At 35.3% G+C, this 57,426-nt stretch carries 62 protein-coding genes (2 of these 62 only partly in view); 30 read left to right on the top strand and 32 right to left on the bottom strand.

Annotated features, from left to right (window positions below; translation table 11 throughout):
- The 5 genes from secD to XJ32_RS05940 all read left to right on the top strand — a co-directional run.
- Positions 1–914 carry the 3' portion of a protein translocase subunit SecD gene (gene secD / locus XJ32_RS05960; protein WP_077388666.1) on the top strand. The gene continues 745 nt to the left of window position 1, outside the view, so the window shows 914 of its 1,659 coding nt (coding positions 746–1,659); the start codon falls outside the window, past its left edge; its stop codon occupies positions 912–914.
- A 14-nt stretch (positions 915–928) separates the two neighbouring features.
- Positions 929–1,903: a protein translocase subunit SecF gene (gene secF, locus XJ32_RS05955; protein ID WP_005217151.1), complete on the top strand. Its 975-nt coding sequence runs from the start codon at positions 929–931 to the stop codon at positions 1,901–1,903.
- A gap of 34 nt (positions 1,904–1,937) precedes the next feature.
- On the top strand, positions 1,938–2,729 hold the full coding sequence (locus tag XJ32_RS05950) for a plasminogen-binding N-terminal domain-containing protein (RefSeq protein ID WP_077388665.1): 792 nt from the start codon (positions 1,938–1,940) through the stop codon (positions 2,727–2,729).
- Between the two features lie 142 nt (positions 2,730–2,871).
- Positions 2,872–3,456: a DMT family transporter gene (locus XJ32_RS05945; RefSeq protein WP_254422514.1), complete on the top strand. Its 585-nt coding sequence runs from the start codon at positions 2,872–2,874 to the stop codon at positions 3,454–3,456.
- On the top strand, positions 3,456–3,773 hold the full coding sequence (locus tag XJ32_RS05940) for a DMT family transporter (protein ID WP_077388664.1): 318 nt from the start codon (positions 3,456–3,458) through the stop codon (positions 3,771–3,773). The genes XJ32_RS05945 and XJ32_RS05940 overlap by 1 nt, the downstream gene beginning before the upstream one ends.
- Here the strand turns inward: XJ32_RS05940 and XJ32_RS11860 are convergent.
- Positions 3,770–3,925 carry a hypothetical protein gene (locus XJ32_RS11860; RefSeq protein ID WP_155761464.1) on the bottom strand — a complete coding sequence of 52 codons (156 nt, stop codon included), beginning with the start codon at positions 3,923–3,925 and terminating at the stop codon, positions 3,770–3,772. The two genes, XJ32_RS05940 and XJ32_RS11860, sit on opposite strands and share 4 nt — an antisense overlap.
- 58 nt (positions 3,926–3,983) lie before the next feature.
- Between XJ32_RS11860 and hemH the strand changes: the two genes are divergently transcribed.
- Entirely contained in the window at positions 3,984–4,979 is a 996-nt protein-coding gene (gene hemH / locus XJ32_RS05935; RefSeq protein ID WP_077390175.1) for a ferrochelatase, read from the top strand.
- Here the strand turns inward: hemH and XJ32_RS05930 are convergent.
- Both XJ32_RS05930 and XJ32_RS05925 read right to left on the bottom strand, forming a co-directional pair.
- Complete coding sequence (locus XJ32_RS05930) at positions 4,915–6,126, bottom strand: phosphoglycerate kinase (RefSeq protein WP_005218878.1); 1,212 nt, start codon at positions 6,124–6,126, stop codon at positions 4,915–4,917. The genes hemH and XJ32_RS05930 overlap by 65 nt on opposite strands.
- Before the next feature lie 161 nt (positions 6,127–6,287).
- Positions 6,288–6,581: an HU family DNA-binding protein gene (locus XJ32_RS05925; RefSeq protein WP_005218876.1), complete on the bottom strand. Its 294-nt coding sequence runs from the start codon at positions 6,579–6,581 to the stop codon at positions 6,288–6,290.
- Between the two features lie 187 nt (positions 6,582–6,768).
- On the opposite strand from XJ32_RS05925, the gene gap reads away from it, so the two are divergent.
- The 12 genes from gap to rlmN all read left to right on the top strand — a co-directional run bounded on the left by gap (position 6,769) and on the right by rlmN (position 17,410).
- On the top strand, positions 6,769–7,770 hold the full coding sequence (gene gap / locus XJ32_RS05920) for a type I glyceraldehyde-3-phosphate dehydrogenase (protein WP_077388663.1): 1,002 nt from the start codon (positions 6,769–6,771) through the stop codon (positions 7,768–7,770).
- A complete protein-coding gene (locus XJ32_RS05915) occupies positions 7,751–7,999 on the top strand; it encodes an outer membrane beta-barrel protein (protein WP_077388662.1) in 249 nt (82 codons plus the stop codon). Before gap ends, XJ32_RS05915 begins: the two co-directional genes overlap by 20 nt.
- A gap of 161 nt (positions 8,000–8,160) precedes the next feature.
- Positions 8,161–8,622 carry a hypothetical protein gene (locus tag XJ32_RS05910; protein ID WP_077388661.1) on the top strand — a complete coding sequence of 154 codons (462 nt, stop codon included), beginning with the start codon at positions 8,161–8,163 and terminating at the stop codon, positions 8,620–8,622.
- Positions 8,603–9,286 (top strand): RsmE family RNA methyltransferase, encoded by a 684-nt coding sequence (locus XJ32_RS05905; RefSeq protein WP_077388660.1) that lies wholly within the window; start codon positions 8,603–8,605, stop codon positions 9,284–9,286. Before XJ32_RS05910 ends, XJ32_RS05905 begins: the two co-directional genes overlap by 20 nt.
- Before the next feature lie 125 nt (positions 9,287–9,411).
- A complete protein-coding gene (locus XJ32_RS05900) occupies positions 9,412–10,275 on the top strand; it encodes an AAA family ATPase (RefSeq protein WP_254422513.1) in 864 nt (287 codons plus the stop codon).
- Positions 10,260–10,793, top strand: a complete 534-nt coding sequence (locus XJ32_RS05895) for a hypothetical protein (protein ID WP_077388659.1) — start codon at positions 10,260–10,262, stop codon at positions 10,791–10,793. The genes XJ32_RS05900 and XJ32_RS05895 overlap by 16 nt, the downstream gene beginning before the upstream one ends.
- Positions 10,771–11,193, top strand: coding sequence for a BspA family leucine-rich repeat surface protein (locus XJ32_RS05890; RefSeq protein ID WP_077388658.1), 423 nt, complete (start codon positions 10,771–10,773; stop codon positions 11,191–11,193). The genes XJ32_RS05895 and XJ32_RS05890 overlap by 23 nt, the downstream gene beginning before the upstream one ends.
- 35 nt (positions 11,194–11,228) lie before the next feature.
- Positions 11,229–12,761 (top strand): VWA domain-containing protein, encoded by a 1,533-nt coding sequence (locus XJ32_RS12430; protein WP_077388657.1) that lies wholly within the window; start codon positions 11,229–11,231, stop codon positions 12,759–12,761.
- A 314-nt stretch (positions 12,762–13,075) separates the two neighbouring features.
- Complete coding sequence (locus tag XJ32_RS05880) at positions 13,076–13,738, top strand: response regulator transcription factor (protein ID WP_005217340.1); 663 nt, start codon at positions 13,076–13,078, stop codon at positions 13,736–13,738.
- A 51-nt stretch (positions 13,739–13,789) separates the two neighbouring features.
- A complete protein-coding gene (locus tag XJ32_RS05875) occupies positions 13,790–14,062 on the top strand; it encodes an acylphosphatase (protein WP_005217405.1) in 273 nt (90 codons plus the stop codon).
- Positions 14,062–15,546 carry a Mur ligase family protein gene (locus XJ32_RS05870; RefSeq protein ID WP_077388656.1) on the top strand — a complete coding sequence of 495 codons (1,485 nt, stop codon included), beginning with the start codon at positions 14,062–14,064 and terminating at the stop codon, positions 15,544–15,546. Before XJ32_RS05875 ends, XJ32_RS05870 begins: the two co-directional genes overlap by 1 nt.
- A 760-nt stretch (positions 15,547–16,306) precedes the next feature.
- A complete protein-coding gene (gene rlmN / locus XJ32_RS05865) occupies positions 16,307–17,410 on the top strand; it encodes a dual-specificity RNA methyltransferase RlmN (protein ID WP_077390172.1) in 1,104 nt (367 codons plus the stop codon).
- Between the two features lie 149 nt (positions 17,411–17,559).
- Here the strand turns inward: rlmN and XJ32_RS05860 are convergent, their stop codons facing one another.
- From XJ32_RS05860 to XJ32_RS05825, 8 genes are all read right to left on the bottom strand, one after another.
- The gene (locus tag XJ32_RS05860; protein WP_077388655.1) at positions 17,560–18,366 is read right to left on the bottom strand and encodes a 3'-5' exonuclease; all 807 of its coding nucleotides are present in this window, start codon (positions 18,364–18,366) and stop codon (positions 17,560–17,562) included.
- A gap of 121 nt (positions 18,367–18,487) precedes the next feature.
- Positions 18,488–18,808 (bottom strand): hypothetical protein, encoded by a 321-nt coding sequence (locus tag XJ32_RS05855; RefSeq protein WP_077388654.1) that lies wholly within the window; start codon positions 18,806–18,808, stop codon positions 18,488–18,490.
- 1 nt (position 18,809) lies between these two features.
- Positions 18,810–19,172 (bottom strand): nuclear transport factor 2 family protein, encoded by a 363-nt coding sequence (locus tag XJ32_RS05850; protein WP_005217418.1) that lies wholly within the window; start codon positions 19,170–19,172, stop codon positions 18,810–18,812.
- A complete protein-coding gene (locus XJ32_RS05845) occupies positions 19,165–19,887 on the bottom strand; it encodes a glycosyltransferase family 2 protein (RefSeq protein WP_005217417.1) in 723 nt (240 codons plus the stop codon). The genes XJ32_RS05850 and XJ32_RS05845 overlap by 8 nt, the downstream gene beginning before the upstream one ends.
- Positions 19,880–20,518, bottom strand: coding sequence for an HAD family hydrolase (locus XJ32_RS05840; RefSeq protein WP_077388653.1), 639 nt, complete (start codon positions 20,516–20,518; stop codon positions 19,880–19,882). The genes XJ32_RS05845 and XJ32_RS05840 overlap by 8 nt, the downstream gene beginning before the upstream one ends.
- Positions 20,511–21,275 carry a PI-PLC domain-containing protein gene (locus XJ32_RS05835; RefSeq protein WP_077388652.1) on the bottom strand — a complete coding sequence of 255 codons (765 nt, stop codon included), beginning with the start codon at positions 21,273–21,275 and terminating at the stop codon, positions 20,511–20,513. The genes XJ32_RS05840 and XJ32_RS05835 overlap by 8 nt, the downstream gene beginning before the upstream one ends.
- A gap of 518 nt (positions 21,276–21,793) precedes the next feature.
- Entirely contained in the window at positions 21,794–23,548 is a 1,755-nt protein-coding gene (locus tag XJ32_RS05830; RefSeq protein ID WP_077388651.1) for an AAA family ATPase, read from the bottom strand.
- Positions 23,549–23,877: 329 nt separating this feature from the next.
- Positions 23,878–25,287 carry a sodium-dependent transporter gene (locus XJ32_RS05825; RefSeq protein ID WP_077388650.1) on the bottom strand — a complete coding sequence of 470 codons (1,410 nt, stop codon included), beginning with the start codon at positions 25,285–25,287 and terminating at the stop codon, positions 23,878–23,880.
- Positions 25,288–25,536: 249 nt separating this feature from the next.
- Between XJ32_RS05825 and XJ32_RS05820 the strand changes: the two genes are divergently transcribed.
- The 7 genes from XJ32_RS05820 (at position 25,537) to XJ32_RS05790 (ending at position 31,810) form a co-directional block, all read left to right on the top strand.
- Positions 25,537–25,911, top strand: a complete 375-nt coding sequence (locus tag XJ32_RS05820) for a flagellar protein FlaG (protein WP_254422511.1) — start codon at positions 25,537–25,539, stop codon at positions 25,909–25,911.
- Between the two features lie 376 nt (positions 25,912–26,287).
- Positions 26,288–26,581: a toxin-antitoxin system YwqK family antitoxin gene (locus XJ32_RS12805; RefSeq protein ID WP_254422510.1), complete on the top strand. Its 294-nt coding sequence runs from the start codon at positions 26,288–26,290 to the stop codon at positions 26,579–26,581.
- Between the two features lie 713 nt (positions 26,582–27,294).
- Positions 27,295–29,220, top strand: coding sequence for an HsdM family class I SAM-dependent methyltransferase (locus tag XJ32_RS05810; RefSeq protein ID WP_077388648.1), 1,926 nt, complete (start codon positions 27,295–27,297; stop codon positions 29,218–29,220).
- Entirely contained in the window at positions 29,207–29,881 is a 675-nt protein-coding gene (locus XJ32_RS05805; RefSeq protein WP_005216804.1) for a hypothetical protein, read from the top strand. The genes XJ32_RS05810 and XJ32_RS05805 overlap by 14 nt, the downstream gene beginning before the upstream one ends.
- Before the next feature lie 9 nt (positions 29,882–29,890).
- A complete protein-coding gene (locus XJ32_RS05800; protein ID WP_077388647.1) occupies positions 29,891–30,631 on the top strand; it encodes a restriction endonuclease subunit S in 741 nt (246 codons plus the stop codon).
- Entirely contained in the window at positions 30,631–31,209 is a 579-nt protein-coding gene (locus XJ32_RS05795; protein ID WP_077388646.1) for a restriction endonuclease subunit S, read from the top strand. Before XJ32_RS05800 ends, XJ32_RS05795 begins: the two co-directional genes overlap by 1 nt.
- A 76-nt stretch (positions 31,210–31,285) precedes the next feature.
- A complete protein-coding gene (locus XJ32_RS05790; RefSeq protein WP_167619989.1) occupies positions 31,286–31,810 on the top strand; it encodes a restriction endonuclease subunit S in 525 nt (174 codons plus the stop codon).
- A gap of 63 nt (positions 31,811–31,873) precedes the next feature.
- On the opposite strand, the gene XJ32_RS05785 is transcribed toward XJ32_RS05790, so the two are convergent.
- The 17 genes from XJ32_RS05785 to XJ32_RS05705 all read right to left on the bottom strand — a co-directional run bounded on the left by XJ32_RS05785 (position 31,874) and on the right by XJ32_RS05705 (position 47,795).
- Complete coding sequence (locus XJ32_RS05785; protein WP_254422509.1) at positions 31,874–32,293, bottom strand: MFS transporter; 420 nt, start codon at positions 32,291–32,293, stop codon at positions 31,874–31,876.
- 318 nt (positions 32,294–32,611) lie between these two features.
- Positions 32,612–32,953 (bottom strand): TIGR04076 family protein, encoded by a 342-nt coding sequence (locus tag XJ32_RS05780; RefSeq protein ID WP_077388644.1) that lies wholly within the window; start codon positions 32,951–32,953, stop codon positions 32,612–32,614.
- A 67-nt stretch (positions 32,954–33,020) separates the two neighbouring features.
- Positions 33,021–33,629 (bottom strand): sugar O-acetyltransferase, encoded by a 609-nt coding sequence (locus tag XJ32_RS05775; protein WP_077388643.1) that lies wholly within the window; start codon positions 33,627–33,629, stop codon positions 33,021–33,023.
- A gap of 282 nt (positions 33,630–33,911) precedes the next feature.
- Complete coding sequence (locus tag XJ32_RS05770) at positions 33,912–34,097, bottom strand: hypothetical protein (RefSeq protein ID WP_155761463.1); 186 nt, start codon at positions 34,095–34,097, stop codon at positions 33,912–33,914.
- A 9-nt stretch (positions 34,098–34,106) separates the two neighbouring features.
- Positions 34,107–35,159: a DNA adenine methylase gene (locus XJ32_RS05765; protein ID WP_077388641.1), complete on the bottom strand. Its 1,053-nt coding sequence runs from the start codon at positions 35,157–35,159 to the stop codon at positions 34,107–34,109.
- Positions 35,140–36,060 carry a Dam family site-specific DNA-(adenine-N6)-methyltransferase gene (locus tag XJ32_RS05760; protein WP_077388640.1) on the bottom strand — a complete coding sequence of 307 codons (921 nt, stop codon included), beginning with the start codon at positions 36,058–36,060 and terminating at the stop codon, positions 35,140–35,142. Before XJ32_RS05760 ends, XJ32_RS05765 begins: the two co-directional genes overlap by 20 nt.
- Positions 36,057–37,448, bottom strand: a complete 1,392-nt coding sequence (locus tag XJ32_RS05755; protein ID WP_077388639.1) for a hypothetical protein — start codon at positions 37,446–37,448, stop codon at positions 36,057–36,059. Before XJ32_RS05755 ends, XJ32_RS05760 begins: the two co-directional genes overlap by 4 nt.
- A gap of 102 nt (positions 37,449–37,550) precedes the next feature.
- Positions 37,551–37,817 carry a DNA adenine methylase gene (locus tag XJ32_RS05750; protein WP_077388638.1) on the bottom strand — a complete coding sequence of 89 codons (267 nt, stop codon included), beginning with the start codon at positions 37,815–37,817 and terminating at the stop codon, positions 37,551–37,553.
- 135 nt (positions 37,818–37,952) lie between these two features.
- Entirely contained in the window at positions 37,953–39,092 is a 1,140-nt protein-coding gene (locus XJ32_RS05745) for an aldo/keto reductase (RefSeq protein WP_077388637.1), read from the bottom strand.
- Between the two features lie 9 nt (positions 39,093–39,101).
- A complete protein-coding gene (locus XJ32_RS05740) occupies positions 39,102–40,418 on the bottom strand; it encodes an NTP/NDP exchange transporter (RefSeq protein WP_077388636.1) in 1,317 nt (438 codons plus the stop codon).
- On the bottom strand, positions 40,415–41,629 hold the full coding sequence (locus tag XJ32_RS05735) for an MFS transporter (RefSeq protein ID WP_077388635.1): 1,215 nt from the start codon (positions 41,627–41,629) through the stop codon (positions 40,415–40,417). Before XJ32_RS05735 ends, XJ32_RS05740 begins: the two co-directional genes overlap by 4 nt.
- 44 nt (positions 41,630–41,673) lie before the next feature.
- Positions 41,674–42,660, bottom strand: a complete 987-nt coding sequence (locus XJ32_RS05730) for an aldo/keto reductase (RefSeq protein ID WP_437339615.1) — start codon at positions 42,658–42,660, stop codon at positions 41,674–41,676.
- Positions 42,661–42,669: 9 nt separating this feature from the next.
- Positions 42,670–43,158: a cupin domain-containing protein gene (locus tag XJ32_RS05725; RefSeq protein WP_077388634.1), complete on the bottom strand. Its 489-nt coding sequence runs from the start codon at positions 43,156–43,158 to the stop codon at positions 42,670–42,672.
- A gap of 148 nt (positions 43,159–43,306) precedes the next feature.
- Positions 43,307–44,170 carry a carboxymuconolactone decarboxylase family protein gene (locus XJ32_RS05720; RefSeq protein WP_077388633.1) on the bottom strand — a complete coding sequence of 288 codons (864 nt, stop codon included), beginning with the start codon at positions 44,168–44,170 and terminating at the stop codon, positions 43,307–43,309.
- 209 nt (positions 44,171–44,379) lie between these two features.
- Positions 44,380–44,799 carry a MerR family transcriptional regulator gene (locus tag XJ32_RS05715; protein WP_077388632.1) on the bottom strand — a complete coding sequence of 140 codons (420 nt, stop codon included), beginning with the start codon at positions 44,797–44,799 and terminating at the stop codon, positions 44,380–44,382.
- Between the two features lie 50 nt (positions 44,800–44,849).
- A complete protein-coding gene (locus XJ32_RS05710; protein WP_077388631.1) occupies positions 44,850–45,824 on the bottom strand; it encodes an aldo/keto reductase in 975 nt (324 codons plus the stop codon).
- Positions 45,825–46,013: 189 nt separating this feature from the next.
- A complete protein-coding gene (locus tag XJ32_RS05705; RefSeq protein ID WP_077388630.1) occupies positions 46,014–47,795 on the bottom strand; it encodes a hydrogenase small subunit in 1,782 nt (593 codons plus the stop codon).
- 206 nt (positions 47,796–48,001) lie between these two features.
- On the opposite strand from XJ32_RS05705, the gene XJ32_RS05700 reads away from it, so the two are divergent.
- Positions 48,002–50,017 (top strand): nitrilase-related carbon-nitrogen hydrolase, encoded by a 2,016-nt coding sequence (locus tag XJ32_RS05700; RefSeq protein ID WP_077388629.1) that lies wholly within the window; start codon positions 48,002–48,004, stop codon positions 50,015–50,017.
- A gap of 217 nt (positions 50,018–50,234) precedes the next feature.
- On the opposite strand, the gene lon is transcribed toward XJ32_RS05700, so the two are convergent.
- Both lon and XJ32_RS05690 read right to left on the bottom strand, forming a co-directional pair.
- Positions 50,235–52,742 (bottom strand): endopeptidase La, encoded by a 2,508-nt coding sequence (lon, locus tag XJ32_RS05695; RefSeq protein WP_174566016.1) that lies wholly within the window; start codon positions 52,740–52,742, stop codon positions 50,235–50,237.
- A gap of 30 nt (positions 52,743–52,772) precedes the next feature.
- A complete protein-coding gene (locus tag XJ32_RS05690; protein ID WP_077390166.1) occupies positions 52,773–53,405 on the bottom strand; it encodes an outer membrane protein assembly factor BamD in 633 nt (210 codons plus the stop codon).
- Positions 53,406–53,627: 222 nt separating this feature from the next.
- On the opposite strand from XJ32_RS05690, the gene fliW reads away from it, so the two are divergent.
- A complete protein-coding gene (gene fliW, locus XJ32_RS05685) occupies positions 53,628–54,041 on the top strand; it encodes a flagellar assembly protein FliW (protein ID WP_004086083.1) in 414 nt (137 codons plus the stop codon).
- A 475-nt stretch (positions 54,042–54,516) separates the two neighbouring features.
- Here the strand turns inward: fliW and XJ32_RS05680 are convergent, their stop codons facing one another.
- Together XJ32_RS05680 and XJ32_RS05675 are read right to left on the bottom strand one after the other, a co-directional pair.
- Complete coding sequence (locus tag XJ32_RS05680; protein WP_077388627.1) at positions 54,517–55,146, bottom strand: NUDIX domain-containing protein; 630 nt, start codon at positions 55,144–55,146, stop codon at positions 54,517–54,519.
- 9 nt (positions 55,147–55,155) lie between these two features.
- Entirely contained in the window at positions 55,156–56,520 is a 1,365-nt protein-coding gene (locus XJ32_RS05675) for a peptidoglycan DD-metalloendopeptidase family protein (protein WP_077388626.1), read from the bottom strand.
- A gap of 187 nt (positions 56,521–56,707) precedes the next feature.
- Between XJ32_RS05675 and XJ32_RS11845 the strand changes: the two genes are divergently transcribed.
- From XJ32_RS11845 to XJ32_RS05665, 3 genes are all read left to right on the top strand, one after another.
- The gene (locus XJ32_RS11845; RefSeq protein WP_155116633.1) at positions 56,708–56,878 is read left to right on the top strand and encodes a hypothetical protein; all 171 of its coding nucleotides are present in this window, start codon (positions 56,708–56,710) and stop codon (positions 56,876–56,878) included.
- Between the two features lie 85 nt (positions 56,879–56,963).
- Positions 56,964–57,212 (top strand): flagellar biosynthesis anti-sigma factor FlgM, encoded by a 249-nt coding sequence (locus XJ32_RS05670; RefSeq protein WP_005216841.1) that lies wholly within the window; start codon positions 56,964–56,966, stop codon positions 57,210–57,212.
- A 198-nt stretch (positions 57,213–57,410) separates the two neighbouring features.
- Positions 57,411–57,426, top strand: the 5' end (the start) of a protein-coding gene (locus XJ32_RS05665) for a hypothetical protein (protein ID WP_004086064.1). 425 nt of this gene lie beyond the right edge of the window; 16 of the gene's 441 nt are visible here — the first part of the coding sequence; the start codon lies at positions 57,411–57,413; its stop codon lies off the right edge, out of view.

Genomic DNA, 57,426 nt, shown 5'->3' with positions numbered 1-57,426 from the left:
AGCTCCCCTTGAAAGCCGTCCCTATCCTTGATGGAAGCTCCATTGTAAAAGCAGATTCTACAATTGATGAGAATAAAAATGATGCGGTAAGCTTTGTGCTAGATTCTAAAGGGGCTGAAATATTTGGTGATTTCACAGGGCGAAATATTAAGAAAAGATTGGCGATTGTGCTTGATAAACGCATAATTTCTGCACCTAGCATTAATCAAAGGATTGGTGGTGGCAATGGCATTATTACTGGTAGTTTTGATAGAAAAGCAGCAAGTGATTTAGCCATAGCGCTTAGGTCTGGTGCGCTTCTTGCCCCCGTTTCTGTGATAGAAAAAAGGGTTGTAGGTCCTAGTCTTGGTGCAGATTCTATACAAGCTTCCGTTATAGCCCTTATCAGCGGCTTTGTCTTAGTTGTGGGCTTTATGATTGTATATTATGCTATGGCAGGTGTCTTTGCTTCTCTTGCCCTTGTTATCAATCTCTTTTTGATTATCGCCGTTATGGCGTTATTTGATGCGACACTAACACTACCGGGTATGGCTGGTATCGTGCTAACTGTGGGTATGGCAGTAGATGCAAATATCATCATTAATGAGAGAATTAGAGAAGGACTTAAGTCTGGCATGGGAGTAATAAAGTCATTACGCATTGGCTATGAGAATGCTTCTCGTGCCATTTTTGATGCCAATATTACTTCACTTATTGCCTCAATTTTGCTTTATGTGTATGGCACTGGTGTTATAAAAGGCTTTGCGATTACTACCGGTATTGGCATATTAGCTTCTATCGTTACCGCTATAATTGGCACACATGGAATCTATCTATGGCTTGGTAATCGTATAGAAAGAAGTAAAAATCTAGCCTTTTGGTTTGGCATTAAGCTAGATTCTAAGACTGAAGTAGCAGCAAAGCAAAAGCGTTAGTAAGGAAGTGAAATATGGAGATTTTTAAACAGCAGAAAATTTTTGATTTTGTGCGTTGGAGTAAGTATGGACTAATTGCTTCTATTTTGCTAACACTTGCTTCATTTTATCTATTTTTTGGGGTGGGTTTTAATCTTGGCATTGACTTTGCAGGTGGTAGCACAGCACAGATTCAATACACACAGCAAAATGCCCCTATGGCAGAAATACGCAAACTTTTAGCGACAGATGAGCGATTTAAGAATGCTCAAGTAAGCCGCTTTGGTGCGGATAATGAGATTATTATTAAGATTCCATTTAATGAGAACTTAAAAGCAAATGAGATTGATACCACTTTACATACATTATTAGAATCAAGCGGTGAGTTTAGCATAAGAAAGCTTGATACAGTCGGTCCAAAGGTCGGCGATGAATTGCGTAAAAGTGCGATATTATCACTTGTTTTAGCGACTATTGCGATGATGGCGTATGTGAGCTTTCGCTATGAGTGGCGGTTTGCTCTTGCTTCTATCATCGCCTTAGTGCATGACATTGTCATTACCGCAGCAAGTGTGATTATCTTTAAGATTGATTTAAATCTTGAAGTTATAGCAGCTTTACTTACCCTGCTTGGCTACTCAATCAATGATACCATCATCATCTTTGATAGAATCAGAGAAAAAATGCTTGAAGGCAAAAAGATGAATGCAAATGAAGTGATTAATGAAGCCGTATCAAGCACACTAACAAGGACAACGCTTACTTCGCTCACTATGTTTTTTGTCGTCTTGACACTTTATCTTTTTGGTGGGCAAATTATCGTAGGGTTTTCTTTGCCACTTCTTGTTGGTGTTGTCTTTGGGACATATAGCTCAATGTTTGTAGCACCAAAACTTGCGATTTTACTTAATTTCTCTGTCGAAGCCTATTATGCAAAGGAAGTGCAAAAAGCTAAAAAACAAGAGGAAAAGAAGCGTATGCGACAGCTTTATGAGGGTGGTAGAGTGTAATACATGAATGATTTAAGATTCTAAAGGTTTATAAATGAAAAGATATATTACAGCGTTGCTTATGTTAATAATGAATAGCATATTATTTGGGAATCTTGCATATAGTAGTGAAAGTATAGAAGATGAAACAAATACAAAAGATTCTATAAAGCTTATCACACAACCTGAAATAAGCGAGATTCTAGAGATAAATAAGCAAGGCGATGATACACTTATAACCTTTACAAATATCAATCTTAAAGTAGGTGAGAGTGGCATTATCCTGCGTGATTTATCATCTTACAAAGCGATTGTAGCAAGTGTAGTTGTGATAAAACTAGAAGGCACAAAGGCTATTGCAAAAGTCTCCCCCTTTACACAATTAACCCAGCCCTATCTACCAACACCAAACATGACGCCTGAAACTGGCGATATGGTGATATTTAGGAGTTTTAACAACAAAGCATTTCTTATAGCCCCAAATGAGATAACCTATAAAAACATTACTGAAAAATATGATTTTATAGAGTTTGTAAGCTCTGATTTATTAATGGGCTTTCTAAACTCACAAGGCAAACACGACCCAACGCCAAAGCTACTCCCAAAGGCATGTAATGAATATGGTGTTGGACTTTTATTTATCGTGGGAAGCAAGGATATTGGAATCTTTAGTTGCCAAAATGTTGCTAGGATTGCAAAATACAAAAATACACTCACAGACACAACGACAAAATCCCCATTCTACACACGCACAATTTTTGAGGGCGGCGGCTCACTGACTTACTCACTCTCATCAAAGAAAAGCAAAGATTATTTTCTATACTACGATGAGTTTTTAAAAGATTAAGTATTCTTTAGCGAATAGAAGGAAAACTTATGATTATTCTAATCGGTGGAGAGAGCCATACATGCAAAACACTTCAAGTACAAAGGCTACTTGAAATCTATCATCACTCTTATATGAGTCAGATCATTTAAAAATGGGCTTTATGAAAGGGCTAGAAAATCTGCCTTTTAGTGTAGAGGAAAATTCTAATAATCTAAAATATAAAAAAGGTGCAAAAATGATTCAAAAAATCATCATAAGCAAAAATCTAGCGTGGCTTTTAATCCTAATTGGCGGGATTTGTGAAGTGGCGTGGGTAAGTGGGCTAAAGTATGCCGACACACTGCCCCTAAAAGCTTTGACCGGTGTTGGCATTGCCTTTTCTTTCACTTGTGCGGTTCTAGCGATGAAAAGGCTAGAGGTTAGCATTGTGTATAGTGTGTTTGTTGGCATTGGCACGGGTGGTGTGGTGGTGGCTGAGATTGTGCTATTTGGCGAGGAGGCAGCACTCATAAAAATCGCTCTTATTTCAACGCTTATGCTTGGAGTGTTGGGGCTAAAATGTAGTGTCAAAGAGAGTAAAACCGCACAAGACATACACGATCATTTGCCTGAGGAGCTAGAATCTTTGTTTATAGAATCTAGCGATACGCAGGATTTTCAACACAATATTAAGCAAGATTCTAAAAATGGTTCAAAAAAAGCTGAATCTAGGGCTTCTAATACAGATTCTACAAAGGATAAATAATGCTACATTGGACTTTACTTTTTATTGCTGGGATGTTTGAAATCGCTGGTGTATGGACGATGAAAAAGCTCATTGATACCAAAAATAAAATCTATATCTTATGTCTTGCGCTGATTTTTGCAGGGAGTTTTACCTGCCTATCTATTGCTATGCAAGAGATTTCTATGGGCGTGGCGTATGCGATATGGACGGGCATTGGTGCGGCTGGTGGTGTGCTTGTGGGGATTGTGTTTTTTAAAGAGGATAAGTCATTTTTGAAGCTTTTTTGCGTATGTGTGATTATCGCTTCTAGCGTGGGATTAAAGGCGTTAGGTTAGATTTTGTTATCTTTAAAATCTAAATACTGAGATTCTTGATTTAATCTAGGCATTATGTAGAATAAGATTCTAGAATCTAACTTTATATGCGTATTACTACCATGTAGAGACAGCATACAAACAAACTCAAAGAGTTTTGTTATAATACCCATGCAAAATGCCACATTGACAAGTATAGAATCTTTACACCCAAAACTTACAAGGAAATATATGCAAAACCAAAACAAAGCCGTAGTGTTACTCAATATGGGCGGACCAAATAGTTTAGATGAAGTCGCCACTTTTCTCAAAAATATGTTTGCTGACCCATGTATCCTTAGCGTTAAAAATGAGTTTTTTCGCTCTATGCTAGGCAATGTTATAGTAAATTCACGCATTGAAAAAAGCAAGAAAATGTATGAAAAGATAGGTGGTTGTAGCCCATTAACAGAAATCACTTTTAAACTTACACAGAAATTGCAAAAGAGGAATCCAAGCACATTCTACACTTATGCTATGCGTTATGTGCCACCCTATTCATTAGCTGTTATACAAGAAATCATGCAAAAAAACATTCATGACATTACGCTTTTTAGCATGTATCCGCAATATAGCTCAACTACAACTTATTCATCTTTTAGCGATGTTTCACTTGCCCTTAAGACACTAAACTTTACTCCACGCATAAGAACAATCGATCGCTATGCAACGCACCCCTTGTTTATAAAGGCAGTTACACAAGGCATTAAGGACACTTTAAATGGAAGAAATGCAAAGGATTTTGTGCTGATTCTATCCGCACACTCTGTGCCTATAAGTCGCATTAAAAAAGGCGATCCCTATCAGCAGGAATGCGAAGAATGTCAAACACTTTTACAAAATGAATTAGAGAAAAATGATATTGTATTTAAAGATATACAGCTATGCTATCAGTCAAAAGTGGGACCTGTGAAGTGGATTGGTCCTTATACAGATTCTGTGATTAAATCCCTTGCTCCAAACAATATGATTATATATCCGCTAAGTTTTACCATTGATAACTCTGAAACAAAATATGAGCTTGCTATACAATATGCTGAACTTGCAAAATCGCTTGGCATAAAAGAATACCTTGTATGCGAATGCTTCAATGATAGTGACTTATTTGTAGAATTTATAGAATCTATGACTTCTTATCAAGAACCTCAAATGCAGGCAGAATATTCCCCTCCAATAACTCAAGGCTAGCACCTCCACCCGTGGATATAAAACTCATATTATCTCTTTGCCCCGCTTTATCTATCGCGTCTGCGGTATCGCCACCGCCGATAAAGCTAAACGCATAAGTATTAGCAATTGCATGAGCGAGATTAAAAGTCCCACGAGAAAACTGGTGAATCTCATAAACACCAAGCGGACCATTCCAAATAATAGTTTGAGAATCTGTAACCACTTCACTAAAAAGTTTAACGCTTGCAGGACCAATATCAACTGCGATGAGATTCTGCGGTATGTCTTGTGATGGTGTGATTTTAATCTCACTTGGACTATCAATGCTATTTGTGCTTACCAGATCCACAGGCAAATATACCTTTACCTTTTTCTCTTTTGCACTTTCTAGAATCGTTATCGCATCTTTTATTAAATCATCTTCTACAAGGCTATTCTGCATATCATAGCCTAACGCTTTTAAGAAAGTATTACTCATAGCTCCACCGATAATGATTTTATCAACGACATCAAGCACTCTTTGCAAAAGACTAAGCTTTGAGCTTACCTTGCTTCCACCAACAATCAATAAAAGCGGTCGCAATGGATTCTTAATCACCTTTGCAAAGGAATCAATCTCTTTTTTCAACAATATACCTGCAACTTTATGATTCACAAACTTCGCGATACCATAAGTGCTAGCATGCGCCCTATGGCTCGTCCCAAACGCGTCATTCACATAAACATCACAAAGACTTGCGAGATTTTTACTTAGTGTTTCATCATTTTTTGTTTCACCTTCATAGAATCTAATATTTTCAAGCAAGATGATTTGACATCTATTTTCATTTTGTGCGGCTTTTGCAGATTCTATTGTATCGGCAAGAAATACATCTTTATTGAGTAGCCTCTCTAGCCTTTTTACAACATGTTTGAGTGAAAAATCACTGCTACGCCCTTTTGGTCTGCCAAGATGACTCACCAAAACAATACTTTGTGCTTCATTGTCAATACAATAGTTAATTGTTGGCAAGGCTTCACGCATACGCGTATCATCGCTGATATTGAAATCTTTATCCATAGGGACATTGAAATCAACGCGGATCAACACTCTTTGGTCTTTGATAGTAATATCTCGTATGCTTTTTGCTTCTTGCATTAAAGTGATACTTGTGGTTTTTGGCATAATTACTCCTTGAAAATGTTGCATAACTTTATAAAACAACATTGTAGCACAAGCAATTTAACCATACCAATCACGGCTAAATCAAAAAGTAAGAATTGCCGACTTTTGTTTGAATGAGAGATAACAATTTTAGAAATTATAAAGCATAATTTTTCGTAAGTCTATTTTTTTACCTTGATACTTGCAACCTCATCTTTTAAGGCTTTACCGGGCTTAAATTTTGGCACCATTTTATCCGCTGTTTTGTAAGTTTTATCAGTTCCGGGGACTTTACCTTCTTTACCTTTTTGCACCGCATTTTCAAATTTACCAAATCCTACAAGCTCAACTGTGTCATTTGACTTCAATACATGTGTAATTGCATCTACAACAGAATCAAGTGCCTTTTCCGCATCCTCTTTCTTTGCATAACCACCGATTTCTTTGATAGTCTTTACAAAATCGCTCTTTTTCATAACGAAAACTCCTATATAAAATATATTTATCTTTAAACAGCACACAAGCTAAAAAGATAAACTAGCATTGTATTTGATTTTTGTATGAAAATCAAGTTATTTTAGAGTTAAATTATAAAAAATTGCAAGTTTTTGCTACAATGCAGCCTTTAAACACCTATATTTTAAGCAAAAAAGGATATAAATCATGGCAATCAAACTTGCGATTAACGGCACGGGACGCATTGGGCTATGTGCGGCTAGGATTATTGGAGAACGCGATGATGTAGAGCTTGTAAGTATGAATACCACGGCAAGTATAGATACTTTAGTGCATTTGCTGCGATATGATTCTGTGCATAGATTCTATGATGTTGAGAAGTTAGATGAAAGCACACTTCGCATTGGTAAAAGCAAAAATGTAAAGATTTTAAGCGATAGAGATCCGCTCAATCTTGACTTTGGTGAAGCGGTAGCGGTGCTTGAATGCACGGGTAAGTTTAATGCCCTTGATAAAGCAAAAGCACATATTAAAGGCAATGTCAAACGCGTGATAATCTCCGCTCCTGCGGATAATACGCCAACTTTTGTCTATGGCGTCAATCATACGCAATACAATAATGAAAGTGTGATTTCAAATGCGTCCTGCACTACAAACTGCCTTGCCCCCATTGTGAAAGTGCTAGACTCTACTTTTGGCATTGAAAACGCCCTTATGAGCACTATTCATAGCTACACGAATGATCAAAATCTCCTTGATGTGAAACACAAAGACTTACGCCGGGCGCGTGCAGCAGCCCTATCTATGATACCTACAAGCACAGGTGCGGCAAAGGCGATTGGGCTTGTATTGCCCCATTTAGCAGGTAAGCTTAATGGTATCGCTGTGCGTGTGCCAACGCCTGATGTGAGCTTGGTGGATTTAAGCGTGAATCTAAAGAGTGAAGTAAGCAAAGATTCTATTAATGAAGCATTTTATAAGGCTCAAAGTGGCGAGAGTTTTGAAGGGGCATTTAAAGGGCTTATTATCGTTGATGATGAAATGCGTGTATCAAGTGATTTTATCGGCAGCAAGGCGAGTGCGGTAATCGTGCCAGATAAGACAATCGCCATTGGCAAAAGTGCAAAAATCCTTGCGTGGTATGATAATGAGATGGGCTATACACATAGGCTTGTGGATATGAGCGTGTATGTGTGTAAGGGTTTGTAGCAAGTTAGCGTATCATTCCAAAATATTACATACAGCAAATGATTATAATGGATTTAGTATCCCTATAAATTTGGGTATCACAGCGACTTTTGCAGGATCTCATAAAGTAGAAATCGGTGCAAAAATCCAAGCCCTATCAGCTGGATATAGTGCTAAGGCTAAAAATGATAAAACTGAATATCTTGTGAATACACATGTGATTAATGTAGGCTATTCTTACATTTTCTAATGTTTTATAGGGCACAACCTTTATTTGTTTTGCCCTATTTTGTTCAGTCTTACAACCTTACATTATTAAAATTCCATTCCCACTTTAAAAGTAGGAATCTTTTGTACTCCACAGATATATTTTTGTATGTATTTTAGATTCTTTAACAAAAAGGCGATATTATGCAAGATTCACTCTATACATTTATGGAAAGCGATGCCTATATGCAGGGGATATTCTTACACGAGATTTTTGCGTGTTTGTTTTTTATCCCTTATTTGTGGTATCTCTTCATTTTATATCGAGCAAAGACATTTTTAGATATGAATAGAAAGATTTATTTTGTCATGCCTATTACGATTTTTCTGCTTGGCGTGGGTATTATTACAGGTGGCTTTCTACTTGCTATGCGGGGCTTTATCCTTGATATACGCATTATCGTAATGATTTTTGCCCTACTTCTTTTTCTCATCGGTGAAATCTATCGTATGAAAACCTTGAAAAAAGCAAGGACAAGCAAAGAAGGTATGCAAAGATACAGGCAAACATGTAAGATAATGTATCTTATCTTTGTTGTTGTTTTTGTGTGTGTTGTAGGTTTTATTAAAGCATATAAGGGGCAGTATGCAGTTTTTTTATCATAAAGATTCTGGATTAGAATCTATTACTCTAGATTCTAAAGACTCTCATTATCTATTTCATGTCCGCCGCTTTAAGCAAGGCGAGACCCTACTTACCACAAATCTTAATGATATGCAGATTTATGGCTATAAGCATGAAAAGAAAAATACCTTTAAACTCATAGGCTTGCATTCTAAAGTAACGCAACCAAAAGCCTATACACATATTTTGCTTGCAATGATTGATTTAAAAGATATTTATGATATATTACCTGTTTTAAATGCGTTAAATGTCGCTTCTCTCCAGCTTTTTTACGCAGACTTTTCACAGAAAAATCGCAAAATTGATATGCAAAAAGCACAAAGGATACTGCAATACTCATGTATGCAATGCGGACGAATGAAACCACTAGAGGTTGCTATACATAAGGACTTAGAATCTGTTTGCAAAGCTTTTCCAAATGCTATTGCGATTGATTTTTTAGAATCTGTAGAAACTTTTGAGAATCTCACGCAACAAGAGCGACAAAGTATCGCTAAAAATGGCGTTATTATCGGTTGTGAAGGCGGATTTAGCCAAAAGGAACGCAACTTCTTACATACAACACAAAGAGTATATGCTCTGCAAACCCCATTCATTCTTACCGCCCATCTAGTCAGCATTTATATTGCAAGTCTTTGTGTGTGATTAAGTTTTTTATATTTTATAAAAAATGCTTGTTTATATGAATTAAATTTATCTTTCATTACATTATCTATAAACGCAACAAAGATTTGCTAAAATTTCGTTTTTTAATACCTAAAGGAAATAAAATGAGTTATAAAAATCGTATAGAATCCATATTAAAAGAACTAAATCAAGGCGTGTATGAAAAAGATCAAGCATTAAAACTTGTGTTACTTTCATTTTTGAGTGGTAAATCTGCCTTTTTATACGGACCTCCGGGCACTGCAAAAAGTCTTATTGCAAGGCGAGTAGCATTAGCCTTTAACATAAAAGGTTCTAACACTTTCTTTGCTTGCCTAATGAATCGCTTCAGCACACCAGAAGAAATCTTTGGTCCCATAGATATAGCAGAGTTAAAGAAAAATCGCCTTACACGCAGCACACAAGGCTATCTACCCACAGCACATTTTGCGTTTTTAGATGAGATATGGAAAAGCTCTCCAGCAATCCTAAACACACTTTTAACCATTATCAATGAAAAGATTTATCGCGATGGTAATACGGATATAAAAGTCCCATTAAAAGGGCTAGTATGTGCGAGTAATGAATTTCCTATGCAAAATCAAGGGCTAGAAGCCTTATATGATAGGCTAGTTATCCGCTTAAGTGTGCTGCCCGTGGAGCAAAGAAGCAGCTTTGAAGCCTTGCTAGATGAAGACATTGTAGAAATAGAAGTTACAAACCCTATCACACTAGATGAGCTGCAAGACATCACGCAAAAAGCGAAAAAGGTGAAATTCTCACAAGAAGCAAAAGAAGCCATGCACTTCCTTAAAGCAAGTATAGAATCTTATAATAAAACCTTGCAAATAAGAAATCAAGCACAGACAGATGATATAGAATCTAGTAAAGACTCTAAAGATCAAAACACAGATCCACACAAGAGCCAATCTCACATAATGGCATCTATGTCTCAGATAGACGCTGGAGGGCTATGGCAGAGCTTTTAAAGACAGCAGCAGTACTAAGTGATAGAGATGAGGTCCAGCCTATTGATATTATGCTTTTAGCACATTGCCTATGGAGTGATGAGGCACAAAAAGAAGTGGTGAATAAGCTTATTGCTAAAGCCTTACAAAGCAGTATGCAAAATGCTAAATTTGATATATCAAGCTTGAAAGAAGAGTATAGTAAGCATTATGATGCAACGATTGCAGAGTTTTATCAGCATGGCAAACCAAAACAAATGAATCCAACAACAAAAGATTTATACACCAAAGTATGTAATGATATTATGCAATATATTAATACTTGTAAAATCAAATTACAAGAAATTTTTGAAACCACACGAAATAAAATAGCAAATCCATTTTTAACTACTAATGACTATTGTAGTGCTTTGCATGATATTACACAGACACAAGTAGAGCTAAGACAGCTAAGCATAGCAGTAGAGCAATTAAAATATATTATACAGAATCAACCTACACCCATACCGCCAAAGTATGGCGAGACAAAAAAAGAGTAATGAAGCAAAGAAAAAGCAAGATAAAATAAAGCCAACAACAAAAGAAGAATTGGAAGAACTTGTGAAAGATGAAAGTATCTATTTAGGTGATATTGATACAAGTGAGATTATAGATATGAGCGAACTGTTTCAAAACTCAAAGCGAACGGACTTTAGCGGTATAGAATCTTGGGATGTAAGCAATGTAATTAATATGCGAAGTATGTTTGAGCATGCAATTTCTTTCAATCAACCACTAGATGACTGGGATGTAAGTAATGTGGAAAATATGCGAAGTATGTTTAACACGGCAAAATCTTTTAATCAGTCATTAAATAATTGGGATGTAAGTAATGTGAAGAATATGGATCATATGTTTTACAATACTTCTATGAGATCATACCCGCAATGGTATAGATAATTATTATATTCTTAAGGTGAAATAAAAGGCACATTATGCAGCACATACCACAAGATATACAGAATAATTTACGCTATGAAGAGTTATTGCAAGATAAAGAAGTGCAAGAGCATTTAGCAAAAGCCCATGAAGAGTATCAAGCCCAGCAAGATTCCCTGCAAGATTCCCATCCTTTTAAAAAAGAAGAGGTAGCACACCATAGGCGAAAGCTCACACCCACGCAAGATATTGAAACACTAAAAGATGATATAAAAGAGTTTGACACTTGCAATAAAAAGCATAAAGGCACGCTAGATTCACTACTCAATAAACAAGAACAAAAGGATATAACCCTTACTGATAAACGACAATATGCCCTAAACGCTTGGGAGCAAATGCTAAAATCTAAGAAAAACGAATATATAGACCAAGAAAAGCTAAAACAAACAAGAGATTATAAACAAAGGCTAACAGACTATTTAGAATCTTTACTTGAAACAAAAGAGTTTTTAAACAATTTGGGTGGTGCTGGAGAGCTATTTAGTGGAGTATTGGATGAGATGAAGCAAGGCTTAGATGTAAGCCATCTAGGCGATGAATCTTATCAAAATAAGCTAAAAGGACAGAGAATAGAGATGCCCGGAGGCAAAGGCACTGACAATGGTGCTGGTATAAGAAATCGCATAGATATAAATACAATCAAGCAATATTTTAACACCATACAAAATAGCAAAGCCTTAAAAGAAATAGCCGAGCTTTTAGGCAGACTAGAAAAAGAAGAGGAAGAAAGTGAAATACAAAAAATAAAAGAGTTAAAAAGCTATTCCTATACGCAAATAATCCCCACAAAACGATATAAAGAAGAGATATGCGGGGTAACTTTAGGCAGAGATTTAGAGAATCTTTTACCACAAGAATTAGCAATGCTAGAAGATGAAAGCTTAGAGTTACTATTTGATTTAAAATACATTCAAAACCGCCTTTTTTGCTTTGAAAAGCAAGGCTATCACTCTATCACACAAGAAGCACAAGAAGAAATAGAAAAAGAGATAGAAACAAAAAAGCAAAAGAAAAGAGAGAAAAACGAAGGTGCGATAATAGTCTGTGTAGATACAAGCGGCAGTATGATGGGTAATCCAGAATATATCGCAAAAGCCCTAACACTCTTTCTAGCAACAAAGGCAAATACACAAAAAAGGGCTTGCTATCTTATCAATTTTTCCATAGGCATAGAGACTATGGAGCTAAGTGGCAAGGGCGGCATGGCAAAGCTTATGCAGTTTTTAGAGATGAGCTTTGGTGGTGGCACTGATGTAGCCCCAGCCTTAAAAGAGGGGCTTAAAACAATGCAGCAAGATGACTTTAAAAAATCTGATTTAATCGTTATTTCTGATGGTGGATTTGGATATATCCCAGATGATTTAGAAAGGCAAATGCAAAATCAAAGACAAAAAGATAATAAATTCTATTTATTAGATATAAATGGCAATTCAGGCAAAAAAACATTTTTTGATAAACATTGGATATATAACGCACAAACACAAAATATAAATACTTTATATGAAAATCTCGCAACTATGTATAGTTAGTGATAAATTAATAACTCTAGATTCTAAACCTATCATTTTCAGCGTAAGCAAGTCGAATAAAAGCACCATTCATTCTTACCGCCCATCTTGTTAGCACTTATATTGCAAGTCTTTGTGTATGAAATATAACAAAATGTCAAGTTTTTGTTAAATTATGCTGCTTTTTTATAGACTTTTATGCTGGAAAACATTATAATACGAATTTATTTTAGCTTGTTGTTGTATTAGATTGTATAGCGTATGGTTTGTATTTGTTACAATGTGGGATAAGCAAAATACACATTTTATCAAGCTATATTCTATAAGGAACAGAAATGCCAAAAGTCCTTATTATAGATAATGATATAGATCTCCAAAAGTCCTTGCATAGCAGTCTCTGCCAAGCTGGTTTTGAGACATTATGCTTGAGTGATGTTTCTATGATTCTAGAAAAAATCGCACAAGATGATATTGATGCGGTGATTTTAGAGCTTTTAGACCACGAGATTGATGGCTTTGAGTTGTGCGGAAAGATTAGAAGCCATACGCAAATACCCATTATCATTTCATCAAAACTTACACATATAAGCGATAAAATCCGTGCGTTTGAGCTTGGCATAGATGACTACATGACAAAGCCTTATGAAGCAGTCGAGTTAATCGCAAGGATAAAGGCTTTGTTGCGAAGGATTGAGCCACGAAAAAGGGTTTTTGGTGCGTTAAATATTGATGCAAAAAGACGCACAATAAAGCTTTATAATGAAGACATTGAGCTTACAAATACAGAGTTTGATATTTTACTTTTTTTGGTGGATAATCGCTTACAACCTGTAAGCAGAGAGAGAATAGCACACACTATTAATGCGATTCATGATGACACGGGATTACGCAGCATTGATACGCATATTAGGAACTTACGCAATAAGCTTGGCGATTCTGCTAAAGAGCCAAAATTCATTCAATCCGTATGGGGCATAGGCTATAAATTCTGTCTTTAGATTCTAAATAACAAGAATCTAGATTCCCACATTTTCACATAAAGGATCAATATGAGACATTACAAAATCACAGCAAAGGGTAAGGTACAAGGTGTAGGGTTTAGAAACTTTACGAAAGCCTATGCAGATTCTAAAGGGTATAAAGGTAGTGTGCAAAACCTTGCTAACGGACATGTAGAAATATTTGTCAGCCTTGAAGATTTAGGTGATTTTCTAGCAGCATTGCAAAAGGGTAATGGCAGAATGAAAGCGAGTTCTTTTGAGATAGAACACCTTGACTCACTTGATTCAATGGAGTTTTCAAGCTTTGAGGTATTACCTTAATGAATCTTTTTTTATCGCTTTTTGATATTGTTACTTACATACTTTTTGTATTCGCATTATCTTATTATCTTGCGACTACGCTTCAATGGTATAATTACAGCTTTTTGCGTATCCTTACAAAGCACCATAAAAGTATATGGCATATCTATTATTTTGTTGTGCCGCTTGTTATGTATGCGGGGCTATCGATGTTTTATCATGGCATGCTTTTTTATGGATATTTTTATTTGATGTATTTGCCCCTGCTTTTTTTGTGGTATAAAAGCCTTGATAAAAAGCTTGTATGGACACAAAGGATCAAGCGATTATTTGCATTTATATTGCTTTTTATTATCCTTAGTGTGTGCTTGTGTGTGTTTGTTTTTCATACACATATATATGCTTTAGTGCCGCTTATTTTGGGCTTTTTATGTGCGAATGTGTGTGAGAGTTTGCTCTTTAGAATCTATGCGAAAAAAGCACATAATAAATTGCAACAATTACAGAATCTAAAGATTATTGCAATTACTGGAAGCTATGGCAAAACAAGTATAAAAAACTTTATCGCTCAAATCTTGCAACAGCAATTTAGCGTTTATGCAACGCCACGCAGTGTGAATACCTATAAGGGCTTAGTCGCAGATATTAATCAAAATATTAATGCTACACATGAGATTTATGTAGCAGAGGCAGGGGCTAGGCAAGTCGGGGATATTAAAGAGATTGCAGAGTTACTGCAGCATCATTATGCAGTAATAGGCAAGATAGGACACGCACATATTGAGTATTTTAAAAATATTGAGACAACGACAAAAACAAAGTTTGAACTGCTATATTCAACAAGGCTTACACATGTCTTTGTGCAAAAAGATAATAGCTATGCAAATGCCCTGCCACCGCAGTTTGAAGCAAATATGAAAAAGATTGTAGCCTATCCACCAAAGCTTAAAGATATAGAATCTACACTTGAAAAGACTTCATTTAGCTTAGAGCTAGATTCTATTTTTGTGTCATTTACATGCAAGATATTGGGGCGGTTTAATATCGATAATATCGCAGTGGCAATCATGATTGCAAAAACGCTAGGCATGGATATAAACGCATTGCAAAAAGCAGTGGCAAAACTCACACCTATCCCGCATAGATTGCAACGCATAGACACAGCACAAAAGGTTATCATTGATGATAGTTTTAATGGGAATCTTGAGGGTATGAGTGAGGCTATCCGCCTTGCTTCACTTCATAATGGTAGAAAAATCATCGTAACGCCGGGTTTAGTCGAGCATGATGAAGCAAGCAATATAGAATTAGCACAAAAAATAGATAAAGTGTTTGATATAGCAATTATCACAGGGGATTTAAACGCAAAAATCCTTGATACACACATAACAACACCGCAAAAAATCATACTCAAAGACAAAACAAAACTAGAAGAGGTTCTAGCCGAGGGTGGCAAACAAAATGATTTAGTGTTGTTTGCAAATGATGCACCGAGTTATATTTAAATAGGGTTATGTGTGATGAGATAGCATTTGGTTTATGTTTCGTCAAATTGTAAATCACGGCTTAACACCATGCGACTAACCCATAGGCTACTTGTTTTCGCTATTTGTATATGTGAGTGATAGAATCAATCACATGCCAAAGTTTAGATTCTGAAGTTATATTTCTTATCGCTAATAAAGAGCTATTCAAAAGCATCAACCATAAAGCCCTGAAACATTTAATCTTAAACAATTCTGATACCTGTTACACATGCGAACACATATTAACATCACTGCATGATACCTTGCCTACAAACGAATCATATTTATAAATATTTTAACACCCTGCTTGCATTATGAATGCGGTTTTAATCTTTTGTCTACTAGTAATTTTGTATTGCCTGGTTTGCAACACTTTGTAAAGATACAATGCGATATATAAACACTATACAAAATCAAATAAAAAGTCTATATTTTAAGTTGCAATAGAGTGTTATTTTACTTGCAATTTTATATAGTAATTAAAAGTTGTTAGGTTAAAGTTATCGTGATACAATTTTGCTTTATTTGAATAAGATCTTTTGCATAATGTTTGTTTGCAAAGGCAATTGATTCTAAATATAGCAAAGCCACAAATGGATTAAAAATGACAATACAAAAAAGAGATGAAAAAAATAGAAAAACACAGGATTCTAAAGCGAAAAAGGATATAACAAATACGCAAGATTCTAAAATAAAGATTCATGCAGTAAAAGCACAGAATCACAATGTAAAAAAAGATATGCCAAATCTACAACATGTTACCACAAAAGAAGCACAAGATTCCAATATTTATTCATATCATTTAGATGAGTTAGAGAGTCTTATAACCCCAAAGTTTAGGGCAAAGCAGATATACAACTGGCTTTATAAACATTATGTCAGCAACATAGAATCTATGAAAAATATCCCAAAAAACTTACAAGAGATTCTAAAGCAAACCTTTAATTTCCCAAATCTAAAGCCCATACGCATAGAAGAAAGCGGGGACGGCACAAAAAAATATCTCTTTCAAACAAGCGATGGAGCGACTTTTGAGAGTGTGTTTATCAAAATGCGAGAGAAAGAGTATGATGAAAATAATCGCGTGAAAAAAAGTGAAAAATATACTTTTTGCGTATCATCGCAGGTTGGTTGCCGTGTCGGCTGTGCGTTTTGTTCTACCGCAAAGGGTGGCTTTGTCCGCAATCTTAGTGCTGGTGAGATTGTCGAGCAAGTCGTAGCACTCAAACGCGATAACAACCTGTCTGCACACAAGAGCATAAATATCGTGTTTATGGGTATGGGAGAACCACTTGATAATCTCAATAATGTCGCAAAAGCCATAAAGATTCTGAGTCATGAAGAAGGGCTTTGTATCGCTACTCGCAGACAGACTATCTCTACAAGCGGCATTGCCCCGCAGATAGAAAAGCTTGGAGCTATGAATCTTGGCGTGCAAATCGCCCTTTCATTACACGCAGTAGATGACTCGTTGCGTAGTCGCCTTATACCGATGAATAAGGTTTATAACATTGAGCGGGTGTTACAAGCGTTAAAAAACTTTCCACTTGATACACGAAAACGCATTTTATTTGAATATTTAGTGATTAAGGACATAAATGATGATTTAGCAAGTGCGAAAAAGCTAGTGAAACTTCTGCATGGATTTAGGGCAAAGGTAAATCTCATTCCATTTAATCCACATGCAGAAAGTGAGTTTCAACGCCCATGTATTGAGAAAATGCAGGGCTTTGCTGACTATCTTTATAAGCGGGGTATTGTAGCAACGATACGAGAATCTAAGGGTATTGATATTAGTGCTGCATGCGGGCAGTTGAGAGCAAAGCATGTAAAGATTCAATAAAATGAAGCATAGACCAGACATTTTGGTTTTTGTCAATCTGGCTTTTGCATATTCTGTGATGCTATCATAAAACTAAATTTTAAAACCTACTTTCGTTGATCTTATATTTTAAGCCTAGAGATTATACGCAGAATTAGAATCTCCAATTTCTATAAGTTATAACGCCCTAATTCTTTCTCCAAAGATTCTATAAAAGCGTTTTTATACGGGGCATTTTCAGGTAAAGATTCTTTCATTAACGCAAGATTTGCTAGATAATCATTCATTTGTAACATGCCCTTTGTAAGCTCGAATTTTAAAAATAACCAGTAGGTATTTAACACATCGCTTTGGCAATAGAAATCAACTTTTGCTAAATCATTCTCTTGAAAAATTAGCTCATGCACTTGCGAACCACTCACTTCATATTTTCCCATAATACCTGCCATCTTGCAAAGGGCATCAAGGCTAAGCGTTCTTGTCGCACCATAATTACCCAATGTATCATAGAGGTCAAGATGGAATCTCTCGCTATATCTTTGACGATAATTCTCCCATTTGTTTTTCCCAAACTGCTGATTGTCTGTCTCGTAGTAGCCTGATAAATTGATATTGTATTTGAGTGAGCGAATGGCGATGAGTGGCATATCATAACCCCTACCATTAAAGCTTATGAGTCGTGGATTTTGCTTGTTTAAAAAGCTGCTAAACTCTTGCAATAAGTTTTCTTCTCTATTCTCCAAAGGCACATCTTTTGCAAAATGCCCCACTTTGATAAAGTTACCAAAATCATCTGCTAACACACTTGCAATAGATACAATCTTATGAAAACTAAGCGGTAAAAACTCACTCCCGCTACTCTCTTTTTGTGCTGCAAATGCCTGTTTGCATATCTCCATAGCATCGCCTTCATAATGATAAATCTCTTGCAATAGCTCGACATCTGGCACACTCTCAATATCAAAAACACAAATCATTATAGAATCCTTTTGTTATATTAAACTGATATTGTATTGCTTAGATATTAAGTTTTAAATTACATGTATGTGAAATGTGATGAAAATGGGCTTTAAGATAAAATTACACATAGCAAAGATTCTATACTTTATACTTATCGTTTGTAACTGAGGGTGTTTTCACAACTGCGGTAATGCAATCACTCAAGGCTAAAAAGTCGCTAGACTCATTTGGCTCTATTACGATAATATCACCTTGTTTGTATTCCTTGCCCCTCATGCGGACACTTCCTGTTACAATCACGGTGATTTCTGTGGCAATTTTGTGAGTATGGCACTCTTCATAATCACCTTCTTTGTAATATTTGATACCTACTTCAAAATCTTTAGTTTGAATGACTGATGGAGTAAAATCACCCACAAACCAACCCCGTATCATAGAATCTAAACTATAAAGCTGCATATTATCCCTTTGGCATGTCAAGATAGGCGCGCAATTCTTTCATTAAAAAAGTTTCATTGCTCTTTTCCCACTCTATAATATCCACACCCTCTAGTAAGACAGAATCTATCTGCAAAGAAAACTCGATTAAAGTAGTATTTTCACAAACAAAGATGTTTCTTGCTTTAAAATTTAATGCCTTGCAACCATCAAAAATACCCTGCATTGCTTTTAAACACGCTTCCTTTCCCTGAATTCCATTTACTGCATTCTTTTTAATCTCTGGATCGCATAGTGTGAAATCTGTGCATAGCATATTAGAAATCGCATTTATATCCTTTGTGCCAAAGGCTTTTATGTAGTCTTGTGTTAATTGCTTAAGCATTGTGTATCCTTTCAAACTCTGTAATCTTAGCAGGACTATAAAAAGTATGATATTGTTCTGCCGGTATGTTATAAACGGCAATTTTTTGATTTTTTAAAATCATTTCATTAAGACAAGGGGCAATATAATATTTTTCTTCATGTGCTATTTCTTTATAAATCATGCTTTGTGTAGATTCTACAAAATATCTTCCGTGTTTAAAATAGAAAAATCCCGCTATGGCATTTTTACTTAATGGCACTTTTTCAGCAACTTGCACAACAAAGCCATCATTATCCAAACACGCATAAGCGTAGCGTGGATGAATGGAGGGAAATGTAATAACACCTGCATCAAAATCTGCAAAATATTTTAGAATCTTAGATAAATCACAATCTAAAATTTGATCTGCATTGCATATAATAAGCCCATTATCATTATTAATGTATTCAATCGCAAATAACGCACTACATGCCATACCCGCAGTGTCATTTTTTAACACGATAAATTCTGTATTTGGACTTAATAGCTTGATTGTTTTATCTAAATGATATTTATTCACATACATTTCACGCAACACAAAGATAAATCGTGCATTAGGAATTAAAGCAAGATTCTCTAAGCAATGCTCTATCATAGTCTTACCGCAAATCTCAATAAGTGGTTTAGGGAAAATATTGACACTTTCATCAAAAAACATACTTTTTCCTGCCAAAGGTATAAGCACATTAATCATTTGCATTCCTTTCAAAACGATCTATATGTGATTGAATATTGTCTAGATTCACATCTAAAACGCTTTGGACTATCATCACATTTGCCCCTGTAGCTTTAGCTGCTTTAATGCCGTGATCATTATCTTCTATTATCATCACTTCGTCTGGTTTAAGCTGAAGTCGTCCTATTGCCTTATTATAGATTTCTGGGTCTGGCTTTGGCTTTTTTACATCTTGGTTTGAGAGATAGAAATCAAGGTATTGTAAAAGAGCTGATTTTTGCATCATGGTTTCAATGGTTGCTTGTATTGAGTTTGAACATACGGCAAGTTTGTAGCCCGCTGATTTTAGCTTTGAGAGAGCGTATTCATGGATAAAAGTTGGCTTACAAGAGGCATAGACAATCTGCATGGTATAGAGTTGCTTCATTTGATTGATAAAATTATGAAGTCCTTGTGGTAGATTTCTCTCCATAGATAGCATTTCTAACTTTTTCTTTGTTGGCAATCCATCGAAAGTAACTAAATGGTCATAACGGCTAATTTGCATGCCAAACAGCCCTAATGCCTTATTTAACGCTTCATAATGCCAATCTTTTGCTTCAATCAACACTCCGTCCATATCAAAAATAACCGCTTTTATCTTAGCCATGAAAAAACTCCCTTGCTGCTTGTGTATAATCCGTGCAAAGCATGATTTTATTATGCAATTTATGCTTATTTATAATGTATCTATACTCGTCCCATTCACGCCAAAAATCTCGCTTATGTAAATCTGGTGATACAATGCAAATTTGCTTATTTTTATCCAAATGTTTAAGAATTATTTCTTCACTAATCCAATGATTACAAAACTCATCAAGCCATACACCTTTTGCTTTATCATACAATGCAGGTATTTTTTCATATTCACTCTGCCTTGTAAAGACATTCATATCATGTTTTATATAGTGAAGCGTATCTGGCAAAGACATATCAAAGACAAAATAATTATCAATGCAATATTGTTGCAACGCTTTTTTTAGTGGCACACAAAGTCCATCTGCTTTAATGTTTAGGGCAAGTGTGAGATTATTACCATGTTTTTGATATGTTTGCAAAAAAGTCTCAAAAGATTCTGCATTAGAATCTGCCATATCATGCGAAATCACTAAATCCAAACAATAATCTCTAATATCTGTCTCAACACCATAACCCAAACTAAAACTTTCATGAAAATTTTGCAAACTATTACCAGATTTATGTGCCTTTATGTTAGATTCTATGTTTCTTTTTATTGCGTTATTTTCATTATGAGAAAATGCGTTTTTTCTTTCTATGTCTGTTTTTATGTTAGATTTCACATTAGATTCTATAACTGCATTTGCCTTTATATAATGGTTCAAACCCCTATGTGCTAAGATAATCATCGCCTCTATTCTCTCTTTATAAACTCATGCCGCAATTTACAAAAAAAAAAAAACGATTTGCAAATATTTTGATTTTTTTTATGTGATTATCATCTTTTGTAAGATTAGAAAAACAATCTATTTTGTTTTCTCTGACAATTTTTTACTCCATAAAATTGATGAGGTGTTAATTTTATTTTTCTTATTTACTTTGCAATAACCTGATGAAAATTTAGCAAATGATACACATAATGTTTCATTAAATAGTGCCCTCAAGTGCCTGGACATACTTGCATCATTAGACATAATCCAGTTATCACTTTGAAACCTAATGCCACAAACATTATAATCCCAATCGTCCCAACCAAACTTTACCTTGTTTGTCCTCTACAATGAAATACCGCTTACCATTATTCTTAAAATAGTCTTTAATGTATTGCTTTTGCAAACCCACATCATTGTAGTTGGATTGAATTCAGATTTTAGACTACAGCACAATTTTATGATAAATGCCATACTTGTTATGCTAAATACAATATCTAAGAATTTAGAATCTTCTGTATATCTTCTTTTGTGATTTTTTCGTGTTCTATGAGTGTAGTGGCAATGCGTTCGATATAATGTTTGTTTGCAATGATAAATTCTTTATGCTCTTGCTTTGTAGATTCTAGAATCTCTAAAATATCTTCATAGTCAGTAAGCAATCTTTCACCCATGCCATAATCTTCACACATTTTTTTTGCAATGAGTTTTGCCCTCTCAATATCATGTTGTGCGATTGTAGCAATGCCTATATTATGGACTTCAAGGGCTAGATTACCACTTAGGGCGATTTTTATTTCTGCGATGAGATTATCCCTTGTATAGTAGTCGTAGTTATTGTTTTGCGGTTGAGATTCTATTGCGGTGTCAATTAGCATGATTTTTTGAAAATCTGGTAAAAGCCAATATTGCGATAAACCTTTTGCGGCATTATAGATAGCAAGCATTTGCTTTTCTTGTTTGCTTAGGGCATTTTGCCGCCTTTTCCCAAATAGGACTTTATGGCTTGTGTCTGTTATGTCTTGCATGGTGATTGCATTGCGATTATGACGCAGGGCATTAATAGCGGCTTCATTTACAAGCGATGCAATATTTGCCCCGCTAAAGCCCACGCAAAGCTTTGCTACTTCATGCAAATCAAGCGTATAAGCACGATTGCGTAAATGCACTTTTAGAATCTCCGTGCGTTCATTTAAATCGGGCAAATCAACATAAATGCGTCTATCAAATCGCCCACTACGCAAAAGCGCGTGATCCATAACATCAACTTGATTGGTCGCACCGATGACAATAACGCCACTTTGATCGCTAAAGCCATCAAGTTCAGTCAATAGCTCATTTAGAGTGCTTTCCCATTCTTGATGATTATCCGCACCCCTTGCTTTACCGATAGCATCTATCTCATCGATGAAAATGATTGAGGGCGCACAAGCCCTAGCCCTAGCAAATAGCTCTCTTACTCTCTGTGCGCCAACTCCTACATACACTTGCACAAAAGATGAGCCGCTATGATAGAAAAAAGGCACACCACTCTCCCCTGCAATAGCCTTTGCGATCATAGTTTTACCCACACCGGGCGGTCCTACAAGCAATACCCCTTTTGGCAAATATATCCCTAAATCTTGATATTTTTTTGGATTCTTTAAATAATCAATGATTTCTAATAAATCATCTTTTGCTTCTTTAATCCCAGCGACATCACGGAATCTCACCGAGCTTTTCATGGGCTCTAGTGTTAGCGACATTTCAGTTGTATCATCATTGCTATATGAGTTTGTATCTGTATTTGTAGAATCTTTATGCCATATTTTTGGCTCAATCTCTTCATAAAGTATGTAGAGTATAACCCAGCCTATTAAAAATACAACTATTGCATAACATATCTTCATTATAAGCGAAGTTTTGGGGGCAATCACAGGTAGTCCATTATCGATAAAAGAGAGATAAAGACCGCAAGTTTTTTTAATATTTGTCATCTTGTCTTTATCTGTTTTAGAAACAATTCTTGCATTTAAGCAGCCATATAGCTTTGTCGTTAGAATCTTATAAATCTTTTCATCTGCCATATAGAAATATGTGTGTTTATCACTGACTAGTATTTGCTCGACTTCTTCTTGTTGTAATGTCTTAACTAGTGTGTTAAAATCAATTGTAGTTGTATTCTCTTTTATAAGAATATAGCTAGTGATACTAACGCATAACGCCCAGATACACAAAATAATTGTAAAAAGCCATTCTTTTAACCACGCCATTTTATCCCCATGATATAGTGTGTCGTATAAATTGTATTTTCCTTACGAATCTAGATTCTTGTCATATTTGCAAGTGTAGGCAAGAGTTTCGCTCGTGCGAACATGACGAAAAAGGCGAAATATCTTTGCTTGAAACTTCTTTGCATTTTCCATACTAGATGTTTCGCTCCGCACAACATGACAATATAAGAATCTAAAAAGAATCTAGCTTTCATTCACTTGCACCCTAAACCCTGCACCACCTATTAAAAGTATAGATTCTAAAATTGCACCTTAAAAACCAAGTAGCTAAATCTAAAGCATTAAAGATTCTAAATTATAGAATCTAGCTACTCTTTAGCTTCAGAATCTATGCTTTGCTCTATTTGCTGTTGTTCTGGCACAGGTTCAGCTGATTTTGGATTCAGTAAATGATAAATATTATAAATAAAAATAGCACTTACCATGAGTGGGGCTAAGATTCTAATCGCAAAAAGCCAAAAGTAAAACATAACAGGTGTAAAGTAATGGCTAGTCCATTCTCTTAAATGCTCTGTTTTAATCGCATAGCCCACAAAGATTGTCGCCAAAAGTCCGCCAAGCGTCATGATAATATTAGCACTAAGCCAATCCATCCAGTCAAATAAGCTTTTTCCAGCAATAGTCAATTCCTTATGCCCTTCATTAAGCGAGAGAATAAGCACAGAGCCGATTAAAAACACTACAAGGCTAACAACCCACGATAGCATAACTCTATTTTTCCCCGTTTTATCCTCAAGCCATTTTACTGCTGGTTCAAGCAATGAAATCGTGCTTGAAAGCCCTGCAAAGCCTAATCCAATCATAAATAACACACAAATCACGCTACCTACTGATCCCATCTTTCCAAATAAAACAGGCAGTGTGATAAACACGAGTCCAGCCCCCGCACCAACATCATCTTTGGTCCCATACTCAAACACAAAAGTAAATATCATAAGCCCTGCAACAATAGAGATAATAATCCCGGGGATAAGCACCCACATAGCCGCACTGAAAAGATTCTGCTTTTTCTCTGTGAAAGCCGCGTAAGTAACGATGATACCAATACCTAGAGAGAGTGAGAAAAAGACTTGCCCCATAGCTTCTATTAATACTTTTGGTGTGATTTTGCTAAAATCAGGGTCAAACATAAAAGCTACACTCTTACCAAATGAATCTAGTGTCATAGCATAGATAAGCAAACCAAAGAAAATCACGAACAATAAAGGCATAAGCGTGAAATTCAGCTTTTCAATCCCGCTTTTTACACCCTTTGCGACAAAATATGCGGTAAGAATCATAACGTTTGCAAAACTCATAATTTGTGCTTCAAAGTTTTGAGTGAGATCCCCAAATAATGTTTTAGAATCATCTATATTTGTAGGCAAATGAAAGCTTACCACACCAAAATAATACACCACCCAGCCAAGCACAATACAATAAAAGGTAAGAATAACGGGACCACCGATAATAGTAAATCCAACCCAATGCCACTTTTTATGATCGCTTTCATCAAGCTCATAAAAGGCATCTTGTGCGTTTTTCTGTGTGCGATTCCCAACAAGCATTTCAGCAATAAGCATAGACACACCAACCGCCACAGAGATAATGAGAAATAAGAGGATAAAAGCAGCACCGCCATTTTGCCCAGCCATAGTAGGAAAACGCCAAATATGCCCCAAGCCTATGGAGCTTCCAAGTGTCGCCATGATAAAGCCAATTTTAGAAAAGTTTGTCATCTTGAACCTTTATAGAATCTTACAAGTCTAGTGTCTTTGTGTTTTTAACAAATCATAGATTATAGCAAAGTTATGGCAATATGCGATAATGCGATGCAAAAATAATGTTTTTGTGAGAATAATGTTATAAAATCAGTAGAAAATCTTTAGAATCTTTGTTTAGAAAATGTTGTAGTTTGTCGATAGTTTGCTATAATTACCGCTAATTTTCTATAGAAATAGAGGTAAGTATTTTGTTTCAAGGAGGCTATGATGGAGACACAAGGAAGTTCATTATCATCATTGCAACACCAAATTATGGCTTTTATAAGCAGTGGAGGATTTGAGCAAGGAAGATCAAATACTCCAGCAAAAGCACATGAAGAAAAGCAGGCGGCTAACACTTATGATGATTCCCAATTGCGAGAGCAAATGACGGAGTTATCGCGTAAATTGCAAGAAGAAATGCGTAAAGCAAATACAAATATTGACTTTTCTTACAACGATGAGATTAAAGCACTTGTAGTAACCGTGCGTGAAGCGACAGGACGGAGAGTTATACGAGAGATTCCATCGCCAGAAGCCATTGAGCTTATGATGAAAATGCGTGATATGGTCGGCAATATCTTTGATGAAAGGGTTTAGATTTTCATAATGTGCTCTAACTAAACCTTTGGGCGAATTTCTAATATAGAATCTAAAGATATTTCGTGCTTACGCACTCAATATGACAAGGATTAGATCTAATGTGATGCTTTATCATGTTGATAGTAAGCCGTTTATTTTTGATTCCAGATTCTAAGTTTGTTGTATTCTAAGTGATTATCATATGCTAATGCTTGTCATGTTGAGCGTAGCGAAACATCTAACACTAGAGAATCTAAATTTAAGCGACTTGGAATCTAAGTTGTGTAAAATCTAAAAATCTAATAAAATTTAGACTCTAAGCTTTTAGTTTCCACATATTGCTTGATATTTGTTTTTTGTAGAATCTAGTTTTATTTTAGCTTAAAGGATAGTTATGGGATTTAAAAAGCTTAAAAGCAAAAATGTGTTTTTATCAATGATTTTGTGTAGTGTTACTTCTTTTTCACTCTTATATGCGGATAATTTAAAGGAATGTCAAAGCAAAGAGGATAAAAAATCTGAGTGTGTTGAGAAAGTGTATGATGACAATAGAATCTTAGGAACTGAACTTCCAATTAAAAATGGGGTATTACATGGCATAGGAAAACATTATTATAAAAGCGGAGATATAACAAGAGAAATACAATATACAAATGATAAAATCAATGGTATTGTAAGATTCTATTAATGAAGGAAAAAAGATTATCTGGCAAGCAACCGCACAAAATGGAAAACTTACTCGTGGGAAATACTCTAGTGGTAAAGCCCTAACAAATGTACATCTCACAAGATTAAGTAATGAAATAAATCAGAGTCAAAGAGGCGGTGCTTATTGGTATGATATGTGAAAAATAAATGAAATGCAGATTCTATACCACTTAGGGTGGCTGCAGTGTTTGGGGTGCATTTACAAGATTTTAGAAATTTTAGAATCTTGTGCTAAAAGCGTGTTTGCTCCTATATCAAAAAAATGCTAATCTACCTGCTAAATGCCGTGAATTTTTAAGAAAATTCGCCCATTGTTGTTGGATTTATCGTTAGATTCTGTTTGATTTGTCATTGTAAATTCCTTGTGTTAAAATGAGAAGGGAATCTTATATTTTTTTTGTTTGTCAAGTAAAAAATTTCTGTAAAATTTCCGCCAATTTTCCACCGCATTTTCACTACATTTTTTTGCTAAACTTCTTGCGTTAAATGCTAACAAGATTCTAGCCTTTCACATACTTTTGCAAATGCGCTTTGTATTCGTTTATGTATCGCTCTATTTGCGGATTTTTCACCACATAGCCTAACACCTAATGTAGCTCAAGGGGAAATGTGAGATTCTTATTACCAACTAGATATGATAAGTAGCTGAAAAATTTGTTATACTTCTGCTTTTTGTAATCACAAAGGAATACAATGGCAAGAAATGAGGTAAAAACAGATTCTTGGGTGAGGGATTTATTAAAGGTTGCAAACATACCTTTTGCAGAGCAGGGAGGAGGAACTAAAGAGCTAGATGAAGCGTTTAAAACTGCTTCCAAAGCCCTTAGCGGTAAAGCAGGCTATCCAGACTTTTGTGCGGTGGTAAAAGACTTTGTATTTGTGTTTGAAAACAAAGCGGATATAGATAAGCATTGCAAACTAGATTCAAAAAATTGCATTGATTTAGAAAATGCAGATTCTGTGAAAAATTATGCCGTTAATGGTGCGATTCATTATGGCAAACACTTAGCCAAACACACAAATTATAAAAAGATTATTGCCATAGCTGTAAGTGGCAATGAAAAACGCCATAAAATCACGCCTTATTTCATCAATGAAAATGGCTTTGTAACTAAGGATTTAAAAGATTTAGAAGACTTTATTGTCTTTAATGAATATAATATTGAAGAATACTATACTAAAGAGATTCTAAAAGAACAAACTAGCCAAGAGAAAACAACAGAGCAACTTCTAAAAGATGCGAAAGAATTACACGAAGATTTACGCAACTATGGCAATTTACGCGATACTGAAAAGCCTATCGTAGTTTCTGGTATTTTACTTGCCCTAGAAGAGATAAAGTATAAAAACTTTGATTTAGAGCGACTAAATACAGATAAGCAAAAAAGCGATGGGATAAAAATCTATGAAGCCATAGCAGATAATTTAAAACGCGCAAATGTCCGCCCTGAAGTGAAAAAAGATAAATTATTAAGTCAATTCTCTATCATAAAAGATACACCAAAAATCAATGAAACTAACAGCACCTTAGGCAAAACACCGCTAAAACATTACACAGAATTTCTCTACAAACGCATTTATCAAAATATTAAATACACGCAAACAAGTGAGGATATTTTAGGATTATTTTATAGCGAATTTATGAAATATGGCGGTGGCGATGGACAGACTTTAGGCATTATACTAACCCCTAAGCATATTTGTGAGCTTTTTTGTGATTTAGTGGAGTTAAAACCTAATGATGTTGTATTTGATCCTTGTTGTGGAACGGCTGGATTTTTGATCGCTGCTATGCATAATATGCTTTCACAAGTTACAGATGAGACACAAAGGCAACATATCAAAGAAAATCAACTTTTTGGCATAGAAGAAAAGCCTGATATGTTTTGCATTGCCACGACTAATATGATTGTGCGTGGTGATGGTAAAAGTAATTTAGAAAATAAAGACTTTTTAAAGCAAAATCCCTTTGAGCTTCAAAAAGACATAGCCGCAAGCATTGGTATGATGAATCCGCCCTATTCTCAAGGCAGCAAAGCAAATCCAAATCTTTATGAAATCGCCTTTAGCGAACAGCTTTTAGATTCTCTCACTAAAGGTGCAAAAGCGATTGTGATAATCCCGCAAAGTGCCGTTACAGGAAAAAGCAAAGAAGAAAAGGCGATTAAAGCAAATATTTTAAAAAAGCATACCCTAGAAGGTGTCATCACTTGTAATAAAAATACCTTCTATGGTGTAGGCACAAACCCTTGTATAGCCATATTTACCGCGTGGATTCCACACCATAAAGACAAGATTTGTAAATTTATAAATTACGAAGATGATGGCTTTGAAGTACAAAAGCATAAAGGTTTAGTAGAAACCATACACGCTAAAGATAAAAAGGCACATTTGCTAAAAGTCTGGCGTGATGAAATGGAAGCAGAATCTAAATTTTGCGTGAAAACTACCATAGAAGCCCAAGATGAATGGCTACACAGCTTTTATTATTTTAATGATGAGATTCCAAAATACGAAGATTTTGATAAAACAATGGCGGATTATCTCACATTTGAATTTAATATGATAACGCACGGACGGGGATATTTATTTGGTTTAGAGGGAGATGATGATAGATAAAGAAATATATCAACGACTTTTTTCACAAAAAAGACTAGATAGCTATGCGGATTTGAAAGAACATTTAGATAATTTTAAGTTAATAAACTCTATCGCAGCAAAAATGGGGCTTATAGAAATTGTGCTAAGAAATAGCATTGATTATATGGTAAGCATAAATGATAATGAGTGGATTTTAAAATCTCTTTTAAATACCAAGTTAGCCCATCATCAAGCATTATCGCAACAGAGTTTGGGCTTTTGGCTAAGAGTGGTGGATTTTTACAAGATTCACAATCAGCTTTTTACAAATAAGTTTTTAAAAAGCTTAGATTTTAAGCGGTATTTTATGGGGAATAAGAATAGGTTTAGCAATAAAATAGAGTTGCAAGACTATCAAAAAGTAAGTTTGTTGTTGCTACTTTTTAAAAATTTACGCAATAGGGCATTTCATTTTGAAAATCTCTACAAGCTAAACAATGATAACAAGCCGCGATTAAGTGCGTCTATACAAAATAAAAACAATCAAAAAATGATTATAAATCTAGCAACAGAAAATATTGAAATCTTTTTAGATGATATATTGATGGGTTTAGTAGAAAAATCTTTAGAAGGATTAGGGGAAAAGCATCCCCTCGAAACAAAAAGAATTGTAGCAGAATTAAATCAAGGAATCAAGTAAGGAGACAATATGAATGTAGATTCTATGAAATGGGGCGAGTTTAAAATTTGTGATTTGTTTGAGGTTTATACGGGTGCTTTGGTTAATCAAAGTGAGTTTTCAAATGGTAAGATACCACGCATTACGGCTACAGATTTAAATAATGGTATTGCATTTTTTACGCAAAATGTAGAAAATAAAAATTTTAGAACTTTAGAAAATTTTATTAGCATTTCATTTTTAGGCAGTGTGTTTTATCAAAAAAATAAAGTAAGTTTAGATATGAAAATCCACGCCATTAAACCTAAAAATAAGGAACTTAATGTGTATATAGCCTTATTTTTGATACCTCTTATTAAAAATTTTACCTTTAAATACATGTATGGTTATCAACTTTCTACGCATATATTAAAGATTCAAAAACTTATGCTTCCCATAGATTCTAAAGGCAACCCAAACTACGCTTTTATGGAATCTTGTATGCGTAAGTTAGAACAAAAGCACTTAACAAAAATCATAAAATACTATAAAAATAAGCTCTTAGATTCTAATGGGGGGGGGGGGGGGATAATATTTGCCACCCACCTTATCTTACTGAATCTTCACTTTGCTATACCGATTCTATATCCTGCCATACTGATTTTTTATCGCGTCATACCGATCTTTTGCCTTGTCATACTGAGCAAAGCGAAGTATCCCAAAGACATAACGAACAATCCCACACTTTTACAACAAAGCAAAACCTTGCAACTTTCCTTGAGGGTAGCCTAATGGAAATTGCAAAGAATGAATTAAGTTTAGAATCTGTGCAGTGGGGCGAGTTTAAAGTTAGTGATTTGTTTGAAAGAATAGAAAAAGGTAAGTGTAAAAACTTTAACCAAGAAACCAAAATTTCTAAAAATGGCGTTTCTTTTCTATCTGCTACAATCAATAATAATGGTGTGAGTGCTTTTGTTGAAAAAAATAGTCTTTTGCAAAAAGGAAACTGCATAATGTTTGTTAATCAAGGTGATGGGGGAGCTGGATATGCTGCTTATAAGCGAGAAGATTTTGTTGCTACAACAAGCTGTTCTTTTGGTTATGCAGATTGGGTTAATAAATATACAGGCTTATTTGTGGCAAGTATATTATGTAGATTTAAAGAAAAATATTCTTTTGGTTATGGACGCACAGAAGCAAGACTGAAAAACGATGTTGTTATGCTTCCCATAGATTCTAAAGGTAATCCACACTATGAATTTATGGAATCTTTTATGAAAAACTTAGAGCAAAAGCATTTGCAAAAAATCTTAGCTTATTATACACATAAACTAGATTCTAGCGGGGGGGGGGGGGGTAATACCCTTTGATTATAATGATTATTGTGCTTTTATAGAATCTAGTAGGCAAGATTCTACCTTTTCTTATACTTGCAACCTTGATAAATTGCAATGGAGAGAGTTTGTCGTAGGTGAAATATTTGAAGTAAAAGCTACAAAAAATGGAATTGATAAAAATAAGCTTAGTGGCAAAAAAGGTAAAATCCCCTATATCACACGCACAGAAAATCAAAATGGCGTTGATGACTTTATCGCAGAGCAAGAAAATTATCTTAAAAATGAACGCAATGTAATCATTATAGGGCTTGATACGCAAACTGCTTTTTATCACAATAGTGAGTTCTACACAGGACAAAATATCCAAATTTTAAAAAATGCAAACCTTAATCAATACAATGCTCTTTTTATGATACAAGCCTTAAGAAACCTAATGACTAAATTTAATTGGGGAGGCAATGGGGCAACGCTAACAAGACTAAAAAGAGGTAAAATTCTTTTACCCATAGATTCTAAAGGCAATCCAAACTACGCTTTTATGGAATCTTTTATGAAAAACTTAGAGCAAAAACATTTAAGAAAAACCATAAAATACTATGAAAATAAACTTTTAGATTCTAAAACAAAAGCCTAGTATCTATCAAGAAATCTCAAAAGTTAAATCCCCCTTAGCCCTTATGCCTTCTCTAATCGCACCCTAAATAGCATTGGCTACACCCATAGATAAAAGTAAAATGGCACAAAGGGCGGTGTATTGCGTATTAAGCAGTGAAATGCAAAGTCCGCATAGAGCCACACCTGTGCTTAAGCCGATATTTGCCGATGAGACAAACAAGCCATTTGCAAAATCAGGGGCTTGTGGATAGGGGTGTGTTATCACATAATGTGTGGCATTATTGACAACACCTGCCAAGATTCCAAGTAGCACCGCAAATATAAGCAGCACAACCCCTTGCTTTGCAAACACAAATATCAACACATACAAACATATCATTCCAAGCAAAGGGGCAATAGGCGCACAAAACACAACCACAAGCGAAAATACACTCACACTCCAGCCCACATCATCAATGGATACGCTAAATTTCTGTGCCACAATGGGGATAATCCCCATCATTCCAAGCTATGTGCTTAAAATCCCAAATACACCAAAACATAAAATCCACAATAAAAAATTATGATTCATCTTTTTCCTTTTCGTATAAAAATAAATGTGAAGTGAAAGTATAAAACCTGACACTTGGTGTCTGTCAAGGGGGAAAATAAAAAAAATCTATATAATTTTAGAATCCTCTTATATCAAAATGCTTTATCTCACAATCCCTATATTAGATTCTAAAGTGTTTTTAGAATCTTTGAAAAATGTTGTAGCCAATTGCTATCATCTTTGTTTGTAAATTGTAATTGCCAAATTTCTTACTGCCATTTCTAATTTTCACTCATTGTAAAAGTCATCTGCCTGTGCTTTAGAATCTAGCCTTGTGAGTTTAAAAATCACAGGACGGATTCCATCATTGCACGAGTTTATCGCCACACCGGGCTTTTGAATCCAATCTTTAAAATAAAATACGCTGTCCTTATCGCTATGTGCGAGTGCAAATACATATTGATAAATCGCCTTCCACGCTTCATCGCAGAATCCTTGCGGTTTATCAAAGCCAAGCGAGATAAAACTCTCTCCAACCTTGTGTATAGGACACACGCATTCCACGCCATATTCTTTAGCTAATTCTTCATCAAAATGCGTTTTTATCACTTCAATTTTCACTTTACACATTGCTTTTCCTTTACATTTGGCGTATTAATATTATACTTAGTTTTCATCTCATTTAGATTCTGTGCTTTCAAAGCCTTTTTAGAATCTTAGCGGGATTTCCGCCTACAATGACATTTGGCGGGACATCTTTAGTTACCACACTTCCTGCGGCGATGATTGAATTTTCCCCAATGGTAACGCCCGGGCAAATCGTGGCATTTATCCCTATCCACACCCTATCTTTTATCACAATGGGCTTACAAAAAGTCGCCTTGCGATTATAGGGGTTAAAATCGTGATTGATTGTGGTTAAGCACACTTTAGGAGCGATAAACACATCATCGCCAATTGTAATCCCGCCCCTATCCATAAAAGTGCAAGAGCTATTCATAAAGAAGTTTTTGCCTACCTTGATATTGCGTCCAAAATCCACATAAAAAGGCGGGAATATCCAAGTGCTACAATCCACTTCATAGCCTACAATCTCGCTAAAAACAGCCCTTACGGAATCTTTATCTAGTGCTTGTGTGTTTAGCTTATGGACTAACTTTTGCGTGTTTTCTATAACGGCTAAAATCTGTGAGAAATCCTTATCATCTGGGCTTATTAGCTCTCCATTTATATCCCGTGTGAAAATATCTCTATCTGTGCTTGGCGTAGCGTTTGTTGTAGCTTTTGCTTTGTTAATGTTTTGCATAGTTGTGTCCTTGTAGGTTTTTGTAGAATCTAGTAGCAATCTTGCGATTAAGATTCTAAGAAATGTCCTTTTGCCCTGCACACATTTGACTAAAATCTAGAATCTTGTCATATTGAGTGCATAGCACGAAATATCTTGTTTAGTTTCTATGCTAGATACTTCAGCTTATAGCTTCAGTATGACAACCTAGAATCTACAATGCAAGTATAAAGCCTGACACCTAGTGTTTGTCAAGGGGAAAATGCGAGATTTGCAGAATAATTATAAATTTTCAAGCATTGTTTAAATTTGGGTTTGATACCACTTACTACCCCAATTTTCACTACTGCTAAGGGCTTGTTTAAACTTTGGCATAAGAGCGTTGTAGCTTAGGCAAGATTCTAAGATTTTGATTATATCATCTGTGCTTAGGGGTAGGATTTGCATTCCTTTGATATGTGTTTTGTTTAATTGTAAAAATTTCTTCACAAATTGCAATTAAAATTTTTCAAGCACCCATAAGTATTCAAATACACCATTTTTCTGCACTTTAGCATTACTTTTAAATCGCCTATAAGGAATTTCATAAAAACTTACTTTACCAAAGGATTCTAAAAGCTTGAAAATAGAATCTTTTTGCATAATTCCATCACTATTGTAACTTAACACTAAGTTTTTATAGCAAGGTAATTTTGCAATATTTTCTAGCTGTATTAAAGCAGTTTTTGCGTTACAAAATAGGCTTTTTTGCTTCCCCCACTCACGCATTCCAGCCACACCTTTAATGCTAGGATTATCATATCTTGCAAGGGTTTCTAGTAAATGATAATTTGGGGCGTATTGTCTTTGATTATAAGGCGGGTCAAGATAAAGTATATCAATAGACTTTTTAAAACCTTGCAAAATCTTTACGCTATCCCCGCAAAAGCACTCCCCGCTTATGCCCTGCGAAAACTCAATAGCCTTTAACATAAAAGGCTTTAAGGCTCTTTTATCCCAACTCTTACAAAATGCTGCATACACACCTGCCACATTTGCAAATAAAGACACAGATTCTAAAAGCGTGGCAAGGAGAATAAAATACTCACTCTCGTTGATATGATTTTCATTTTTCCATTGCTCTATTTGCAAACGCATCACATCTATTTTTTGTGCGTTTTCTTGTGTGAAATACATTCTTGCATTTGTCGGGCTGGGTGCATAATGTGTGCTAATAAAGCCTTGCACACCACGCAAAGAATTTAAAAAATTTAGCACCTTTTCATAAGGGGTGTTAAAAAAAGTGGGGTTTTGCAAGGATTGTTTTTCTAGTAAAAGCTTTTCAAAAGTTGGAATCCCATACTCCAAATATGCTTTTTGCAAACAATAAGAAAAATACAGCATATCACTACTATATACTTTAAAGCCTTTATGCCTAAAGAATTTCCCCACACTTACACTGCCGCTAAAAACATCAAAAAAGCTTTGGTTTTCTGCCTTAATAAGCCTAAGTTTTTGTAAAAAGTCATAAATGATGGGGGCTAATTTTTCTTTATTGCCAATAAAACGCATTATCCGCCTTGTAATTTGTAATGAATACTTCTTGCGTGTGTTGTTTATCCCTATATTTTGCTTGATAATTTGCATTTGTATAGTGTGCTTGTATAGTGTAGATATAAAAATTATGCGTCTCTAACCATTGTTTTAAAAGCTTATTTTCTTGTCCTTTGTGGGTAAGGACATTTGAAAGCCCAAAGAGAATGCCTTTAGAATCTAGTTTGCTAAGAGAGTTTAAAAGCCGTTTTTCTAGGCTTTCATTCCAGCCGCTAAAACCCCTTTTACCATCATTATAAGTGCCTTGCGTGATAAGATAGGGTGGGTCGCAATACACAAACAATTCTTTATCTTGCATAGAATCTAAAGTGCTAAAAGCTTCACTAAAATCAAGGCTAGAAAATGTGATACTGATTTGTTGTAGGGATTGTATAAAAGCAATGAGATTGATTTTCATTTGTGGGTTAAAACTTGAGCGATTTCTGCCAAAAGGGGTATTAAAATGATGTGCGTTATTAAAGCGTATTTGATGATTAAAACTAAAAGCAAGAAGTGCAAGTAATTTTAAAGGATGTTTATACGCATTATAATCCTGTCTTAAAAGTTTATAACCCTCTGCATTTTCTTTGCTTAAAGCGTAAAAATGTATAATTTGCTCTATTTCTTGCAGTGTTTTTTCTAAAGGATTTTGTTGCAAAAATCTTAAAAGAGCGATAAGATAACTTAAATTATCATTTGCCAAAATTCGCTTAGCATTGACATTGATTGCTACATTACAACCTCCACAAAATACATCTATAAAAGTATCAATTTTTTTAGGAAATAAGGGTAGGATTTGGGGTAAGATTTTGTATTTTCCACCAATATAATTGAGTGGGGATTTGATATAGCTTGGTTTTGAGTGTATTGTTTTTGTCATTGTGGTTTCCAAAATGCGAGTAAATTTTCTAAGCTTTGTATAAAAATTTTTGGTGCTTTAATCCCTAAAATCATCTTACCTTTTTCATTAAGTAAAAAGCCTACTTCAATATCTATAATTTCCTCACACAAAGAGCCATAAAGCACAAGGGTGCGGATAATTTTATAATTTTTATAATATTTTGAAATATATTCTGTCTCTATGCAATCATAATTGTTTAATTCTTTGATTCCTTGTTGTTTGTTGATATATTTTTTACCCTCAATATTGATAATTTCAAGGTTTTTAGGGTCAAGCAAAATCAAATCAGGAATAAAAAGCCTTGCCTTTTTATTGCCTTGCTTATAAGATTGCTTATCCTCATATTTTTGTAACGCTATGTAATTACCATCTGCTGTTAAAAAATAGCTTTTTTCACATCCTGCGTGATTTTCAAAAATTCCATAAGCACTGCTAAAATGCTCCACAACAAGATGGATAAAAATTGTCGCAAGTTTCTCGCCTTGTGTTTCATAATGCCAATATGTTTGTGGTAATTTTGCTTTTGGAATTGTAAGTCCATCTAAGTCAATATGTAGCACATTTGCTATTTGTATAAATTTATTATTTTTACCAAGATGTTTTTGTTCTAAGCCGTGATGTGTGATAGTAAGATTCTCTTTAAACCCCAGCTTTCGTAACGCTGCACAAATACCACTTACCGCCCCAATATTTGGGTCGTGAGATAGGGTATTTGCTTTAAAAAGTCTTGCACTTATAAAGATTGTATCTTTAACTTTGTGGATGTTGAGTGGAGTATTATTTTTTGGTGGTTTTCTCATTGAATTTTTATAGGCTACCAATTCTTCAATATTTTCAAAAGGTTTTAAAATCTCATTATTTTCTCTAAAATCCTTTCCCATAATCTCCACACCCAAAGTGCGTAAAATCCTTGTGCCAAAGATTGAAGTTTGTGTGGGTTTTTTGAGTTCAGTTTTAAGATTATAAAGCATAATTTTTGTTGTCTGTGGATAAAAATTGTTAAGATAGACAAATTTAGTAATGCGTTGATATACGCCTGTATTTCGGCTTTCACTATCATTTGTCTTTGTCTCTTCAATCGCATAAAGTGGAATATCTTTAGGGGTAGGCTCATTCTCTTGAAAAAACACAAGATAATCTACAAAACTACTCGTCCCACTTACAATTTTGACATAGATTTTTTTAAGTCCATTGCACGACACACCTAGAATCTCATAGCTAAACGCAAAGCAATTTTCTTTAACAATGGGTAAAATCTTAAGAGTATCTATAAAAGCACAAAGCTTTTTATCCTGTAAAAATCTTGTGATTATAGTGTGTAACACTTCTTGTTTTGGTCGCTCTTCTGTGAGAATATAGAGATTCATTGTTTGCCTTTGTGCTTTGTGGGATTATACCACAGAGTTCTTGCATTGTGTAGTCACTCCCTTGCGGAATGTCATAGAAATAATTAAGGCATATTTTCTAGCTTAAAATTTTTCTAAATCAAAAGAATCTTGTGTAAAAAAGCCTTGATAAATGATGAAATTTGAGTGTAAAAAGTCATTGATGATAATATTGCTAAACTCACTCTTTTTAGCAAAATACTCACTCACAACCCCTGTGCCACCAAACACATCAAAAAAGCTAAGATTTTTCCTTTCTCTATAATCAAAGCTTTTTAAAATGCTTGTATCAATAGAATCTAAAAGCTTTGTTTTAGCTCCTGTATAGCGGCGAGATGAGAGAGAAAACATTTTAGCCTTTCTTTGCAAGTATTAATTGTAAGTATTAAAAGGCAGAATTATACAACATTTGCGTAAGTCTAGCATAACTTAAGGCAGTGGATAGAATCTGCCTTAAAATTATGAAGCCTTTTGCTAATTGTAAGCTTATTGTCCCACTCTCTGTGCTTGTTCTGGTGGATAGCGATCGCCTACAATAGCGATATTATCAAGCTTAGAATCTAGCCATTTTATATCTTTTTGCGTCAATGTAACTTGCAAACTCTGCACATTTTCTAGCAAATGCGTGGGGTTTGTCGTGCCAAAAAGTGGGATAATGTAGGGCTTTTTAGCGAGTAAATAGGCAAGGGCGATTTGTGCAGGAGTTGCATCTTTGCCATTTGCTCCCTTTGCCTTGCCAAATTCTTGCAAAAGTGTGATGATTTGATAATTTGCCCTCATCGCTTCATCTTGGTATCTAGGAAAAGTTGCGCGATTATCATTGCTTGGGTCAAAGTCGCTATTTTTTGTAAGCTTACCGCTTAAATACCCTCTAGCCAAAGGTGAATACGCCACAAAGCCTATGCCTAATCGCTCTAAAGTCGGCAAAAGCTCACTCTCTACATTTCTCCACATAAGATGATATTCACTCTGCACCGCACTCAAAGGGCAGATTTTATGTGCTTTTTCTACGCTTTTTGCACTTAGCTCACACACGCCCCATCGCATTACCTTGCCCTCTTGTATAAGGCTTTTCATCGTATCTGCGACTTCTTCTATGGGCGTTTTTGGGTCAAATCTATGCTGATAAAGCAAGGGCAAACTCTCTAGATTTAATCGCTTTAAGCTCTGCTCTACAACTTGGCGGATTCTCTTTGGCGATGAGTTTAAATCATCACCATTTGCACCAAAGCCAAACTTAGTAGCAATAATGACTTTATCTCTATAAGGTTTTAGAATCTTGCCTGTTAAAATCTCATTGCTATCTGGTCCATACACTTGTGCGGTATCAAAGAAATTTATCCCATACTCAAGTGCTTGTGCGACTATGTTTGAGGCTTCTTTTTCGCTCAATCTTTTGCTTCTATGATAGTTTAGCCCCATACAGCCAAATGCAAGTGCAGAAACTTGCAAAGGGTTTGTTTTGCCTAAGGTTCGCATAGGCATTTGCCCTTTTAGATTCAGTGTAGTTTTATACGGATTAGAATCTGCCATAAGCACACTGCCTACACCACTTCCAAGTATTGCCGCCATTGCGGTAAGTTTGCCTGAAGTCTTTAAAAACTCTCTTCTATTTGTATTTTGCATAGTTGTCTCCTAAGAGTAAAATTTTTCATCTTGATTTTTGGCGTGTAAAGATTCGTGCATTTTAGCTAGTTTCACACCAAGCATACCCCATACAAACGATAAAAGTGCGCCAACACAAAGCACAAATATCACTCCAAAAGAAGCAAAAACTCCCTCAATCTGTCCGCTTAACATATCACCTGCACGATACAACACACAATCAAGGAAATTTTTCACTTTATATTTTTCATTTGCACTTAAGGGGACAAATAGCATTTCTCTCCCGGGTTTTACAAGAGCGTATTCACCAATCCTACGCACACTCATCACCACAGCTAGAGGCACAAATGCAGGGTGCATAAAGGCTAAAAATACAAAGCCCAAAGTCAGCACAAAGCCTAGTGAGCCAAGCAAAGCCGATAGCCCAAAGATTCTAGTAATTTTTGCAGTGAAAAATATTTGTATAATAAGGCTACAACTTTGCACGATAAAATCAATCCCAGCAAATGCTTCTATGCGAGATTCTCTAGTAGAAAAAAGCGTATTGATTACACGCGCTTGTTCCATATATAAAAATGTGGAAATGCTTGTGAGTAAAAGGATAAAAAAACTAACATATAACAAATACCTTGAATGCAAAATGAGATGAAAACCGACAAAAGGATTTTTCGCATCAATGCTTTTCTCAAAACGAGCAAACAAAGCTACTTTATTATATTTTAGACTTTTCTTTTTTAGAATCTGCATTATACATATCTTACACACAAGGGCTAAGAGTAAAGACCCGAGTGCCACAAACACAAAAGTAGAGCTTGAAATATGGCGAGATAAAAAGACTACGACTAAAGCCCCAGAAATACTACCAAGACTAGCTCCAGCAGCTATCATACCAAAAAGTCGCATACTTGATTCTCTATCAAACACATCAGCAAGCAAACTCCACGCTGAACTAAATACAAAAAGATTAAATACACTCACCCAAATATAAAAACTACGACTGAGCCATAAAAACCCATTGCTTCCAGATTCTAGAATTTGCATAGCAATATAAAATATTGCAAGATTGAGTGCGAAAAAAACTATTACACAATCTACATAAAATTTTCGCTTGATTTTTGTGCTTACAAACATAAGAGTAAGACTCGCAATAATGCAAATAATAAATGTCCCCATAAAAAGCCATTTAAGTTCATCTTGTCCGCCTTCTATACCTAAAGCATCACGCAGTGGTCGCAAAAGTGCATAAGCGAAAAAGAGCATAAAGATAAAACAAAAAGCCCAAATAAAAAGTGGTAGCTCATTTCTTTTGATAGGAAATAGATAATAACAAAAATCCAGCACTCTCATTTATGCTCCCTATGAATTGCTACGCCATTTTTTGCATTTTTTAGATATACCAATGCGACAAGCATAATCATTCCAGCCCATAAATAAAATTGTGCTTGAAAACCAATGGCAAGCACGATGGGTGTAGTAATTATGGGGCTAATAAATTGCCCAAAGAAAAGGCAGCTTGCCAATCCGCCATACGCCCTTGCTCTTACTTGTGGTTTGGCTATACTAAAAAGATAGTTACTATTATTTGTAGTAATTATTCCTCCAACTATTCCAAAAATAGCAAGAGCACAACAAGTTACTATAAAATCATCTATCAATGCCACAAGAAAAAACCCTAAAGACTCAAAAACAAATGCATATACATAAATAGATTCTATACTCAAAAATATGCGTAAATTTTTATAAAAATATGCAGAAAAGGCATAAAAAATTCCGGGTATCGCCATAGCCAATCCTATATATTTTTCCTCCAATCCTAGAATATTCTCTATATAGTGGGGAAACTGCACACCAGCAAGATAATATATCATCATTACAAAAAAACCAGCAAAATATATTTTTATAAAATTTTTATAATCTACTTTTGAATCTTGTTGTAATATTTGCGTATTTTTTCGCAAGATTCGTGGCTCAAAAAGATAAAAAATACACAAAATAAAAATACAAATTCCACTTGCATAAACATAAAACACATAATGCCAAGAAAAACTTGCCAAATACCCAGCAATAATTGTCAAGCCAGCACCGCCCAAAGCCATCACAAATCCTTGCAAACTTAACGCTTTCTCCCTTCTTCCATCGCCCACTGCATAATAGTCTCCAAGCAAAGCAGAAGCTGCTGTGGTAATGAAGCTTGAAGCTATGCCAAGCACACAGCGACTTGCAAGTAAGCTATAAATATCATCGCACCACGCACCCGCACAGCCTGCTATCACCCAAAATATCATAGCAGGATAAAGAAACTTAAGCCGACCAAACTTATCCATTAAAATCCCAGCCAAAGGCGTAAGACACATCATAAATAATGCAGGTATGGTTACACTAAGCCCCACTAAAAGCTCAATATGTGGTGTGTCGCTAAACTCTCTATATATAGCGGGTAATGCTGGGGTGATGAGAGTTGGACCTAGGATTGTCATCATCGCCGCAGAAAACAATGCGAGTTTAAATCCTAGCCTTTCAGTTATTGTAATAATCTTTGTATCAAATTTATTCATCATAATCCTTGCTTATTCATAAACACACAAACCAAACACGATAGATTCTATCTTTTCATTGTGTTAATACGCTTTGTATTCTCCACATCTCTATGGTCAAAAAAGAGACTTGTTTTTGTGTCAAGTTTTGCGATTTGTGCTTTATCGTTGGCATCAAGTTGAAAGTCAAAGATATTTATATTTTCTATCATACGCTCTTTTCGCGTTGTTTTAGGGATATTGATGATATTTCGTTCAAGCAGCCAACGCAAAGTTATTTGTGCGACACTTTTGTTATATTTTTTTGCAATTTGTATTAAGATAGGATTATCAAAAGTCCCTTTTCTGCCCTCGCCAAAAGGTGCCCAAGATTCCATTGCCACACCTAAGCTTTGTAGATTTTTTTGTGCTTCTATTTGCTGGTGAAATATATTGCATTCTATTTGATTGATAGCGGGTTTTATTTCATTATTGATACAAAAATCCACAATCCTATCAGGATAAAAATTACTCACACCAATAGCTCTTATAAGCCCATCTTTATAAAGCTTACTCATCGCCCTCCACGCACCATACACATCATTATAAGGCTGGTGGATAAGGTATAAATCTAAATAATCTAAGCCTAGCTTTTTTAGAGAATCTTCAAAAGCTTTATACACATCTTTTTCATTTGCGTGGCTTACCCAAAGCTTTGTAGTGATGAAAAGCTCTTTCCTTTTTATTCCGCCTTTTATCGCATTTTGTATCGCTGCTCCAAGGGCAGATTCATTGCCATAGCTTTGTGCAGTATCAAAAAGGCGGTAGCCTACTTCTATCGCATCTTCTACGCTTCTTTGACACTCTTTTAAATCAGTGATTTGATAAGTCCCATAGCCCAAAAGTGGCATTTTCACGCCATTGTTTAAAGTAATGTATTGCATTGTGTCTCCTTTTTGTTGTTTTGAATGAGTTGTGCCTTGTGCGATAAGCGGATAGGCGAGTGCATTTGTAGCCAAACTTAGGGCTACAATTTTGCCTGAAGTCTTTAAAAATTCTCTTCTACTATCTTGCATATTTGCCCCTTATTTGACTTGTTTAATCGCTTGTAAATACTCTTCATCGCTTAGCTTATCGCCCCATATCACATTAGAATCCTTATCATATTGCGTTAGGGCGATATGTGTGCCGCTAGATTCTAGTCCAGCTCCGTGCCAATGCTCTACATTCGGCGGACAAGAAATGCTCTCCCCTACTTCTGCTTTGTGGATAATGCCATCTTTTGTGCCTGTGTAAATCACACCTTGCGTAACAATGAGTGTCTGTCCAGCGGGGTGAGTATGCCAAGCCGTCCTAGCCTTTGGGCTAAAATGCACCTTTGCACCGCTAAAATCTCGCCACGCATTTTTGTTAAATAGCATTGTAACTCCAACTTCACCACTAAAGTTTCTAGAATCTCCTTTCATCTCTGTTGCATCTTTTGTAATCTCTTGCATAGATTTTTCTCCTTGTGCGAAACATATTGATACTATACTTGCTAATATACCTGATAGGATAAACCTATTTACTTGCATATTTGTCTCCTTTGAGTATTTGATAGAATCTAAGTTTTTAAGCAAATATTAGATTCTAAAATAAAAGTATAAAGCCTGACACCTAGTGTAGCTCAAGGGGCTTTGCATAATGCTTCTGCATTTTGTGCTAAATCTCATACCCAACCCCTTAGCCTTTAAGTGTTATGCTATCAAGTGCTGCAATGGCATTAAGACTTTTTGGATACCCAATATAAGGCACCAATGCCGTGATAACACCAAGTAGCCTTTCTCTATTATTACCCATAGCAAGATTCCCGCTTATATGGGCTTTTAGCTGTGATTCTGCCCCGCCTAAAGCTGCAATATATACAAAAGTTAAAAGCTCTCTAAATTGAAGCTCTATACCATCTCTTGTGTAATAATCCCCAAAGCAATTTGCTGATAAAAATTGCCTTATATGCTTCTCATCTTGCGGGGCTTGTGCGTTGGCTTTGTCAATTGTTGCACCAAAGATTTGTCGCTGAATGTTTAAGCCCTTTTCTTGCCTGTTTTTTCTTGTGGTTGTGCGTTTAGATTCTAAAGGCAGGGTAATATTATGGGCTGTAAAAATGCTATTTGTTATACCTATAAACGCACTCACTTGCCCAAACCCCACATAAGGCACGGCTTGATAGATAATCTCCTTAATCACAATGGGCTTTATACTATTTTTCAGTGCTGCTTGAAGCATAGTTTTATACATTTCCAGCGATTGTGTAGCTATCAGTGCTGCTAATGTAAGCTTGATATAGTCTTGCAATTCTAGCTTTGATTCCAAGAATGCTTCATCAAGGGCAAAGTTCATAAATATTTCAAAAAACTCTGCATCATCTGCGATGTCCATATCCAAAAAAAGCTGAGCAAAATGCTCTTTTGCTCTCTGTGTTAATTGCATTTTTATCTCCTTTTTCTTATGTATATTTTCTGCAAAAACAATATCACCCATAAGCAACGCTCCTGCTCCTATGCTAACTTTTTGTAAAAAATCTCTGCGATTTTGTTTTGTTTTCATTATGTGTCCTTTAAAATAAATGTGAAATATTTAGAATCTTATTGATTCTATGTGTGAAAGTATAAAGCTTGACACCTAGTGTCTGTCAAGGGGAAAATGCAAGATTTTTGAACTTATTTAGATTAGGGCTTGAAAGCGGCTAGAATTTCAAAGTTAGGTTTAAGACTAAGGAAATATAGCCTATTTGACTAAGGGCGATTAGCAGTAGCTTAGCACTGCTTTTCACACTCTTTATAATCCCTGCTTTGTGGGTTAAAGGTATCTACGCCCTTTTCTATCATCTCATCATACATTCTAAGTTTTGTCTCTAGTCTTTGTGAAATCTCTTGCAATGAAGCGATATGTGCTTGTAAATTTGCATAGCTTTTTTGCAGTAATGCCCTGCGTGTTGGTGCAGTTTTAATACCCCCGCTTAACGCCTCCGCATACTCTCTAATTTCTTTCAGGCTCATTCCACACTGCCTAAGCCACTCTATCCACTTCACCCACTCCATATCGCTTTTTGCAAAGTAACGCACCCCATTTTCATCGCGTTCTACAAAGGGGAATAGCCCCTTATCAAGCCAGAATCTAATCTTTCTTGAAGGGATATTTGTTGCCCTCTCAACTTCTATGATTGTATATGCCATTTGTTTGTCCTTGTCGTTTCTTATAATTATAGGGTAAAGTGAATAATCCCCTAGCAGTCCCAGCCAAAAAGGCTTTTATTTGTATCAAGCTGCGTGATAGAATCTCTCTCTTTTTGCGTTAAGCTAAAGTCAAAAAGTGTGAGATTTTCTTGCAATTTTTCAAAGCTTGAAGCCTTTGGGATAATACTCATTCCTTTATCTAGCAAAAATTTCAAAGCAATTTGTGCGGTGCTTTTATGATGAGCTTTTGCTATGCTTTGCAGAGTCTCATTTGTAAAAATGCCATTTTTCCCACAAGCTAAAGGACTCCACGCTTGCAAGTGAATGCCTTTAGATTCTAAAAATTTTTGCAATGTGTGCTGTTGAAAGAAAATATGTGCTTGGACTTGATTTAGCACAGGCTTAACACGCACAGAATCTAAAAAATCCTCCAAAAATCTGCCATAAAAATTTGAGATTCCAATCGCGTGGATAAGCCCTTTGTGATACGCCTCTTCACAGGCTTTATACATTTCTTTAGCATTTGCGTAAGGCTCGTGGATTACAAGCAAATCTACATATTCTAGCCCTAGATTTTGTAGGCTACCCTCTATGCTTTGCCACGCCTTTTTGTAGGACATATTTGATGAAAGCTTTGTGGTGATGAAAAGCTCATTTTTTTGCAATGGGCGGCTTAAATCGTTTGAGCTAACTTCGCTAGATTCTCTATGGGCTGATTGCTTGTGTGGGTTTGAGATTGGCGTGGTGCTAGAATCTACAATGCTATTAGAATCTAAATGTGTCGTGGAATGAGTGCTAAAAACCCCAAATTCTTTTGTTTGCAAACTAGAATCTTTTAGGCTTTGCGTAGCTAGAGCTATGCCCACTTCCTTTTCATTCTCATACATTTGAGCAGTATCAAAGAGTCTGTATCCAATTTGCAGGGCATTGTGAATTATTTTCACACCTTTTTGCCCTTGCAGTCCATAAGTCCCAAGCCCAATACTAGGCATTTTTATGCCATTATTTAAAGTGATATATTGCATTGTTGTCCTTTAATATTTTTTTGAATCTTAGATTTAAGCTTGGCATTATAAAGCCTGACACTTGGTGTTTGTCAAGGGGGAAATATATTAAGTTGTTATAAGATTTTTAGAATCTCAACGACTTATCCTAGAAAAGGATAAGCATTTGGGACTTTATATAGACATAGATTCTAAAACATATCCCACAAGCTAACAAGTAAGCACAATGATCATTTTATCCTTTAGATTTTTGGTAAAAATTTGCTGGATAAAAGGTAGCTGAAAAATCTTACCTTGCAATACGATAGTATCATGTGCTGTGTCTATAATCTCAACAAAGGCATTTGCTAAATCACACGCCATGCTATATGCTAATCCATACATATCTAGCCCACCTATGCGATATGCCATAGCAATGGATAATGCCTTTGTATAATCAAGTGTGTAGCCTTCATCATCTTTTTTAAACTTAAAGCCCAGCTCACTAACATGTGGAAATTTAAAGTCTTTTGCAAGTTGCAGTATATGTGTGGCTTGAAAATTTTCACTTAAGGCATTAAAGCTAGATTCTAACCACGCATTAATCATGTTTAATTCACTCTCAAGCAATTCAGCATCATCTAAAATCAGCCCAAAAAGGCTAAATATATCATTGATATTCTTGCTTACTCTTTCAGTATCACTAAGCTTCATTAGACTTTCATAGCGATTTTTCATTGTATTTTGATAGTTTGCATATAGCCTTTTTCCTTGCTTATTCTTGCTTTCATAGCTTTGCAGTGTTAGCTTTGGATTGAGTGAGATAGAGCAGGTTAATAGCGATTTATATTCATTATTTTCATAAGTTATCATACTGCTTTCATCTGTATTTAGGTTTATAAATAGGCTTTTTGTGCTTTTTAGTGTGTTTGCAAAATCGATATATTCTTGCGTATTTTTTATAGGAGATTCTAACTTTTTAAGGATTAGGGGGATAATTTTTGGCATGAACTTTTCATTAAGAGTAAAAAAGCTTTTATTGCTTAAGGGCTTTTCAATATTGCCAAAATTATCCCAAAAGTTTGGCTCACTGCAACCAATACAGCCATGTCCGCCTTGCACAGGCCAGCTTGTCTTTGCGTTGAATTTCACTTTCGGGCAGTTATTGTAAGTATATGGACCTTTACAGCCGACTTTATAGAGACAATAGCCCTCTTTCATATTAGAATCATCAAAAGATTCTACAAAATCACCAGCCATAAAAGAGCTTTTTCTCTCACATAAATCATGCACACTTTTGCTATACGCCCATAATGGTCGTTTCAGTGAATCAAGGCTAGGAGATTCTGCAAATAAATAATAATAAAGCAGTGTTGCTACAATGTTTTTATCACTTGGCGGACAGCCCGGGACATTGATAATCTCTCTTTCAAAAATCTCACTTAAAGCATGTCCATTTGTAGGATTTGGATACGCACTCTGAATCCCACCAAAGCTAGAACATGTCCCAATGGCAAATACCGCTTCTGCATTATGTATTAAATGCGAGATTTCATCATAGCCATTTCTATCCCCAAGCGTGATATAATCCTTTGCAAAGCCCATAGGAATGCTGCCCTCAACAAGCAATACATACTTTTCATGTGAGTTTGCATGCTCCAATGCGGCAACTGCCCCATGTCCGCTTGATACCATCACTAAATCATGATAGACAATCTTAAATATATCAAAGAGTAAGACTTCAAAGCTAGGCGTCTCTGTCCGCAATAAACTCTCACTACACCCCGTGCATTCTTGTAAATGTAGCCATACCACCTTTAAATCGCCCATGTATTCTAGAATCTCTACGCAAGTATCAAGCATGGTTTTTGGCACACTGATGAGTGAGAGCTGGTCTTTTAGCCATGCTTTTGTAGAATCATTTTGTAATATTGTGCTTTTTGTCGTGTGCGATAGAGCTTTTAAACGATTTTGTAACTTTGCCTCAATCTCTTCTTTTTGTAATGCTGCCATTGTCTCTCCCTAATATCCATGGTATAGAATCTGTAATATTGTATCACACTTTCATGTATTACAGATATAAATTCCTATAAGCTTGTGTGTGGTTTTCATGCGTTATAAAAGATTCTAAAAGTCGGTTTGCCATAATTACTTCATCTAAAGTCTTGCATTTATGATAAAATATCGCATTTATAGCACTAAACAATAAAAGGCTTGTTTTGACACAAAACTCACAACAACATATAAATAATAGATTCTATAACTTTTTAAAGACATTCTTTATAACATGTAAAACAAAGCATTTTCTTGTATTGCGACATGCGACTACATATTTACATACTACTTCTTTATTACAAGTTTTATTTTGCTATCCATTTTATATTTTTTCCCCATTACTACTTTCTAGGATTATGCAAGGTGGGGTTACCCAAGCAATACCTACACAAACATTAAAAAAGCAAACAAGATTCAAAAAAATACTACATAAAGCAATGGTGGGTATATGTTTTGGCTTTTTATTTTGGTTGCCATTTTGGTGCTTTATATTAGAATCTATTCTGCCACCTATTTTGTATGGAATCTTTTGTGTTTTTTTAGTGGCTTTTATGCTGTATATCTGTGCTATACTGATACGCTTAAAAGTAGAATCTCACAATAACACACTAAGTAAAAAGCCTCTAATTCACGCTAAAAAATATGTCGTTGATACTGCATTACCCTTTTTTCTTGTATTTATAATATTTTGTGTTGGAATCTTTTCTTTACTACATAAAAATACTTATATAGGTGTTAGCCTGTGCTATCCTTTAAGCATTGCTATATTTTTATTCATGCCGCGAATGTATCGCTTTTGGTTTGGGTTTTTTGTGGGGATTTTTGGATTCTACTGGATGACACTTAGCTTTCGCTTTGAGGGTTTGAGTCTGCTTATACCTTTTATTGTTATTTGCGTGGGAATTATTTATGGTTTGTTTTTTTGGATTCTATTATATTTTCAGAATCTAGTATGGCGTATCATCGCTATGGCATCACTTTTTATTCTTCATCCGCTTGATTTTAATTGGCTAAATATTGCGTATTTAAGCTCATATAGCGTTTTTGAAGCATCACTTTTAAGTCTCTTATGCGTTGCTTTTGCGTGTTATTTTATCATCACAAAAAGTGCCCTACAACTCCTTGCCCCATTATTATTACTCATGTCTTTAGACTATGATATGACAAGACAAGACCCAAAACTACAAGCAAAAATCATAGAAACACAATACAAACAAGATATGCGTTGGGAAGAAGAGAATAGAGAAAGTATAATCGCTAATAATTTAGAAGCTATACAACAAGCAATAGATGAAGGCTATCCACTTGTAATCCTGCCTGAAACAAGCTTTCCTTTAATTCTAAACACACAAACAGAGCTGTATCACAAGCTGCTTGATTTAAGCAGACATATCACTATTGTAACTGGGGCTATGCGTGTGCAAAATATGGATTTTGGTAAGTTTTTAGATTCTAGTCATTGCGATACAAACAACACAGACTTGACACAGAATCTAGATTTTAATGCTTGTCATGTTGAGCGAAGCGAAATATCCAAAAGCTTGAAATCTAGCAAAGATTTTTCAGCTACAGCGCAAAATGACAATAAACAGAATCTAGATTCTAAAACAAACTCAAAAACTACATACAACAAAATAGATTCTATAAACACACACAAAAAGCATTCATCACTTTTCACACTTGATACTTTACAGCAAAGAGAAAAAACACTAGATTCTGATTCCATAGAATCTAGCTATATCAATACGCCGACTAAAGATTTTGGCTATTATAATAGTGTCTATATTTTCTCAAAAGGACATAGTCTCATCGCAGATAAAAACGCCCTTGTGCCTTTTGGGGAGACACTACCATTTAATGTTATTTTATCGCCGATTTTTGAAGAGATTTTTGGCGATAGCTTTGGATTCAATAAAGGTGATGAAATTATATCCTTTATCACTCAAGGCTTACATGTGGCTATTGCAAACTGCTATGAGGGGACTATGGAGCTACCCTATAACACGGGGGCAAAATACATTCTTATGTTAAGCAATAATGCGTGGTTTTACCCATCAACACAACATTTTATGCAACAAATGATTGTAAAATATTACGCACGAAGCTTTCAAGCCTTTATCTATCATTCTACAAACCACACACCAAAGGCTATTATTACACCAAATAATGGCAGGGATTAGATTCTAAAGATTTTGAAAAGGCGAAACATCTTTTTGGATTCTGGGCTTTAAGATATTTCCCTTTTTTCGCTTCACTCAAGCTCAATACGGCAAACAAAGATTCTGTGTTTATCTAAGAATCAAGCTGCGAAGAAAAGATTTCAAAATTATTATGGAATCTTGTGTTTTGTGTAGTATGTTGTGAGACAGATTCTAATTCTTTAAAATAGCTTAGAATCTACAAAAGCACATGTTTAAAGACTTCATCAATATTTTGGACTGCGACTATTTCTAGGTTTTGCTGCACTTCTTTTGGTATATCTTCTAAATCTCTTTTATAGTTTTTAAGTGGGATTAGAGCTTTTTTAATATCTGCTTTATAGGCTGCTATAAGCTTTTCTTTAAGCCCTCCAATAGGCAAAACTTCACCGCTAAGATTAAGCTCGCCCGTCATTGCCACATCTTGCCTTACATTTTTATCAAATAGGATTGAAGCAATAGCACACGCCATAGTAATGCCGGCACTAGGACCATCTTTTGGCGTAGCACCCTCTGGGACATGCAGGTGAATATCAAGCGTTTCTGTGGGGCTTTTATAGGTGCTAGATTCTGTATCTTTTGTGGTTTCTGTGTTGTCTTTAGATTCTGTATTACTCGATTTAGCATTCAACTTTTTAAAGTCTTTTTGCAGGGTCTTATCAAGTCTATTTTTCACAACAGAGTAAGCGATATAAGCAGATTCTTTCATCACATCGCCTAATTGCCCTGTGAGTTTTAGATTGCCCTTACCAAGTAGAGACAATGCCTCAATCTTTAATACATCGCCGCCGACTGCCGTCCATGCTAGTCCATTGACTACACCAAGCCTTGGCTTTCTCTCTGCTTTGTCAATCTCAAATACACTTTTTTTCAATAATCTTGTTAAATCTTTCACGCCTACTTGTATAGTCTGTGCCTTATTACTTAGAATCTCGACTGCGGCTTTACGCATGATTTGTGCTATTTTCCTGCGGAGATTCCTTACTCCTGCTTCCCTTGTGTAGTTATGGATAATGGTCTCCATGGCGTCTTTAGAGATTTTTATCTCATCTGGTCGTAAGCCATGATTTTTAATCTCTTGTGGAATGAGATATTTTTTTGCTATCTCGTATTTTTCCTGCGGTGTGTAGCTACTGATTTCTATAAACTCCATTCTATCTCTAAGCGGTGCGGGAATGAGTGAAATATCATTTGCCGTTGCGATAAATACGACTTGCGATAAATCTATGCTAAAGTTTGCGTAATAGTCTCTAAAACTCACATTCTGCTCTGGGTCTAGAATCTCTAAAAGCACACTTGTAGGATCGCCCCTTACTCCCCTTACAATCTTATCGATTTCATCAAGTACAACGACTGGATTCATCTTTTTAGAATCTATTAAGCCTTGCACGATTCTACCCGGCATTGAGCCTAGATATGTGCGTCTATGCCCCCTCAATTCATTCACATCTTCTAATCCGCCTAATGCAATCCTTACAAGCGGTCTATTAAGGGCTGTTGCTATTGAGTTTGCAAGGCTAGTTTTACCCACACCGGGTGCACCATAAAAGCAAAGGATAGTGCCTTTATGCTTTTCGTTTGTATTGATAGTCTCATCGTTTTTAGAATCTTCTTTTAACTCTTCTTTTTTAGATTCTATTCTTTTAGATTCACTTGCTTTATCTTTTGCTCTTTGCTCTAAAAGCTGTTTGACTGCAAAATATTCTACAATCCTTTGCTTTGCATCAACGAGTGAGTAATGATCGCTACTTAATTGCTTTTCTACATTTTTAATGCTTAGCTTTTTACTGCTTATACTTGTAAATGGAATCTCTAGCATCCATTCTACATAGTTTTGCACCATATTTGCATCAGAGCTATCAGGATGAGCGCGGGATAGTCTATCAATTTGCTTTTTAATCTCTTTATATGCGTCTTCGTGCATACCGCTTTTTAACTCTTCTAGTTTGCTATAATATTGGTCTATCTCTTCATCTCTTTGTTTATCAATGCCTAATTCTTTTTGAATCTGTTTTAATTGCTCTTTTAGGAAAAATTCGCGATTAATTTGATCCATTTTTGTATGCACTTTTGATTTTATATCTTTTTGTAATTTTTGCGTTTCAATCTCTTCTAGCACCATTTGAGTAGCAAGCATAAGCCTATCTTCTGTATCATTGCTAGAGAATAGAATATAGCTTTGCTCCTTTTTTAATCGCAAAGTAGAAGTTACTAAATCTACAACTTTATTTGGATCATCTGTGCTTTCAATATTGCGTAATAAATCAGGCGAAATGTTTTGACTTAAATGTGCTAGGGCATTAATCTTTTCCATAAAGACTGCTAGAAGTGCATCTATTGTCTGCTTATTGCTTGGCTTATAAGTGATGACTTCAATCTGTGCTTCTAGTGGCTCTACATTGATAATCTCTGTGATTTTGCCCTTTGAAATTCCTTGAAATAGAATCTTTATACGCCCATCAGGCAAACTCACCTTACGCATGATTTTACCCACAACGCCTACATCATAGAAGGGCACATCATTATCTTTTGGATTATTTTTCGCACAAACCACAAATATATTTTCATTACCTTTTTGAGCCTTTTGCACGGCTGCTATATTTGCTTTATCCGAGATAAAAATGGGGGCAATGATAAAAGGAAATACAAACATTTCTTCTTCTACAACGACAGGCAATGTAACTAATGCTTCATTTTCTTTATCCATAATAATCCTTTCTTTGTATTTATATATTTTCTACCAGTTGAGTAGCACCATATACCATGGCACCTTTGATGGTGTTGGCTTTGTGGCTTCCTGCAAGTCAGAATCTATTCTTTCCTTATATATCTGTTCTGCTTCTTTTTGATCGTTTTTTTCATACACTCTTGCAATAGCCTTATTCAGCTCATTTTGCCCTAGCACAAATTTTACTTCCATTTCATGCACGAAAGGCATGTATCTACTATTTGGATATTTCTCCATAAATTCTTGTATTAAGATTATAGAATCTGTCATAAATTGTTGATCTTTTGAAGCGTTTTTAAATGCGTATAAATGCGATTTTAACCGCAAAAAGCTAATATAATCGGCATTATTTGCATTCCCATATCGCTTTAAATATTCTTTAAAATAAAAGTCAGATAAAATATATTCTTCATTACTTAAATGAGCTTGTCCTAAGGCTAACATTGCCTCTGGTATAAGTGGCGAGTTTAAATGCTCGCTTTGTAAGGAAGAAAAATAGCTATCAGCTGTCTCTAGATTCCCAAGTCGTATGTTTTTAAAGATTCCTTCATACCAAAAACTTGCTGGTTGATTATAGACAACTTCTTTATCCTTATTACTACATGCCATAAACAAGCATGATAAAAATAGGCATAATAACATGGTAGAATAGGAAGAAAATGTATTGTAAAGTGTTTTATTTTGCAAAATAAACTCCGCTTAAAAAATAAACGATATTATATAAAAAATTCGTGTTATGTTTGCATATTTATAAACTTTTTGGTAAAATATTCATTTTGCTATATAGCTTTAAGGGCTTAAGAAATACTAAAAGCATTGTGTATGTAGCATTCGCAACTTATAATGTTAATCTCGGAGAGTGTTATGATTTTTGAAGTCAAGTCGCCAATTTTAGGTTTTGAGCATGTTAATAAGATGAAGCTAGAAAAGCTTGATGAAGTTTTTCTGCGATTAACAAATGCTGATGATGCGACACCAATTTTTACTCTAGTTAATCCATTTGTTTTACGCGAAACTTATGAATTTGAAGTGCCTATGGCATTAAAACTATTGCTTGATTTAGAAAATAGTAAAAATATTCTAACCGCTAATATCATGGTTATGCAAAATCCAATTGAACGCTCAACGATTAATTTCCTTGCACCTTTAGTTTTTAACTTTGACAATCTCACTATGGCTCAAATCGTCCTTGATAGCATTAAATACCCACATTATAAACTCGCAGAACCAATAGCTAACTACTATCCACAGGATACGGACGCACAACCGCAAGCATAACCCTACACTTTTTCTCTCTACAACGCACCTATGGGCTATTGAAGCATCCGCTACAATTCAAATTATTGTGCATCGTGGTGCATACACTTCTCGACCTAATACACTGCTATCTTTATATAGATATTAGCTGTAAATTGAGATCCAAACAGAAATCAAAGCAATATAAACAAAAAAAACGCAGCGTATTTTGTATGCTTTACTTACTTACATTTAATAAAATAAACATGTAGTTTTATATGCTCTATTAGCACACAAAACATGCTTTTAATCAGTAAAATCTTAGATTAAACAAAAAAATTATATAGAATTATAAGAAAATCATTACATAGATAAATGCGTATTTGCTATAGTGAGTCAAAAGCTTCATGAATAAAGACTCTGTAAGTGTTGATGTATGGGTTTTGGGTTTGGTAAGTTGGAGTGAAACTACCCATATCGTAGCCCCTTGCAATACAACACAAACACGCCCTATGTTTCACACAACAAACTTTTGTCGTTCAAACCATAAAATCGCATACACAAAAGATTGTGTTGTAGGGCATTTAGAATCTTGTAAGAATTCATGTATAAGCTCTCTTGGCACAAAGATAATGTCAATATATTCTTGCTCATCTTTATTACCACCGCCCTCACTCACTCTATCTTGTTCGCTTACTTCTGCATAAAAGAGATATTGACGCGCTCCATTCATACCTACGCTGCTATAAAATTGATTGATTAAAACTAGCTTGTTTGCTTCTACATGATAACCGCATTCTTCTTGTATCTCTTGGACTGCAATCTCGTTTGGGCTAATATCTTTATCGCATAATCCTGCACATAGCTCATACATAAAGCCATGCAAGGGATTTTTCAAAAATACACTTACTCTAAATTGTCGCACAAGGATAAAGCCATCTTTATCTCTATTATAAAGCAAAATTGCAACACTATCATTGGCATTTGCAATATCCCACACTTTTATATCATTGTTTTCTTTGAATCTTACTTGTTGTAGTTGCAGGTATTTTGAAGTTGTGAGTGGGCTTATACTAAGAATTTCTGGTGTGTTTGGAAGTGGCAGGGGTGTATTTTGTCCTTTGTAGTAAAGCATGTTTGTTGGCATAGCATTCCTTTATTGTGAAGTATTATCGCTTGTGGTGTCGCTATACTCAATCTCATCAGAATCTTCATCTAATGAGTCATCATGGATAAGAGTTTTTTGTATCACAAAGGTATTGTTATTAAATGTCGCATTTTTCACAAATGTATCAAGTATTTCTTTTGCTTCCTTTGCAAACTCGCTAAAGGCTTTTTTATCCTTCCCGCTTAACTCACTGCGTGCGGTTTTAATCTGTCCTAATGGATTAATAGACTTGTTATTCTTATATACACCAAAATGTAAATGCGGTCCTGTGCTAAGTCCTGTGCTACCGACATTACCTATATATGTGCCTTGTCTTACATAAGTGCCAACACGACTGCTTTTTGCAATTTTACTCATGTGGGCATATAGGGTTTTAATCCCACCAGAGTGATTAATCTCTACAACCTTACCATACCCACCTTTTACCCCAGAAAAAGTAATCCTTCCCTCACCTGCTGCATAGATTGGCGTGCCTGTAATAGCAGCATAATCCACGCCATAATGCGGACGCACATAGCCTAAAACGGGGTGTCTTCGCCCTGATGAGAATCTAGAGCTTATTCTGCGATATTTTACCGGTGTAATTAAAAAGAAGTTTGCCATCTCTTTTCCATCTAAATCATAATAGCGGTTTTTATATCCAAATAGATATTGAAATTTCTTATTAGATTCCACAGCAATGGACTTTATATCGGGAGCACCGATTGGCTTTCCTAGTCTGTATTGTCTTAGATAGACTGCTGCGATTCTATCGCCTTTTTGCACGACTTGACGCATTTTATATGCGGCGATGAACTCTTGATTTAGCTTTGGGTCTTGCGTTGCTCCATATAATGCGCTTGATGGTCCGCCACCATCTTGGATTTGTGCTACAACTTTTTGTTCTAATTGTATTGAAATAATGGGGATAATCTCAAGGCTGTATTGCTCTTTTGCAAAATCATAGAAAATATGCACCTGTGTGTCTGCATTTAATGACAAAAAAGCCTGCACCAGATTCCCTAAAGAATCACGCACAACAAACACATCGCTATCTGTTTTTACATCAGCGACTAACTCTTTATCTTCTGGGCTAAGGTTATAATATGTCTTTTCAGAGATATTATTTTTTGCTAAAAAGCCCAAGAAAGTTGAGCCATACTCCCATTTATACTGCTCTGTGTAGGTTGCGTAGAATCCATTTGTTTTTGTGGGCTTTGAGACTTTAGATTCTATCTCTTTTGTGCTATTATCTGTATTTTGTGGATCTCTACTTGATGAATCTTTACCTAATAAATCTTGGCTTTCTGTGCCAAATACTGCTATATTCATCGCAACGCAGTATAGAAGTATGATTTTGCAAAAAATATTCATTGCTCTTTTACTTTCCTTTTTTAAAATACTTCACAAAAAAATTAAAATATGTTAGAATTTTGGTATTATATTTGCTAACATTATGTTTGAGATACTCTTATTTAAGAGTGTCATAAGTGAAATAAAGGTTAGATTATATCTTTTTTTTGTATATAAATCTTAATTTCACAAGTTTAAAGGCTAGAATGTGCGAAATTGGATTTATCCTACCATAGTTTTTGTGTGTTTTCTTTACGCAATGGCGTTTATTCTCTTTTATACATATAAGGGGGCAAATTCATATAGCGGTGGAAAATCACAAGGTGGCACGACTACGGTGGAGAATTTTCAATCAGAAATGAATAAAAAGATTCAATAAAATTTCAGCACAAAATTCAGTAGGACACTTGAATTTTTTATATTTTAGCCGATTTAGTAAGAAAATCTTTTGTAAGGAGACAAATATGAGAATTGCTAGCAGTATAGCGGCTTCCGTTCAGCAAACTCAAGCAAGAGAACGAAATGATATAAACCGCAATTATGAAAAAAGCGTTGAAAATAAGCAGCAAGAAAATAATCTATTCTCAAATGTTGGCGATAGAAAGCATAGCGATAGAATCGCCCAACTTAAAGAAGATATTAAAAATGGTAACTATCAAGTCAATTTAGCTGCAACTTCTGAAAAAATGGCACAAAGTTTGCTTAATCTCTAGTATAAGGACAGATTCTACATTATGCTAGAGTATCTAGGGAATTAGAGAATCTAGCAGATACAGAGAATAAGCTTTTTAGCTTCACTAAGATTTTTAAGATTCTGTTATTTAAACTTTAGATGACAAGTTTAGCAAATCTTAGATTCCATATATCTCTACAAATTTTAGTTTCTGTCTGTTTATTACTAGGGTTGGACTATGATAAAGACAGAAA

It is taken from the genome of Helicobacter bilis, from assembly GCF_001999985.1.
Classification (GTDB): domain Bacteria; phylum Campylobacterota; class Campylobacteria; order Campylobacterales; family Helicobacteraceae; genus Helicobacter_A; species Helicobacter_A rappini.
Note: the sequence above shows the minus strand (reverse complement) of the source record. Positions and strands in the feature narration are given on the sequence as shown.

What these genes read in the sequence shown, in the direction of transcription:
- XJ32_RS05740 (WP_077388636.1), bottom strand. Translation starts at nt 40,418, where the DNA reads ATGAGAGTGCTGGATTTTTGTTATTATCTATTTCCTATCAAAAGAAAT.
- XJ32_RS05690 (WP_077390166.1), bottom strand. Translation starts at nt 53,405, where the DNA reads ATGTTATTATGCCTATTTTTATCATGCTTGTTTATGGCATGTAGTAAT.
- XJ32_RS05745 (WP_077388637.1), bottom strand. Translation starts at nt 39,092, where the DNA reads ATGCAAAATACAAATAGAAGAGAGTTTTTAAAGACTTCAGGCAAACTT.
- XJ32_RS05900 (WP_254422513.1), top strand. Translation starts at nt 9,412, where the DNA reads ATGAGTTATAAAAATCGTATAGAATCCATATTAAAAGAACTAAATCAA.
- XJ32_RS05765 (WP_077388641.1), bottom strand. Translation starts at nt 35,159, where the DNA reads ATGCGTTTTATTGGCAATAAAGAAAAATTAGCCCCCATCATTTATGAC.
- XJ32_RS05925 (WP_005218876.1), bottom strand. Translation starts at nt 6,581, where the DNA reads ATGAAAAAGAGCGATTTTGTAAAGACTATCAAAGAAATCGGTGGTTAT.
- fliW (WP_004086083.1), top strand. Translation starts at nt 53,628, where the DNA reads ATGATTTTTGAAGTCAAGTCGCCAATTTTAGGTTTTGAGCATGTTAAT.
- XJ32_RS05895 (WP_077388659.1), top strand. Translation starts at nt 10,260, where the DNA reads ATGGCAGAGCTTTTAAAGACAGCAGCAGTACTAAGTGATAGAGATGAG.
- XJ32_RS05725 (WP_077388634.1), bottom strand. Translation starts at nt 43,158, where the DNA reads ATGCAAGTAAATAGGTTTATCCTATCAGGTATATTAGCAAGTATAGTA.
- rlmN (WP_077390172.1), top strand. Translation starts at nt 16,307, where the DNA reads ATGCCAAATCTACAACATGTTACCACAAAAGAAGCACAAGATTCCAAT.
- XJ32_RS05710 (WP_077388631.1), bottom strand. Translation starts at nt 45,824, where the DNA reads ATGCAATATATCACTTTAAATAATGGCATAAAAATGCCTAGTATTGGG.
- XJ32_RS05785 (WP_254422509.1), bottom strand. Translation starts at nt 32,293, where the DNA reads ATGATGGGGATTATCCCCATTGTGGCACAGAAATTTAGCGTATCCATT.
- XJ32_RS11860 (WP_155761464.1), bottom strand. Translation starts at nt 3,925, where the DNA reads ATGGGTATTATAACAAAACTCTTTGAGTTTGTTTGTATGCTGTCTCTA.
- XJ32_RS05930 (WP_005218878.1), bottom strand. Translation starts at nt 6,126, where the DNA reads ATGCCAAAAACCACAAGTATCACTTTAATGCAAGAAGCAAAAAGCATA.
- XJ32_RS05875 (WP_005217405.1), top strand. Translation starts at nt 13,790, where the DNA reads ATGAGACATTACAAAATCACAGCAAAGGGTAAGGTACAAGGTGTAGGG.
- XJ32_RS05810 (WP_077388648.1), top strand. Translation starts at nt 27,295, where the DNA reads ATGGCAAGAAATGAGGTAAAAACAGATTCTTGGGTGAGGGATTTATTA.
- XJ32_RS05860 (WP_077388655.1), bottom strand. Translation starts at nt 18,366, where the DNA reads ATGATTTGTGTTTTTGATATTGAGAGTGTGCCAGATGTCGAGCTATTG.
- XJ32_RS05850 (WP_005217418.1), bottom strand. Translation starts at nt 19,172, where the DNA reads ATGCTTAAGCAATTAACACAAGACTACATAAAAGCCTTTGGCACAAAG.
- XJ32_RS05945 (WP_254422514.1), top strand. Translation starts at nt 2,872, where the DNA reads ATGAAAGGGCTAGAAAATCTGCCTTTTAGTGTAGAGGAAAATTCTAAT.
- XJ32_RS05780 (WP_077388644.1), bottom strand. Translation starts at nt 32,953, where the DNA reads ATGTGTAAAGTGAAAATTGAAGTGATAAAAACGCATTTTGATGAAGAA.
- XJ32_RS05840 (WP_077388653.1), bottom strand. Translation starts at nt 20,518, where the DNA reads ATGGCTAAGATAAAAGCGGTTATTTTTGATATGGACGGAGTGTTGATT.
- hemH (WP_077390175.1), top strand. Translation starts at nt 3,984, where the DNA reads ATGCAAAACCAAAACAAAGCCGTAGTGTTACTCAATATGGGCGGACCA.
- XJ32_RS05835 (WP_077388652.1), bottom strand. Translation starts at nt 21,275, where the DNA reads ATGATTATCTTAGCACATAGGGGTTTGAACCATTATATAAAGGCAAAT.
- XJ32_RS05825 (WP_077388650.1), bottom strand. Translation starts at nt 25,287, where the DNA reads ATGACAAACTTTTCTAAAATTGGCTTTATCATGGCGACACTTGGAAGC.
- XJ32_RS05795 (WP_077388646.1), top strand. Translation starts at nt 30,631, where the DNA reads ATGGAAATTGCAAAGAATGAATTAAGTTTAGAATCTGTGCAGTGGGGC.
- XJ32_RS05915 (WP_077388662.1), top strand. Translation starts at nt 7,751, where the DNA reads ATGTGTGTAAGGGTTTGTAGCAAGTTAGCGTATCATTCCAAAATATTA.
- XJ32_RS05755 (WP_077388639.1), bottom strand. Translation starts at nt 37,448, where the DNA reads ATGAATCTCTATATTCTCACAGAAGAGCGACCAAAACAAGAAGTGTTA.
- XJ32_RS12805 (WP_254422510.1), top strand. Translation starts at nt 26,288, where the DNA reads ATGGGATTTAAAAAGCTTAAAAGCAAAAATGTGTTTTTATCAATGATT.
- XJ32_RS05715 (WP_077388632.1), bottom strand. Translation starts at nt 44,799, where the DNA reads ATGGCATATACAATCATAGAAGTTGAGAGGGCAACAAATATCCCTTCA.
- XJ32_RS05735 (WP_077388635.1), bottom strand. Translation starts at nt 41,629, where the DNA reads ATGATGAATAAATTTGATACAAAGATTATTACAATAACTGAAAGGCTA.
- XJ32_RS05950 (WP_077388665.1), top strand. Translation starts at nt 1,938, where the DNA reads ATGAAAAGATATATTACAGCGTTGCTTATGTTAATAATGAATAGCATA.
- XJ32_RS05675 (WP_077388626.1), bottom strand. Translation starts at nt 56,520, where the DNA reads ATGAATATTTTTTGCAAAATCATACTTCTATACTGCGTTGCGATGAAT.
- lon (WP_174566016.1), bottom strand. Translation starts at nt 52,742, where the DNA reads ATGGATAAAGAAAATGAAGCATTAGTTACATTGCCTGTCGTTGTAGAA.
- XJ32_RS05730 (WP_437339615.1), bottom strand. Translation starts at nt 42,660, where the DNA reads ATGCAAGATAGTAGAAGAGAATTTTTAAAGACTTCAGGCAAAATTGTA.
- XJ32_RS12430 (WP_077388657.1), top strand. Translation starts at nt 11,229, where the DNA reads ATGCAGCACATACCACAAGATATACAGAATAATTTACGCTATGAAGAG.
- XJ32_RS05680 (WP_077388627.1), bottom strand. Translation starts at nt 55,146, where the DNA reads ATGCCAACAAACATGCTTTACTACAAAGGACAAAATACACCCCTGCCA.
- XJ32_RS05750 (WP_077388638.1), bottom strand. Translation starts at nt 37,817, where the DNA reads ATGTTTTCTCTCTCATCTCGCCGCTATACAGGAGCTAAAACAAAGCTT.
- XJ32_RS05845 (WP_005217417.1), bottom strand. Translation starts at nt 19,887, where the DNA reads ATGATTAATGTGCTTATACCTTTGGCAGGAAAAAGTATGTTTTTTGAT.
- XJ32_RS05800 (WP_077388647.1), top strand. Translation starts at nt 29,891, where the DNA reads ATGAATGTAGATTCTATGAAATGGGGCGAGTTTAAAATTTGTGATTTG.
- XJ32_RS05775 (WP_077388643.1), bottom strand. Translation starts at nt 33,629, where the DNA reads ATGCAAAACATTAACAAAGCAAAAGCTACAACAAACGCTACGCCAAGC.
- XJ32_RS05890 (WP_077388658.1), top strand. Translation starts at nt 10,771, where the DNA reads ATGGCGAGACAAAAAAAGAGTAATGAAGCAAAGAAAAAGCAAGATAAA.
- gap (WP_077388663.1), top strand. Translation starts at nt 6,769, where the DNA reads ATGGCAATCAAACTTGCGATTAACGGCACGGGACGCATTGGGCTATGT.
- XJ32_RS05705 (WP_077388630.1), bottom strand. Translation starts at nt 47,795, where the DNA reads ATGGCAGCATTACAAAAAGAAGAGATTGAGGCAAAGTTACAAAATCGT.
- XJ32_RS05760 (WP_077388640.1), bottom strand. Translation starts at nt 36,060, where the DNA reads ATGACAAAAACAATACACTCAAAACCAAGCTATATCAAATCCCCACTC.
- XJ32_RS05805 (WP_005216804.1), top strand. Translation starts at nt 29,207, where the DNA reads ATGATGATAGATAAAGAAATATATCAACGACTTTTTTCACAAAAAAGA.
- XJ32_RS05905 (WP_077388660.1), top strand. Translation starts at nt 8,603, where the DNA reads ATGCAGTTTTTTTATCATAAAGATTCTGGATTAGAATCTATTACTCTA.
- XJ32_RS05910 (WP_077388661.1), top strand. Translation starts at nt 8,161, where the DNA reads ATGCAAGATTCACTCTATACATTTATGGAAAGCGATGCCTATATGCAG.
- XJ32_RS05670 (WP_005216841.1), top strand. Translation starts at nt 56,964, where the DNA reads ATGAGAATTGCTAGCAGTATAGCGGCTTCCGTTCAGCAAACTCAAGCA.
- secF (WP_005217151.1), top strand. Translation starts at nt 929, where the DNA reads ATGGAGATTTTTAAACAGCAGAAAATTTTTGATTTTGTGCGTTGGAGT.
- XJ32_RS05940 (WP_077388664.1), top strand. Translation starts at nt 3,456, where the DNA reads ATGCTACATTGGACTTTACTTTTTATTGCTGGGATGTTTGAAATCGCT.
- XJ32_RS05870 (WP_077388656.1), top strand. Translation starts at nt 14,062, where the DNA reads ATGAATCTTTTTTTATCGCTTTTTGATATTGTTACTTACATACTTTTT.
- XJ32_RS05880 (WP_005217340.1), top strand. Translation starts at nt 13,076, where the DNA reads ATGCCAAAAGTCCTTATTATAGATAATGATATAGATCTCCAAAAGTCC.
- XJ32_RS05830 (WP_077388651.1), bottom strand. Translation starts at nt 23,548, where the DNA reads ATGGCGTGGTTAAAAGAATGGCTTTTTACAATTATTTTGTGTATCTGG.
- XJ32_RS05720 (WP_077388633.1), bottom strand. Translation starts at nt 44,170, where the DNA reads ATGAAAACAAAACAAAATCGCAGAGATTTTTTACAAAAAGTTAGCATA.
- XJ32_RS05820 (WP_254422511.1), top strand. Translation starts at nt 25,537, where the DNA reads ATGATGGAGACACAAGGAAGTTCATTATCATCATTGCAACACCAAATT.
- XJ32_RS05855 (WP_077388654.1), bottom strand. Translation starts at nt 18,808, where the DNA reads ATGCAGCTTTATAGTTTAGATTCTATGATACGGGGTTGGTTTGTGGGT.